The sequence below is a fragment of the Cronobacter muytjensii ATCC 51329 genome (genome assembly GCF_001277195.1).
Lineage (GTDB): Bacteria > Pseudomonadota > Gammaproteobacteria > Enterobacterales > Enterobacteriaceae > Cronobacter > Cronobacter muytjensii.
In genome coordinates this window covers 4,060,975-4,118,645 of record NZ_CP012268.1, presented here as the reverse complement: position 1 = coordinate 4,118,645, position 57,671 = coordinate 4,060,975, and the positions used below count along the sequence as shown (strand labels likewise).

The following is a 57,671-nucleotide window of genomic DNA, read 5'->3' as shown; positions in this document are numbered from 1 at the left end:
GGTGGATATGTTTAACCACCAGGGCGCACTGGCGAACCTCACGGCGGCAATCAATACCGCAGGTTCTAATATTCAGAGCCTGAACACTGAAGAGAAAGATGGCCGCGTTTACAGCGCCTTCATTCGCCTCACGGCGCGCGATCGCGTTCATCTGGCGAATATCATGCGTAAAATTCGCGTGATGCCGGACGTGATTAAAGTCACTCGTAACAGAAACTAACTTTATGAATTCTCAGCGTTACGCGCGTATCTGCGAGATGCTGGCCCGGCGTCAGCCTGATCTGACCGTCTGCATGGAGCAGGTTCATAAGCCTCATAACGTCTCGGCTATTATCCGTACCGCAGACGCGGTGGGCGTCCATGAAGTCCACGCCGTCTGGCCGGGAAACCGGATGCGCACGATGGCCTCTTCCGCCGCAGGCAGCAACAGCTGGGTGGAAGTCAAAACGCACCGCACTATTAGCGAAGCTGTGGGCCATCTGAAAGCGCGCGGCATGCAGATCCTCGCAACACATCTCTCTGATAAAGCTGTAGATTTTCGCGAAATCGACTATACGCGGCCGACCTGCATCCTGATGGGGCAGGAAAAAACCGGTATCACTGAGGAAGCGCTACGCCTTGCCGACCAGGACATCATCATTCCGATGATCGGCATGGTGCAGTCGCTCAACGTTTCTGTCGCTTCGGCGTTAATCCTTTACGAAGCGCAGCGTCAGCGGCAAAACGCGGGCATGTACCAGCGTGCCAACAGCGCGTTGCCTGAAGATGAGCAGCAACGTCTGCTGTTTGAAGGCGGCTACCCGGTGCTGGCAAACGTGGCGAAGCGTAAAGGCCTGCCCTACCCTCGCGTGAATGAGCAGGGCGAGATCGATGCGCCACAGTCCTGGTGGGCCACCATGCAGGCCGCGGAGTAAGCGATGCGCGGCCGTCTGCTGGATGCCGTACCGTTAAGCTCACTGACCGGCGTGGGCGCCAGCCAGAGCGCAAAGCTCGCAAAAATCGGTCTGCATACCGTACAGGATCTGCTGTTGCATTTTCCTCTGCGCTATGAAGACCGCACCCATCTTTATCCCATCAACGATCTTCTGCCCGGCGTATATGCCACGGTAGAAGGCGAAGTGCTGAACTGCAATATCACGTTTGGTGGCCGTCGTATGATGACCTGCCAGATAAGCGACGGCACCGGTATCCTGACGATGCGCTTTTTCAATTTCAACGCAGCGATGAAAAACAGCCTGTCGGCTGGTCGCCGGGTACTGGCGTATGGCGAAGCGAAACGTGGCAAATTCGGCGCGGAGATGATTCACCCTGAATACCGTATTCAGGGCGATTTGAGTACGCCGGAAATGCAGGAGACCCTGACGCCGGTTTATCCGACGACCGAAGGCGTTCGCCAGGCAACGTTGCGTAAGCTTACCGAGCAGGCGCTGGAGCTGCTGGATACCTGCGCTATCGCTGAGCTGCTGCCGCCAGAGCTATCGCAGGGGCTGATGAGTCTGCCGGAGGCGTTGCGCACACTACACCGCCCGCCGCCGGATATGAAGCTCGAAGATTTAGAAAGCGGTCAACACCCGGCGCAGCGCAGGCTGATTCTTGAAGAACTGTTGGCGCACAACCTGAGCATGCTGGCACTACGCGCCGGTGCACAGCGTTATCATGCGCTGGCGCTCACTGCGAAAGACTCGCTCAAAAACCAGCTGCTCGCCTCGCTGCCCTTCAAACCGACGAACGCTCAGGCGCGCGTAGTGGCGGAAGTCGAACGCGATATGGCGCTGGATATCCCGATGATGCGGCTGGTGCAGGGCGATGTCGGTTCCGGTAAAACGTTAGTGGCCGCGCTTGCCGCGCTGCGCGCGATTGCCAACGGCAAACAGGTGGCGCTGATGGCACCGACAGAGCTCCTGGCCGAGCAGCACGCTAATAACTTTCGCAACTGGTTCGCACCGCTCGGCATTGAAGTCGGCTGGCTGGCGGGTAAGCAGAAAGGGAAGGCGCGCCAGGCTCAGCAAGACGCTATCGCAAGCGGTAAGGTATCGATGGTTGTCGGCACTCATGCGATTTTTCAGGAACAGGTGCAGTTCAACGGTCTGGCGCTGGTCATCATTGACGAACAGCATCGCTTTGGCGTGCATCAGCGCCTGGCGCTCTGGGAAAAGGGCCAACAGCAGGGCTTTCATCCCCATCAGCTTATAATGACAGCGACGCCAATTCCCCGAACGCTGGCGATGACTGCGTACGCGGATCTCGACACCTCTGTGATTGATGAACTTCCGCCAGGGCGCACACCGGTCACGACCGTTGCCATCGCGGACACCCGCCGTAGCGAGATTATTGAGCGCGTACGCAGCGCCTGTCAGGAGGGCCGTCAGGCTTACTGGGTCTGTACACTGATAGAAGAGTCGGACCTCCTGGAAGCGCAAGCGGCAGAGGCGACATGGGAAGAGCTTAAAGCCACGTTGCCTAATCTTAATGTGGGGCTGGTGCATGGGCGTATGAAACCTGCAGAAAAGCAGGCGGTGATGCAAGCGTTTAAGCAAGGGGAGATGCATCTTCTTGTGGCGACGACCGTGATTGAAGTTGGTGTGGATGTCCCTAATGCCAGCCTGATGATTATCGAAAATCCGGAGCGTCTCGGTCTCGCGCAGTTACATCAGTTACGTGGACGTGTCGGACGCGGTGCCGTGGCTTCCCACTGCGTACTCCTTTATAAATCTCCATTGTCGAAAACCGCACAACTGCGCCTGCAGGTGTTGCGCGACAGTAATGACGGCTTTGTGATTGCGCAAAAAGATCTGGAAATCCGCGGGCCCGGCGAGCTGCTCGGTACACGCCAGACGGGCAATGCTGAATTTAAAGTTGCAGATTTGTTGCGTGATCAGGCGGTTATCCCGCAAGTGCAGCGTATCGCCCGCCATATCCATGAGCAATATCCGGAACACGCACAAGCGCTGATTGAACGCTGGATGCCGGAAACGGAAAAATACTCGAATGCGTAAACAATGCTTCCTGTTTTGACTCCGAAGCAACATATTTACACCGCAAATAATCTATTCCTTTTTTAGAACATCACCAATCAATCCCATCAATTAAACGCCGTCATTTATTTTTAAAATAAATAAAATCAGCTACCCCTCCGAAAAACAAGTTTCGATGCGCAGGTTATACATTGATAAACAATCCCATCACGATAAAAAAAACAGAAAAACACATTCAAGAAAATAATATATTTACTTTTTAAGGGGCGCTACGTTACAGGCGGAGTTTGACTAATTTTACGGGCCCATACTATGATCGAAACAGCCTGGTAATCGTAGAGCTGAACAAGACGAAGTTTGTCATCTGGATTAAATAACTCACGTACAGGGCAGTCGTTATTCAATTACAGGACTCCATGATGAAAAAATTACTGTTAATCGTTGCAGTAGGCAGCGTACTGGCTTCTGCTACAGCTACTGCCGCGGATGATATTCCAGCAACACTAAATATTAGTGGTTCAGTACAGGACAGTACCGGCAGTTGCGCTATAGAGTTGAGCCGATCACTCGTGCATTTACCAAATCAGGATGTTGCCTCTTTACCTGAACAGGGCACTTTCCTCCCGGATGCTGTTGCTCGTGATGCGGTATCTGCCATGTTAACAGGTAGCAACTGCAGTGGTGTTGCGCTTAATTTCATAGGTAATGCTGCCGGAGATGGCTCTGCGCTTAGTAACGCCGATGAAGGGAGTGCCGCTGCTAAAGGTGTTGGCGTAGGTATTTATGATGCAGCAGGCGAAATTATTATGCCGAATGTTAGCTCCCGGTATGCTATGGCAGGCGTTAACAATTATCCTTTCCACCTGGCGATGGTAAAACTAAAAAATCAATCCCCCGCTCCCGGTTCAGTGCAAAGCTCATTGACAATTCAAATTGACCGCATGTAAACAGCATAGGCAATACAGTATTGTGCCGTGTTTGTGCAGCAGCAGGATGCCGTAATGAGAGAGTTAACGTTAATTTCCCATAGGGTATAAAAATTCCACTATTATAATTTCCCTTGCGCTGGAATGAAAATTACGGAAAATATCAATAAACCTAACGCCGCTTGCTAATAAAGCGTAAAACAACATTGGAACATCCCATGTTGTACTTATGCGCTGTATGGAAAGTGTACGGTTGTTTATAACGTTTTTCGTAAAGCCAGCGCAAGAGGGCGCGTTACTCTTTTATGTAGAAGTGGAATTTAAACACAAAGTAAATGGTGTTAGTTCAGTACGATTGTTATTAACGGACCAAAATAAAAGGTTCTACTTTTATTTTTATAAACATATACCTGTGAGTTAAATCTTTGATGATGCACTCCACAGGTCTCTCTCAATTTTTATGGATTGAAAATGAAAAAACTGCTGCTGACAACTCTTTTAACTGCGGCTTTCTGGTCAGGAATGTCCAGTGCTGCATTAACCTTAAATGCTGATCGACTGATTTACAATGAAAAAGATGGAGACGCATCTGTTACTGTTCATAGTAATGAAGAGCGAGCCTATCTTATTCAATCGTGGCTGGATGCTGGCGACAGCACGGTTAAAAAAAACCTGCCGTTTGTTGTAACGCCTCCTTTATTTCGTTTAGCACCTAAAAGCGATAATGTTATACGCATTGTTTATCTGGGCAACGGTTTACCTGCTGACCGTGAGAGCTTGTTCTGGTTGGACGTCAAAGGCGTACCTGGTTTAAATGATGAAGAGTCGAAAGTTGAAAACCGTATGGTGCTGGCGATCAACAACCGCATTAAATTCTTCTTCCGTCCTGAAGGTCTGAAGGGCGATCCGGGTGATGCGGTTAAAAACCTGAGCTGGTCCGTTTCAGGTAATACAGCAAAAGTTGATAATACTTCAGCGTTTTACGTGGTTTTGGACAATATATCTGTAGATAAAGAGTCGATACCGGTTTCCGTTATTGACAATAATACTGTTATCCCACCTTTTGGAAACAAGACTTACCACCTTAAACACACCCCAGCTGCCGGCGCAAATGTCGAGTGGAGTGCTGTTAACGATTTTGGCGTTGCATCCAAAAAATTTACACAACGTCTCAAATAAAAGGGCGTTATGTGCAGCACAAGGATTAAGTGGCTTGCCGCTTTTGTAGCAACGGCAATATTTTCCAGGTCAGTATTAGCAAGTGAATATTTTGACCCGGGCCTGTTACAAGCAGTGAATGGTAACGCAGCTATTAGCGATACCAGCTTGCTGAGCCAAGGTTATCAACCGCCCGGGACTTACCGGGTACACATTAGTGTAAATGGCAGTGTAGTCATGGTCAGTAGCATTCGGTTTGAGTTGAATAAAGAGAAGCAACTTGTTCCATGCCTCTCTTTTAAAACTTATCAGAAGCTGGGGGTGGATATGAGCAAAGTGGATTCCAAAGCACAGGATAATGAAGTTAAAAACACCTGTGAACCGATGGAAGAACAATTGCCGGGTACAAAAACCACTTTTGATTTCTCAAAAATGGCGCTTGAGATTGCTATCCCCCAAACGGTACTACGTGATGAATCGCTCATGGGCATTCCTGAGGAGGAGTGGGACGATGGTATTCCTGCGCTGACCACAATGTACCAACTTTCCGGGCAGCAATATTTATCGCGTAATGACGGCGTTTCAAACTCAGTCTTCGCTAACCTGACTAATGGCGTAAACATAGGACGCTGGCGTTATCGTAATAACTCAACGGTCAGTAATGAGGAAAGCTGGAAGAGCATCAGTAATTATGTGGAAACAGCTATCCACACCTTAAAAGGTGAATTGACTCTGGGCGATGACAGCACAACTGGAGATGTATTTGATAGCTTACTGATTCGAGGTGTACAGCTAAGTTCGGATGATGACATGATCCCGGATCAGCTTACAGGCTTTGCGCCGATTATTCGTGGTATTGCTAAAAGTAATGCGCGCGTAACGGTGCGCGAAAACGGTAACGTTGTTTATCAACGTTCTGTGCCGCCTGGGCCTTTTGTGATAAGCGATCTATCGTCGGTTTCAAATGGCGGAAAACTTGAAGTCGTCGTGACTGAAGCTGACGGCTCTGAGTCACGCAGCACTGTTGCCTATTCCAGCGTCCCACAGCTTCTGCGTACCTGGCAGGTAAAATATAACCTGGCCGTAGGCCACTATCTTTCGTCTTCCGAATCCGGGAATAAAAAACCGGAAATTCTGCAGGCGTCTCTGTCCTGGGGCTTACCGCTTAATACTACCGTGTATGGCGGTAGTCAGTACCATGAAAAATATAAAGCGTTCAGCCTGGGTTTGGGTTTTGATTTTAAGAGCCTGGGCGGTATTGCCGTGGATGTTACGCGTAGCAGAGCGCGCCGTGAAAATACGCCGGAATATACAGGCGACATGGTACGCCTGACTTATCGTAACGATATCCCGGAAACGGATACCCAGATACAACTGGACAGCCGCTATTACCTGCATGACTACTTGTCATTCAGCGACTGGGCGGATTCTGAAACGTTATTTGACGACAAACGCACACGGCGTGAGTACAACCTGACGGTTAACCAGTCGGTAACGGATGCGCATAGTTTCTTTACCACACTGAACCGTAGCGAGAATAAAGATAATTCTGTATCCCGGATGTGGCAGGTTGGCTGGAACGGTTCATACAAAATGCTCAGTTTTTCGCTGGCTTACAGCATGACGCGTAACGAAGGCGATCCGCAATGGGATAAACAGCTGGCGCTGACGCTTTCGCTGCCACTTAGCGAAGTATTCCCGCGCGCTCAGCCAATGGTGAACTATACGGCGACATCAGGTTTGCAGGGCGACTTGTCGAATCAGGTAGGCATCACTGGTAAAGTAGGCGATCGCCAGGATCTGAGCTGGAATACACAACTTTCTTATGCCTCGCAGCATGAGCAGAGTGATACCCAGAGCGGTTCGGCAGGCATCGACTACCAGGGCCAGTATGGCGAGATGAACGTAACCTATAACGCTGATGAAAATCAGTATGTTACCTGGAACGCATCGGGCAGCCTTGTCGCTCATCGTCATGGTATTACCGCTGGCCGTTACTCAAATAACAGCATGGCACTGGTTGCCATTCCAGACACACCAAATGTCGCGCTGGAAGGTGGTCAAAATATCATGACCGATTCGCGAGGTTATGCGCTGGTACCAGATTTACGTGCATACCACCGCAACTCATTAAGTATCGATACGCGGGCCAGTAAAGAGGTTGATTTTACCAGTACTTCTACTCAGGTCGTGCCAACGAAGGACGCCATTGTAATGGCCCAGTTTGTGGCGATAAGTGGTCGTAAAGCTGTGCTTACCGTTAAATACAACGGTAACTATCTGCCATTTGGTGCGCGCGCGCATCGAAGGTAGTGACGAAACTTATTATGTTGGTGACGCAGGTCAGGTGTATTTGAATACCGCGCCCGATAAAGGCGTCGTTCGTTTTACCTGGGGTGATAAGAAACAGTGCACAGCGCCCCTGGAATTACCGGCGAAAAGTGGTGCCAAACTACCGGTCGCCTTACTGAATATCGAGTGCCATTAATGACGATGAAAAAGACAATTTCTCGCTTTGCTAAGGCAGCGATTCTGGCGGCGCTTTTTCATAGCGACCTGACCATGGCGGCAGGGTGCCAAACAGAAAAACGAACCGAGCCGCTTAATTTAACCGTACCGGTTACGGTACAGTTGCCAGCACGTATTGCAACGGAGCCAACCGGCACTGTGCTCTACAGAAAAGAAGCATCCCTGGCACAATTAACCGGCTCGCATCGTGCTATTACCAGCGAATGCCGTGAACAAATCCGTAAGGTATTGAGCGGAAGGATAACGGCTTCCCGGAGCGGTTTTAATACATTCTCCACAACCCTGACTGGTTTAGGGCTGCGTCTGACGGTGATTTATGACAAACCAGGCGCTACGCGCAAAGAATGGGTATTACCTTTCAGCGCACCGATTGCTGATTTATCGCACGCCGCTATCACAACCGATGATATTAAGCTTCGCATCGAGGCGGTAAAAACAGGTGAAATCCAGAGTGGTACGCTGAATCTTCGACTGCCGTCGCTGTTATTCCTGAATGATAACTCGCTGGTAGTGAATATGGCGGTAAAAGTATTAGCGGCGAAGGCACACTGTGCTATTCAGGTGTTAAACCCACAGATTGATTTGCCGCCTATTGATGCAACCGCACTGGAAAACAACGGAGCCAGAAAAAGTCATCCTGTAAACGTTAATTTATTATGCCTGAATACTATAAAAGCCAGCATTAATATTGAAGGTGCGAATAATCCACAACTGCCGTCGGTATTTAAAAATGTAGCTCCAGAAAACCCATCGTCAGGCGTAGGGATAGAAATGCTTTATAATAGCAGCGTGCTATTTCCTGGGAAACCGATGGAAATCCTGTTTCCACAGAAGCAAAGTGGGTTTGATTTACCTCTTTTCGTACGATATGCCAGAACGGGCGAAAAAATCACGAAGGGAAACGTTAAAGCACAAATAACGTTGCACATCAATTACCTTTAAATAATTTTTAAGGAAAAAGAAATATGGAAGTGTAATTACCCTCCTATATAAATAGGATATTGCGCTTCGCCTATTTCACATTCAAGGAAAATATAAGGATATTTATTATGAAAAAGACTATTTTAGGTTTAGCTATTTCCACACTGTTTATGGTTGGCGCAGCTCAGGCAACAATAAATCCAAATGATGTTTCTGCCACCCTGGCTGTTACTGGTAGCGTTACCGCAACCGAGTCTACGTGCTCTGTAACCCTGTCGGATGCAACAGTAAACCTGACCGAAGATATTTCTACAATGGTTGAAGCTGGGCAAAAACCTAACACGCTGAAAGGCGTTAATTTAAGTGTCAGCGGTGATAATAGCTGCACTGATATGCTGGCTCAAGGCAAGCTGGGTTATAAATTCATCGGTACCCCTGACAACGTCGATGGCTCTACCCTTGCAAACAGTGCCAGCCAGGAAACAGCTGCAAAAGGTGTTGGTATCGGGATTTACAACATGTCTGGCGAAGCGATGAGTATTAATGAAGATACTGTAACTGCAACCACTTCGGCTTACACACTTCAACTGGGTCTGGTGAAGCTGGCAGGCCAGGAACCAACCGTAGGCGCCGTTCAGGGCTCTCTGACCGTTCAGATCGAACGTCTGTAAGCATAACTCAAGCCTTCATGGTTTCATGGAGGCTTTTTGCTTTACATAAGGATAGTGAAAATGAAAAAAGCATTAATGGCATTGGTGCTCTCTTCTTTATTCGCCACTGGCGCTGCCTGTGCTGAAGATAATTCAGCCTCGCTGCAGATTAGTGGCGCCGTTATGAACGGTAATTCTGACTGCTATATTTATGTTGAATCCTCTGTCTCTCTGACCGGTCAAACTGACCAGCTTATTACGCAAGGGACCAACGCTACCGCACCCAAAAATTTACCTATATCTATCGGTAATGTGGGCGGCTTTTGCCCGGCGCCAGAAAAACTTTCTATCCAATTGCATGCCGTTGCGGATGATGCTGATGGTACGGTAATCGCTAATAATGATGTAAGCGAAAATGGCGCCAAAGGCGTTGGTATCGGTGTGTTTGATAAAAATAAAACACCGCTGAATATCAATGGCGGCGTGATCCCTGTTAACGGGGCGGTCGGTGAAATTAATCTCCAACTGGTTAAATTAAATGGGCAAACTCCGACTGAAGGAGGCGTCCATGGCACCCTGACCCTCGATCTTGTGCGTCTGTAAGTCGGTGTGCTCCAAGATTAATTTACTTTTATCCAATTTATATTTAAAGGGATATTAAAATGAAAAAAACGATACTTGGTTTATTACTCTCTTCTTGTTTCGTTGTCAGCGCAACGCACGCCGAAGATCGCTCCGCTGTGGTAGATATTAGCGGTGTGTTAAGCGCGCCAAGCGAAGGGGATTGTACAGTTCTTCCTTCAACAACCTCCATCGCGCTTGACGATTCAATCGATAAACTCCCGTTACAGGGTAGCAGTGCAGCTCATCTCAAAAGCACTTTTACCGTGACGGTTGGCGGTGATCTGACTTGCATCGATAAAATTGAATCGGGTCGGGTCGGGATTAAATTCACGGGCGCGGTTGATAATGCCAATGGAACAGTGCTTGCCAATATGGCTACCAGCGAAGGCGCTGCGAAAGGTGTAGGGGTTGGTCTCTATAACCCTGACGGCAGTCCGCTCAATATTACTACTTACCGTCCAATTATAAATCCTACTACGCCAATTGGTCTGGGCTTACAAATAGTGCAGCTTGATGGCCAGACGCCGGAAGCAGGCAGTATTCAAAGTGCCATGACAATTGAGGTCGTGCGCCTCTGAAATAAAAACCGACTAAGTAAGCTTATCAGTTTTTTTGCATGAGAAAATTATTATGAAAAAAATGGCATTAAGCCTCGCTCTGGGTGCTACGCTTATTGCCGGTTCAATCCCGGCAGAAGCGCAGGACGACGGGCACGATATGGTTATCTATGGCCGGTTGCAAACCGCTGCAAGCGGCTGCACCGTATTAATGAGTAAATATGTACTCACGCTTCATCATGATGATGAAGGCTTACCTGTTCAGGGGAGCGATATTAACCCTTTCAATGCAGACGACCATGTTTATGTACAATTGGGTGGAAAAAACTGCGATGCCGATGAAGGCTATAAAAATATTGGCCTGAAATTCCTTGGGACTGCGGATAGCATTGAAGGAAACACTCTGGCGAATACGGATACAAGCAGTACTGCCGCACAGGGCGTTGGTATTCAACTCACCGATATGAAACATAATCTTATTACACCCAATGTGACGGTTGCAACTTTCCCGAGTGCAGATGAGAACGGAGAGGCAACCAATTTATCGGCTTCTTTCCCACTCTACCTTTCACTGGTGAACCTGAAAGGCCAGGAAGCTACGCCTGGTAATATTCAGACCAACCTGACGGTGCAGATCGAACGCCTTTAAAGCACGGTTTGGATTACTCAGTTAATCCAGGATCTCTATCGCTTATTAATAAGGATATAATAAATGAAAAAAGTATTATCAGGTCTGATAAGCGCGACGTTGCTTATGGCCAGCGCAGCACAGGCTACAGATATGGCCGCGAATATCGCAATTTCAGGCACGCTGAGACCGGCTGAGTTTTCCTGCAGCGTGGCGCTGAGCGAAAGCTCTGTTTCTATTCTGGAAAACTCAGATACGCTGATTAAGCAGGGTGATAATGCCACTTCTCCCCTTATTGTTCATGCCAGCGTTTATGGCGGAGCCGAATGCGACAAACTGGTGGAAGAAGGTAAAATTGCCTATAAATTCACCGGCGCTGCCGATGATGCTGATGGCACTGTGCTCACAAACTCTCTTAATGATGAAACGGCGGCAAAAGGCGTCGGGATCGGCATTTTTAACGAGCAGAATGAGCTTGTACCAGTAAATACAGGTCGAATTTCTGCGCAAGGAGGAGGCACCTTTGGCCTGCAAATGGTGCAGTTAAAAAATCAAGAGGCGGTTGCGGGTAATATTAACAGTACAGTTACGGTACAAATTGAAAGACTGTAAACACACTATGCCTGTCTCTGACAGGCATTTTTTTACTGAGGATAGCCGGGCAAACAGGTTATTAACCCCAGCCGAAACTATAGTTTTTTACAACAAGCTTTGTTATCGGTGCGTAATAAAAAACCACCTTATCTGTTAGCTATAACCAGGCCACCAACTGATTTGTATTCCCATTAATAAAACGCGCAATCTCTTTTTATAGAATTGAACTGAGAAACAGGCAATTAACAAGGAGGTGGCTGGCATAACTAAGCAGAGTGGCATTTGTTATATTTTTTCATCCATTTTTAAGGTGAGTAAAATGAAAAACAAACTTGTCGGTTTCGCGTTAATATCGTTTATTACTCTAAGTACGGCACATGCTGAAGATTCGAGTGCTGTCCTTTCTGTATCAGGGACAGTGACCTCAAGCACGACAGCGTGTCAGGTCACATTGAATAAAAGCAGCGTCAATCTTACTTCTGATATCAGTAATATGATTAAACAAGGGGATAAATCCACCTCTGTTACCCTACTTTCAATGTCGATTCAGGGTGTAGATAATAACTCCACCTGCGCCCAAAACCTTTGGGATGGCAAAGTGGCGGTCAGGTTCATTGGCACACACGATAATGCTGACGGCACTACATTTGCTAATACCACCACCGGCGAAGACGCCGCCCGTGGCGTCGGTATCGGTTTCTTTGAAACTAACAACACGCCTATTGATATTAATCAGCCCTATTTGCTGGGTGACAGATCTAACGTTGCTGTGAAATATTTAGGGTTACAGCTCGTTAAACTAAATGGTCAGACGGCGACACAAGGCAAAGTAACAGGTGATGTAACTTTCCAGATTGAACGGCTTTAATCAGCGCGGTACGCCCATCATTAAGGTGGGCGTTTTTGATGTTATGCATTTATGCAAACCATAAAGGTAGTCATAAACCGCAGGCTCAGCGTTGCGAAAAGCCATTTCACCAGACACCCCCCCAGGCTTTAACCATTTTACCCCATCCCCCAGTCATAACCCCTGCTATGAATGGATCATGCCAGTAGCCAGCCAGGTTTACGTCAGATAAAACCCTTTTTAATGTTTTTAATGATAGTGGCCTTAACTATGCAATCGTTTGCTTTTACCAGGCAGTCCGATAAAATGTCCGCTTTGCCACCGTGGGAATGCCGTTAATGTCCGTTAATACTCTGGAATCTGAGAAAGCGCAATCGGTTGCGCCCGCTCACAACAGTGAACTAATTTATCGTCTGGAAGACAGACCGCCATTGCCGCAAACGCTGTTCGCCGCCTGCCAGCATCTGCTGGCGATGTTCGTGGCGGTCATCACACCCGCGCTGTTGATTTGCCAGGCCCTCGGCTTACCGGCACAGGACACGCAGCATATTATCAGCATGTCGCTCTTCGCCTCCGGCGTGGCATCGATTATTCAGATTAAAGCCTGGGGGCCGGTGGGCTCCGGGCTGCTGTCCATTCAGGGCACCAGCTTTAACTTCGTCGCCCCGCTGATTATGGGCGGCACCGCTCTGAAAACCGGCGGAGCCGACGTACCGACGATGATGGCTGCGTTATTCGGCACACTCATGCTGGCAAGCTGCACTGAAATGGTCATCTCCCGTGTCCTGCATCTGGCGCGCCGTATTATTACACCGCTGGTGTCCGGCGTAGTGGTGATGATCATTGGTCTGTCGCTGATCCAGGTCGGCCTGACGTCCATCGGTGGCGGCTATGCGGCGATGAGCGATCACACCTTCGGCGCACCGAAAAACCTGCTGCTGGCAGGCGCGGTGCTGGCGGTAATCATTTTGCTCAATCGTCAGCGCAACCCGTACCTGCGCGTCGCATCTCTGGTGATAGCCATGGCCGTGGGCTATTTGCTGGCGTGGGGCATGGATATGCTGCCTGCGAACAGCACGCCCGCCAACAATGCGCTGATTATGGTGCCAACGCCGCTCTACTATGGCCTCGGCATCGACTGGAGTCTCCTGGTGCCGCTGATGCTGGTCTTTATGATCACCTCGCTGGAAACTATCGGTGATATCACGGCCACCTCTGACGTGTCCGAACAGCCTGTCTCCGGCCCGCTGTATATGAAACGCCTCAAGGGCGGCGTACTGGCGAACGGCCTGAACTCATTTGTCTCCGCCGTGTTTAACACCTTCCCGAACTCCTGTTTCGGGCAGAACAACGGCGTCATCCAGCTCACCGGCGTTGCCAGCCGCTATGTCGGTTTTGTGGTGGCGCTGATGCTGATTGTGCTGGGCCTGTTCCCAGCGGTCAGCGGTTTTGTGCAGCATATTCCGGAGCCGGTGCTGGGCGGTGCGACCATCGTGATGTTCGGCACCATCGCCGCGTCCGGCGTGCGTATCGTCTCCCGCGAGCCGTTAAACCGCCGGGCTATCATGATTATCGCGCTGTCGCTGGCGGTCGGTCTTGGCGTCTCGCAGCAGCCCCTGATCCTGCAATTTGCCCCGGACTGGGTGAAAAACCTGCTCTCCTCCGGTATCGCCGCGGGCGGCATCACCGCCATTGTGCTGAATCTGATTTTCCCGCCGGAAAAACAGACCGACGCCTGATCCCTTGCCGATGGCGGCGCCCCGCTGCCATCGCAGACACCTTCGTTGACAATCCCCGCCTTGAGCAATTCGCCTGAATAGTGCATAAATCCATCATCGGAAGTTCACAGGATGGAAGACAATGAAATTTCTCGGAAAGCTCATCATTGCGCTGATCGTTGCCGTTCTGCTGATTCTGCTCGCGCTGTACGCGCTGTTGCAAACGCGCTGGGGCGCGGGCTGGCTCACCGGCTGGGTGAACCAGCACAGCGGCTATCACATCACCTTTGATGAAATGGACCACAGCTTTTCCGCGCCTTCGCATCTGGTGCTGAAAAACGTCACGTTCGGGCGCAGCGGGCAGCCCGCCACGCTGGTGGCGCAAAAGGTGGATATCGGCCTGAGCAGCCGTCAGGTCACCGAGCCAATGCATGTCGATACCATTTTGCTCTATAAGGGCACGCTGAATTTATCGCCGTCCACCGCACCGCTACCCTTTCGCGCCGACCGCCTCCAGCTAAGCGATATGGCGTTTAACAGCCCGAAAACGGGCTGGGATCTCAGCGCGCAGCGCGTGAATGGCGGTATCAGTCCGTGGCTGCCTGAAGCCGGGAAAATTCTTGGCAGCAAAGCGGACATCGCACTGAGCGCAGGCTCGCTGACGCTCAACGGCATGCCCGCCAGCAATGTGCTGGTGCAGGGCGAAATCAATAATAATGAAGTGGCTATCACCAATCTCGGTGCCGATATCGCTCGCGGCGCGCTCACCGGCAACGCCCGACGTCTGGCCAACGGCGGCTGGATAGTGGATACCCTGCGCTTGAGCGAAATCCGCCTGCAAACCGATAAATCGGTCAGCGATTTTTTAAAACCGCTGACAACGCTGCCCTCGCTGGCGCTGGGACGTGTCGATATCACCGACGCGCGGCTCGAAGGGCCCGGTTGGGCAGCGACCGATCTGGATATCAGCCTGCGTAACCTGACGCTTGCCAACGGCAGCTGGCAGAGCGACGACGGGCGGGTGTCGATGAACGCCAGCGAAGTGGTTTATGGCTCGCTGCATTTTCTCGATCCTATCGTTAACGCCGATCTGTCAGCGCAGGGCGTGGCGCTGCGTCAGTTCAGCTCGCGCTGGGAGGGCGGCATGGTGAGAACGTCCGGCAACTGGCTGCGTGCAGGCAACGCGCTGACGCTTGACGAGCTGGCGCTGGCCGGGCTGGAATACACGCTGCCCGCCGACTGGAAAAAACGCTGGCAGGAGAAATTACCCGCGTGGCTACAGACCGTGACGGTGAAAAAGCTCTCTGGCAGCCGCAACCTGATTATCGATATCGATCCGCAGTGGCCCTTTCAGCTCACCGCGCTGGACGCATGGGGCAATAATCTGCAACTGGCGCGTAACGGTGAATGGGGGATCTGGGGCGGCAACGCCACGCTGAACGCCGCCGCCGCGACGTTTAACCGCGTTGACGTGCGCCGTCCGTCACTGACGCTGAATGCGAACCCGTCCACTATTGCGATTGGCGAGCTGAGCGCCTTTGCAGGCCAGGGGATGTTGCAGGCCACCGCGACGATCTCTCAGTTGCCGCAGCGTATGACGACGCTCAGTCTGAATGGCCGCGCAGTGCCGGTAAACGTTTTGCATCAATGGGGATGGCCGCAGCTATCGCTGGAGGGTGACGGTAATATCCAGCTTACCGCAAGCGGCAGCCTGGCCGCAGATGCGCCGCTGCGCCCGAGCGTCAACGGCCAGCTCCAGGCGACAGGCGCCAACGGGCAGCAGGTGCAGCAAACGATGCAAAACGGCGTCGTGCCGGGGACGTAATGCCGTGGTAAAACGGGCAGGTGCGCTTCATGACCTGCCCGACTAAACATACCTCAACGCAATCGCAGAGTGGGACAATCCGCGCGCCCCCTATTCCTCCTCGTTACCGCCCTCTTCCAGCGGCCCGAAGGGTTTGGCGGGCAATACGATGTAAATACCTTCAAACACCGCGCCGGGAGTATCGTCGCCCGACAGCTCTACCTGCAACTGCACGCGCGCTTTACGGCCCCGCGCGAGACGATCCAGATCGCCGCTCAACGAACCTAAATCGGCCACGGCGCCCGGCTTGCCGGTGATCGGTCGGCTATAGCGAATATGCGCGTCGGCCAGAATAATGGTGCCGCCGAGGTGGCGCTCACGCAGCATCAGCCAGATAAGCCCCCAGCCGGTCAGCGTCGCCAGCGAAAACAGGCTGCCGGCAAACAGCGTATGGTGCGGGTTCTGGTTGCCGGTCTCCGGCATCGTAGTGATAAATTTCTGTCCGGTATATTGCAGGATACGCACGCCCATCTTCTCGCTGAGCGGAATATGCTGATACCACGCCTGTTGCAGCTGGGCGCACCAGTCGGCGCGATGCAGGATGTCATCCAGCGAGGCTATCGGTTTAATCATCAGGAAGTGACGCAGCGGGGTGGTTTGCGGCGTGGTGATCTCGCCCTCGTTCACAAAACCCAGTTTCGCGAAAAACTCCACCGCGTCCTCGCGCGCGCTACAGACCACGCGTTTCACCCCCTCCTGCCGCGCGACCGACTCCAGCGTCATTGCCACCAGCGTGCCGAGGCCTTTTTCCTGCACCGCCGGGTCGACCGCCATAAAGCGAATCGATCCTTCGTTATCGGCGTTGATATAGAGGCGTCCGATGGCGACCGGATTACCCTCTTCATCCACCACCATCTGATGATGGGCCATCGCATCGTAAGCGTCGCGCTCGGAGCCTTTCGGCTGATGCAGCGGCTTACGCAGCATCTCCCAGCGGAACTGGTAGTAACGCTCAAGTTCTTCTTCTGTTTCGGGTACACGAAGGTGATACATAGCGGTACTCTCTCTTGTTGTCCGCGGCCATGCGGGCATCTGGTTCATATCTGCAACCAGAAGGTCACGGGGCCGTCATTAGTCAGCGAGACCTGCATATCAGCGGCGAAACGCCCGGTTTCGGTCGTGATGCCCGTCGCCCGGCAGCGGCTGACGAAATGCTCGTAAAGGGCTTCTGCCTGCTCAGGCGGCGCGCCGCGCGAAAAGCTCGGGCGCAGCCCTTTTTCCGTATCCGCAGGCAGCGTAAATTGCGACACCACCAGCACGCTGCCGCCCGCCTGCTGCACGTTCAGGTTCATTTTGCCCTGCTCATCGCTGAAGATGCGATAACCCAGCACGCGCTCGCACAGTCGGTTCGCTTTCTGCTCGTCGTCTTCTTTTTCGACACCCAACAGTACTAAAAGTCCCGGCCCGATTTCACCCGTCACTTCTTCCCCTACGCGCACGCTGGCGTGGGTCACACGTTGAATTAATGCAATCATACTGGTTCAGCTTCTTCTCTGGCGGCTTGTCGTAATTTGCGGTAATCCCCGAGAGTGACAGTAATTTCTGCCCCAAGCAAGACTATGCACCAGGTCCAGTAGACCCAGACAAAGAGGATAGGGATCACCGCCAGCACGCCATAAATCAGCTGATAAGAAGGGAACATGGTGATGTAAAGCGCGAACCCTTTTTTTCCGAGTTCAAACAGCAGCGCCGCCACCAGCGAACCTGCCAGCGCGTCACGGCCCGGCACGCGTGTCGTGGGCACCACGCTGTAAAGCAGCCAGAACGACAGCCACGACAGCAGCAGCGGAAAAATACGTAGTACTTCGTCGATCATCGTCGTAAAGCCGCTCGCCCAGCGCAGCGACAGCAGATAGGAGCTTATCACCAGACTCGCGCCCGCCAGCAACGGACCGAGGGTCAAAATCATCCAGTAAACGGCGAAAGAATAGACCTTCGGGCGTTTGCGCGTGCTGCGCCAGATGGTATTAAGCGCGCTGTCGATGGCGTACATCAGCAGCAGCGAGGTGACAATCAACCCAAGCGCGCCGACGGCCGTCATCTTGCTGGAGTTAGCAACAAACTGCTCGATATAGCGCTGAATAATATCACCCGTGGCGGGCATAAAATTGGCAAACACAAAATGGCGCAACTGAAGGCTGACGTCAGAAAACATCGGAAACGCGGCGAACAGCGCAAAGATCACCGCCACAAACGGCACAAGCGACAGCAGCGACACATACGCCAGGTTACCGGCGAGCGTCGTCATATTGTCTTCGTCGATCCGGCTCCACAGCAACTTAAGCCAGGCGATCAGCGGCCCGGTACGGCGGGCCGCTTTTTGATGAACGGATTTTAACATGCAGACTTCGCGAAATAGTTCGGTACGGTTTTACGGTCAGTCACCAAAATACTGGTAATGCCCGCTTTACGCGCGCCATCGATGTTCGCCTCGTTATCATCGAAAAACACGGCGTCGCGGGCGCTAAAGCCTTCCTGCTCCAGCACTTTCTGGAAGATTTCCGGCTCCGGCTTACGCATGCCCATCTCCTGGGAGAGATAAATCGTGTCGGCGGCGGCGCGCACTTCCGGATACTGTTCCGGCCAGTACGTGGTATGCAGCCGGTTAGTGTTGGAGAGCACCACCACGCGATGCCCCTGCTCGCGCAGTTGCTGCATGATGGTTATGACTTCCGGGCGCAGCCCGACGAATACCGCCTGCCAGCCGGTGGAGAACTGTTCGAAGCTTAACGGTAAGGCCATCTCATCGCATAACGCCTTCGCGAAATCCTCGTCGCTCAGCTCGCCGCGCTCGTGCTGATAAAAAGGTTCGCCCATGGAGAAACTTTGCCGCAGGTTCGCCAGCGGCACGCGGCTGAAATCACTCCAGACGCCCAGCACACGGTTAAAGTCGATATCTACAATGACATTACCTAAATCAAAGATATACAGCATGACTCTCTCTCCTTTTGGGCCATGGAAAGTTAACTGTAGCGAGAAAGGAGAACTTTGACTATGTGCGAACGCGCGGCTTTTGCATCGCACGCGCGTTGCGGTGAGCAATCAACGGTCGGTTTCGTCGTCGCTGTGCGGTAACTCCGCCTGCACCAGCTCGACCTGGTGCGCTTTTAAAACCCCGTTCAGCGAGGCGCCAGGTTGTTTATCGGTAAACAGCGCCGTGGCCTGCGACAGGTTGCCAATACTGACCGCCGCCGAGGCGTGATACTTCGTATGATCGGCCGCCAGTAAGATATGGCGCGAATGGGCCATCATGGCTTTCACCACGCTCGCCTCATTCACGTCAAATTCCAGCAGCTCGCCGTCGCTCTCAATAGCGCCCACGCTGGTTATCAGATAATCCGCACGAAACCCTTCGACAAACGATGCCGCGACGGGGCCGATGATGCCGCCATTGTGCGGGCGCAGCGTGCCGCCGGGCACCATCACTTCGAAGCGGCTGTTTTTATAGAGAATATGCGCCACGCGCAGGCTGTTGGTAATAATACGCAGATGGTTATGGTTCAGCAGCGCGCGTGCAATCTGCTCCACCGTGGTGCCGATGGTGATAAACAGCGTCGAGCCGTCCGGCACGTAATCGGCGATCGCCTGAGCGATCGCGATTTTCTCGTCGGTCATGGAGATTTCGCGCTGCTCAAAGGCGGTATTCACCACGCTGGAGGCGCGTCCCGCGCCGCCGTGATGCCGGGTAATGAGGCCCTGATCGCTTAGCTTGCGAATATCGCGCCGCACCGTCTGGGTGGAAACCTCCAGCAACTGCGCCAGTTCGTCGATATTCATATACCCCCGCTCGGCGATAAGCCCGATCAACTGATCGTGGCGCGGGTTGCCCGTCACTCCGGTAAGGCTCATGAACGATCCCCTTAAAATCATTGCTCGCCCGGCATTTTATACAAAAAGTGACAGAAAAGAGCGGGTTTGATCACAGTCAGGGATGCCAGCGCGCCCGCCGGGGCGAGTGCATTTCAGCGCGGCGGCAGCGCTCGCAAAACGCACCGCCTCCTGCGGTGACGCGCGCTGCGCGAGCATGACCGCCAGCGCGCCGTGAAACACATCGCCCGCGCCGGTGGTATCCATCACCTCAACCGTAAATCCCGGCTGGTGGCGCAGCGTTGCGTTTTCTTCCAGCCACAGGCAACCCTCTTTACCGAGCGTGACGTAAACCTGCCCATTTGTGAGCGTTTTTGTCATTTTCAGCCCATCTTCAGGGCCGACGCCGGGCGCGAGACGCGCAAGGCCCGGCGCGGAAAATGCCGCGTGATCGCTTAAGGCCACCAGAGGACGGATATCCTGCGGCGTGACATCGGCGTCCAGCAGCGTCATTACGCCTGCGCGGCGCGCCTGCGTTAACGCGCGCAGCGCGCCGTCGTGCCAGCGTACATCCGCCAGAACGGCATCGTACTGGCTGAAATCGATAGCCCCCAGCCAGGCGGCGTCATCAGGTAAATCAGGGCTCGGATAGTTCACAATCACCCGCTCGCCTGCGGCATCCACCAGAATCGCCGACTGCGACGAACGCGCGCCCGCCACCTGACGCACCTGCGCGGTGTTTACGCCAAAGGATGCCAGCTCCGCCAGCAGTTGCCCGCCCGTCGCGTCATCCCCTACACGGCCAATAAAGTCCACCTGCGCGCCGAGGCGCGCTGCCGCTACGGCCGCCGTCGCCGCCGGACCGCCCCCCACTTCTCGGTAGTGCTGCGCCACATATTTGCCGCCCTCGTGCGGCAGGGCGTCCAGCGTATAAATGCGATCCTGTACGGCGATACCCACACACGCGATGCGAACCATAGCGTCCTCTCTGTTAGCGCTTAAGGCGGGCCGACGCCCGCCGCTGTTCCTGCCATTCACCATAGCGGCATTTTAATTTTCCCGGATCTTAAAAAAGTGATAGCTGTCAATTTTTTGACTTTAAATTACAAATACGCTCATAAACAGACAGAAATAATCCATGATATATGACAAAACTGACACACCCGAATTTACTCTCACAGGAGCATGTTATGGCGACGATTGCGTTTATCGGACTGGGGCAAATGGGCGCGCCGATGGCGGCGAACCTGCTGCGTCACGGCCACCGATTGCAGGTTTGCGATGTGAATCAATCAGCGGTGGAGACGCTGACCGCCCAGGGCGCGGTGGCATGCGCCACACCCGCAGCCGCTACCGAAAAGGCGGAATTTGTCATCACCATGCTCCCAAACGGCGATCTGGTGCGTGATGTGCTCCTGGGCGAACAAGGCGTCTGCAAGACGCTTGCCCGCGACGCGCTGGTAATAGACATGTCCACTATCCACCCGTTGCAAACCGACAGGCTGATTCACGATCTCGCCGCCCGCGGCTTCAGCATGATGGACGTACCGGTGGGCCGCACGTCGGATCACGCGAAATCCGGCACGCTGTTATTACTGGCAGGCGGTACGCCGGAGCAAGTAACACGCGCCGAACCGGTGCTGATGGCTATGGGCTCGGAGCTTATCCGTGCAGGCGGGCCGGGTATGGGCATTCGCGTCAAACTTATCAACAACTACATGAGCATTGCGCTCAACGCCCTCTCTGCGGAAGCCGCCGTGCTGTGTGAGGCGCTGGGCCTCTCCTTCGACGTGGCCCTTCAGGTAATGAGCGGCACACCCGCCGGCAAAGGCCATTTCACTACGTCCTGGCCGAACAAAGTGCTTAAAGGCGATCTGTCGCCCACCTTCATGATTGACCTTGCCCATAAAGATTTAGGCATCGCGCTGGACGTGGCGAATCAACTCCACGTGCCGATGCCGCTGGGCGCCGCGTCGCGCGAAGTCTACAACCAGGCGCGCGCCTGCGGACGCGGGCGTCAGGACTGGTCCGCCATTTTAGAACAGGTGCGCGTCAGCGCCGGGCTGACGCCCCGCCAGGCCACGCTTTGATATCTCCCTTTAAGGAAACCACGATGGAAAATGACACCCTGAAAGACATTGCCCGCCCGTCCGGCGGCTTCGCCATGCTGGCGGTGGATCAACGCGAAGCGATGCGGCTGATGTTCGCGGCCGCAGGCGCCGCCTCGCCGGTGGCGGATTCGGTACTCACCGATTTTAAGATCAACGCGGCGCGCATACTTTCGCCTTACGCCTCCGCCATTCTGGTAGACCGACAGTTTTGCTACCCGCAGGTGGTGGAGCAGAACGCCATCGCCGACAGTTGCGCGATGATCGTCGCCGCCGACCACTTTATCCCGGGCAACGGTATTCCCGTCGACAGCGTGACCCTTGATGAGAGCATCGACGCGCAGGCAGTGCGCCAGCATGGCGGTAAAGCGCTAAAACTGCTGGTGCTCTGGCGCAGCGATGAAGATCCCGGGCAACGTCTCGCGATGGTGAAAGCTTTTAATGAGAAATGTCACGCCCAGGGGCTGCTGAGCATTATCGAGCCGGTGGTACGCCCGCCACGCCGCGGCGATAAATTCGACCGCGAGCAGGCGATTGTCGAAGCGGCCAAAGAATTAGGCGACAGCGGGGCCGATCTTTATAAAGTCGAAATGCCGCTTGGCGGTCGCGGCGATGCGCAGGCGTTGCTCGGCGCGTCGCAGAAGCTAAACGACCAGATCAATATGCCGTGGGTGATCCTCTCCTCCGGCGTGGATGAAAAACTCTTTCCGCGCGCCGTGCGGATAGCGATGAGCGCGGGCGCCAGCGGTTTTCTTGCCGGACGCGCCGTCTGGTCGTCAGTCGTCGGCCTGCCGGATAGCGAAATGATGCTGCGCGACATCGCCCTGCCGAAACTGCGCCGTTTAGGCGAAGTGGTTGATGAAATGATGGCTCGCCGCTGACAGGAGAAGAAATCATGAAATGGTTTAACACGCTGAGCCATCATCGCTGGCTGGAACAGGAAACCGACCGTATTTTCGCGTTTGGCCGTAACGCCGCCGTACCCACCGGGTTCGGCTGGCTCTGTAATAACGGTCAGGTGAAAGAAGAGATGGGCACGCATCTGTGGATAACCGCCCGCATGCTGCATGTCTATTCCGTCGCCGCCCTGATGGGCCGCCCCGGCGCATACGCGCTGGTGGAGCACGGCATCAACGCCTTGAACGGGCCGCTTCGCGACAAACAGCACGGCGGCTGGTACGCCTGCGTTAACGATAACGGCGTGATGGACGCCACCAAGCAGGGCTATCAGCATTTTTTCGTGCTGCTCGGCGCGGCCAGCGCCGTCACTACCGGTCACCCTGCCGCCCGCGCGCTGCTTGATGACGCCATCGCCGTGATTGAGAAATATTTCTGGAGCGAAGAAGAGCGGATGTGCCTGGAGTCGTGGGACGAAGCCTTCACCGAAACGGAAAACTACCGCGGCGGCAACGCCAATATGCACGCCGTCGAGGCGTTCCTGATTGTCTATGACGTGACGCAGGATCGTAAATGGCTGGAACGCGCGCAACGCATCGCCTCGGTCATCATTCACGACGTCGCCCGCAAAGGCGACTACCGCGTCAACGAGCATTTCGATACCCGCTGGAACCCGATTCGCGATTACAACAAGGAGAACCCGGCTCACCGGTTCCGCGCCTATGGCGGCACGCCGGGCCACTGGATCGAATGGGCGCGTCTGATGCTGCATCTGCGCGCCGCGCTGGAAGCGCGCGGCGAGGCGGCGCCGGAATGGCTGCTGGAAGATGCCAAAGGGTTGTTCCACGCCACTATTCGCGACGCCTGGGCGCCGGACGGCGCGGATGGATTTGTTTATTCCGTGGACTGGGACGGCACGCCTATCGTTCGCGAACGCGTGCGCTGGCCGATTGTAGAAGCGATGGGCACCGCGTACGCGCTCTACAGCGTGACTCACGAGGCGCAGTACGAAGCCTGGTATCAGACATGGTGGGACTATTGCATGAAGTACCTGATGGATTACGAAAACGGCTCATGGTGGCAGGAGCTCGATGAGAACAATCAGGTCACCACCAAAGTCTGGGATGGCAAACAGGATATCTACCATCTGCTGCACTGCCTGGTTATTCCTCGCCTGCCGCTCGCGCCGGGCTTAGCGCCTGCGGTCGCCGCCGGGCTGCTGGATGTCAACGCCCGCCAGTAAGGTTTAGCCGGAAAAGCGAAGCGCCATCCGGCAAACAACATTAAGGACTGACTTTTATGCGTACCCTACAAAATATAACGCTGATAACAACAGAACATGGCTTTTCACTGACGTACCAGGACCGCCAAATCTTACGCCACTCTCCTGACGCGCCCTGCCTGTGGGCGGGCGCGGGTGAAGCGGATATCGAGATGTTTCGCGGCAACTTCAGCATTAAAGACAAGCTGAACGAGAAAATTGCCCTTACCGGGGCAGAAATAAGTGAATCCACCGACGGCTGGCGCGTGCATTTCAGCCGCGGCGATACCGTGCGCGCCACTCTGCATATCGGTGCGGATGACAGCGGCCGCCTGACGCTCCGTTTGCAAAACGACGATAGTCGCCATAACCGCCTTTGGTTGCGACTGGCGGCGAAGCCGGAGGATCATATTTATGGCTGCGGCGAGCAGTTTTCTTATTTCGATCTGCGCGGCAAACCGTTTCCGCTGTGGACCAGCGAACAGGGTGTGGGCCGCAACAAGCAGAGCCACGTTACCTGGCTTGCCGACTGCAAAGAAAACGCGGGCGGCGATTATTACTGGACCTTCTTTCCGCAGCCAACTTTTGTCAGTACCCAGAAGTACTACTGCCACGTCGATAACAGCGGCTATATGAATTTCGATTTCAGCGCGCCGGATTATCACGAACTGGCGTTCTGGGAAGATAACGCGACAATCCGCTTCGAATGCGCGCCATCTTATATCGAACTGCTGGAAAAACTGACCGCGCTGCTGGGTCGACAGCCGGAACTGCCGGACTGGATCTACGATGGCGTGACGCTCGGTATTCAGGGCGGCACTGAGGTGTGCCAGCAGAAGCTTGATGTGATGCGCCGCGGCGGGGTCAAAGTCAACGGCATCTGGGCGCAGGACTGGTCCGGCATTCGCATGACCTCGTTCGGCAAGCGCGTGATGTGGAACTGGAAATGGAATCAGGAACTCTACCCGCAACTGGATACGCGCATTCAGCAGTGGAAACGCGAAGGCGTGCAGTTTCTCTCCTACATCAACCCGTACGTCGCCAGCGACAGAGATCTCTGCGAAGAGGCGGCAGCGCGTGGCTATCTCACCAAAGATGCGCAGGGCCAGGATTATCACGTCGAGTTCGGCGAGTTTTACGCGGGCGTGGTCGACCTGACCAACCCGGAGGCGTACGCCTGGTATAAAGACGTCATTAAAAAACAGCTGATCGAGCTGGGTTGCGGCGGCTGGATGGCGGATTTCGGCGAATATTTGCCAACCGACACACACCTGCATAACGGCGTCAGCGCTGAGATTATGCATAACGCCTGGCCCGCGCTGTGGGCAAAGTGTAACTACGAAGCGCTGCAGGAGACGGGCAAACTCGGCGAGGTACTGTTCTTTATGCGCGCCGGTTATACCGGCAGCCAGAAATATTCGACGATGATGTGGGCGGGCGATCAGAACGTCGACTGGAGCCTCGACGACGGGCTTGCCTCCGTGGTGCCGGCGGCGCTGTCGCTGGCGATGTCCGGTCATGGCCTGCACCACAGCGACATCGGCGGCTATACCACGCTGTTTGATATGAAGCGCAGCAAAGAACTGCTGCTGCGCTGGTGCGATTTCAGCGCCTTCACGCCGATGATGCGCACCCATGAGGGCAACCGTCCGGGCGATAACTGGCAATTCGACGGTGATGCCGAAACGATTGCGCATTTTGCCCGAATGACGACCATCTTCACCACGCTCAAGCCATACATCAGGCAGGCGGTGGCGCAGAACGCCAGCAGCGGCCTGCCGGTGATGCGTCCGCTATTTCTGCATTACGAACACGAGCCGCGGGCTTACAGCCTTAAATACCAGTATCTGTTTGGCCGCGATCTGCTGGTGGCGCCCGTTTATGAAGAGGGACGACACGACTGGACGCTCTGGCTGCCGGAAGACAGCTGGATCAACGCGTGGACCGGGGAGGCGTGCGGCGGCGGTGACGTAACCGTGGATGCGCCGCTCGGCAAGCCGCCGGTGTTCTACCGCGCACAAAGCGAATGGGCGTCGCTGTTCGCCACGCTGCGTCACATCTGATGAGGCTCGCCCGCAGGGCCTCTGCGGGCGCAAGGAGAACCGTGATGAGTCACACCACAACCGCGCCGGGCGGCGATCCGGCGACCCTGCGTTTGCCGTTTAAAGAGAAAGTCGCGTATGGCATGGGCGACCTGGGCTCGAATATTCTGCTGGATATCGGCACGCTGTATCTTCTGAAGTTTTACACCGATGTGCTGGGGCTGCCGGGCACTTATGGCGGTATTATCTTTCTGATCGCCAAGTTTTTTACTGCCTTTACCGATATGGGCACCGGCGTGATGCTTGACTCCCGCCGCCGTATCGGGCCGAAGGGAAAATTCCGGCCGTTTGTGCTGTACGCCGCCTTCCCGGTGACGCTGCTGGCTATCGCGAATTTTGTCGGCACGCCGTTTGAGATGACCGGCAAAGCAGTCATGGCGACGGTGCTGTTTATGCTCTACGGGCTGTTTTTCAGCATGATGAACTGCTCGTACGGCGCGATGGTGCCCGCCATTACCAAAAACCCGAACGAGCGCGCGTCGCTTGCCGCATGGCGCCAGGGCGGCGCGACGCTCGGGCTGCTGCTCTGCACCGTGGGTTTTGTACCCGTGATGAACCTCATTGAGGGCAACCCGCAGCTCAGTTATGTTTTCGCCGCCACGCTGTTCTCGCTGTTCGGCCTGCTGTTTATGTGGTGGTGCTATGCGGGTACGCGCGAGCGGTATGTCGAAACCGGCGCTGCCAGCCCGGCGCAAAAGCCGGGGCTGTTGCAGTCGTTTCGCGCCATCGCTGGCAACCGCCCGCTGTTTGTACTGTGCATCGCTAATCTCTGCACGCTCGGCGCATTTAACATCAAGCTCGCCATTCAGGTCTATTACACCCAGTACGTACTCAACGATCCGATTCTGCTGTCGTATATGGGCTTTTTCAGCATGGGCTGCATTTTTATCGGCGTGCTCCTGATGCCGGGCGCGGTGCGCCGTTTCGGCAAGAAAAAGGTCTATCTCGGCGGTCTGCTTCTCTGGGCGGTGGGCGATGTGCTCAACTACGCCTTCGGCAGCGGATCGGTGAGCTTTGTGGCGTTTTCCTGCCTGGCGTTTTTCGGCTCCGCATTTGTGAATAGCCTGAACTGGGCGCTGGTCTCCGACACGGTGGAATATGGCGAGTGGCGCACCGGCGTACGCTCGGAAGGCACGGTCTACACCGGCTTTACGTTCTTTCGCAAAGTCTCCCAGGCGCTGGCCGGGTTTTTCCCTGGCCTGATGCTGACGCAGATTGGCTATGTCCCGAACGTGGCGCAGTCCGTTACGACGATTGAGGGCCTGCGCGAGCTGATTTTTATCTGGCCGTGCGTGCTGGCGGTAATAACGATTATCGCGATGGGCTGCTTCTACAACCTTAACGAGAAGATGTACGTGCGGATTGTGGATGAACTGGAAAACCGTAAGCGGGCGTTTTCGCCTGGCGCGTAACCCTGACGGCGCTCGCGTCGTTCGGCGCGGGCCTGTGCTTTGAGGATCGGCTATGACGGCATTCACGAATCAGGACCCGCTGACGCTCCGCCTGAGCCTGCGGGAAAAATTGTCTTACGGCATGGGCGATTTCGGCTCCAACCTGATGCTGTGTATCGGGACGCTGTATCTTCTGAAGTTTTATACCGATGAACTGCATCTGCCCGCCTTTTACGGCGGCGTGATTTTCCTGGTGGCGAAGTTTTTCACGGCGCTGACCGATATGCTGACCGGCGTGCTGGTGGACTCACGACGCGCGCCCGGCCCGCGCGGCAAATTCCGGCCCTTTATTCTGTTCGCCTCGTTTCCGGTGGCGCTGGTGGCGACGGCGCAATTTGTCGCCAACGATCTGCCGCTGACCATGAAAACCGCGCTCGCTACGGTGCTGTTTATGCTCTTCGGCCTGTTTTACAGCCTGATGAACTGCGCTTATGGCGCGATGGTGCCCGCCATCACTAAAAACCCGCAGGAGCGCGCGCATCTCGCCGCCTGGCGGCAGGGCGGCGCGACGCTTGGACTGCTGCTCTGCACGGTCGGCTTTATGCCAATCCAGTCGCTGTTTACGGCGCGTCCGGCGACGGGCTACCTGGTCGCGGCGCTGCTTTTCGCCGGCGTCGGGCTTATCAGCATGGGGTGCTGTTACCGCGGCGTGCGCGAGCGTTATGTAGAAGTGGTGCCCGCCGGGCATAAGCCGGGCATGCTGAAATCCTTTTGCGCGATTTTCCAGAACCCGCCGCTGCTGGTGCTGTGTATCGCCAATCTCTGTACGCTGGCGGCGTTTAATATCAAGCTCGCCATCCAGGTCTATTACACGCAATACGTGCTCAACGATGTGCATCTGCTGTCGTGGATGGGATTGTTCAGCATGGGCTGCATTCTGGTCGGCGTCTTTTTGGTGCCGGGCGCGGTGAAACGCTTTGGTAAGAAACGGGTCTATCTCGGCGGGCTCGCGCTCTGGGCCGCTGGCGATATTTTTAACTACCTGTGGGGCGCGACGTCGCTGAGCTTCGTACTGTTTTCGTGCATGGCGTTTTTTGGCACCGCGTTTGTGAACAGTCTGAACTGGGCGCTGGTGCCGGATACGGTGGATTACGGCGAGTGGAAAACCGGCATCCGCGCCGAAGGCTCGGTCTACACCGGTTATACGTTTTCGCGCAAGATTTCCGCGGCGCTGGCAGGGTTCCTGCCCGGCATTATGCTGACGCAAATCGGTTACGTGCCAAACGCGCTGCAAACCGCCGCGACGCTCGACGGGCTACGCCAGCTGATTTTCCTCTGGCCGTGCGGGCTGGCCATTATCGCCGCCCTGATTATGGGCCTGTTTTATAAGCTCAATGAAGCCCGCTTTGCGGTCATCATTGATGAGATAGCGAAGCGGAAAACAACGCCGCGCTACACGCCTGAAGCTGACCGTAAACCACCAGCGTCGGTAGCCCGCGCGCAACCATAAAAAAAGCCGCTGAAATTCAGCGGCTTTTTAGTCACGCAGGCGGCGTTAACGCCGGCCCGGTTTACGGATGCACCGTATTAGTCTTCTTTCGCACCGCGCATTGCGCGTTTACGATCGTTTTCCGTCAGGTGACGCTTACGGATACGTACAGACAGCGGAGTCACTTCGACCAGTTCGTCATCATCGATGAACTCGAGCGCCTGCTCCAGGGTCATCTTGATAGGCGGAACCAGAACCGTCGCTTCGTCCGTACCGGACGCACGCATGTTGGTCAGTTTCTTACCGGTCAGACAGTTAACCGTCAGGTCGTTAGAACGGCTGTGAATACCGATGATCTGGCCTTCATACACTTCCGCACCGTGACCCAGGAACAGCTTACCGCGATCCTGCAGACCGAACAGCGCGAACGCGACCGCTTTACCCTGACCGTTAGAGATCAGTACGCCATTGTTACGCTGGCCTACTTCGCCCGGACGAATATCGTCGTAGTGGCTGAAGGTGGAGTACAGCAGACCGGTACCGGAGGTCATGGTCATGAACTCAGAACGGAAGCCAATCAGGCCACGGCTTGGGATCACGTAGTCGAGACGTACGCGGCCTTTGCCGTCCGGATTCATGTTTTTCAGGTCGCCTTTACGCTCACCCAGCGCCTGCATCACAGAACCCTGGTGCTGTTCTTCGACGTCCAGCGTGACGTTTTCGAACGGCTCTTGTTTACGACCGTCGATTTCGCGGAAGATAACTTTCGGACGGGAAACCGCCAGTTCGAAACCTTCACGACGCATATTCTCGATAAGCACAGACAGGTGCAGTTCACCACGGCCAGAAACGCGGAACGCATCAGCGTCTTCGGTCTCTTCAACGCGCAGCGCAACGTTATGCACCAGCTCTTTGTTCAGACGGTCAAGGATCTGACGAGAGGTAACGTATTTACCTTCTTTACCGCAGAACGGCGACGTGTTGACGTTGAAGTACATAGAAACGGTCGGTTCGTCAACGGACAGCGCCGGCAGCGCTTCGACGTTCTGCGGGTCGCAGATGGTGTCGGAGATGTTCAGCTCGCCAAGACCGGTGATCGCGATGATATCGCCAGCTTCAGCCAGATCGGTATCGATACGCTCCAGGCCCAGGTGGCCCAGTACTTTACCGACTTTACCGTTACGGGTTTTGCCTTCGCTATCAATGATAGTGACCTGCTGGTTCGGCTTCACTTTACCGCGTTTGATGCGGCCGATGCCGATGACGCCAACGTAGTTGTTGTAGTCGAGCTGGGAGATCTGCATCTGCAGCGGGCCGTCGAGATCGACGTCCGGTGCCGGTACATGGTCAACAATCGCCTGGTACAGCGGGGTCATGTCTTCCGCCATGTCAGAGTGATCCAGACCTGCGATACCGTTCAGCGCGGAGGCGTAAACGATAGGGAAGTCCAGCTGCTCGTCAGTCGCGTCGAGGTTGACGAACAGGTCGAACACCTGATCCACAACCCAGTCAGGACGCGCGCCCGGACGGTCAACCTTGTTGATAACCACGATAGGTTTCAGGCCATGGGCAAATGCTTTCTTGGTCACGAAGCGCGTCTGCGGCATCGGGCCGTCAAAAGCATCAACCACCAGCAGCACGGAATCAACCATGGACATGACACGTTCAACTTCACCACCGAAGTCAGCGTGCCCAGGGGTATCAACGATGTTGATACGGTAATCATTCCATTTGATCGCGGTGTTTTTAGCGAGGATGGTAATCCCACGCTCTTTCTCCAAATCGTTGGAGTCCATCACGCGCTCTTGAGTTTCAGCACGTTCGTCGAACGTACCGGATTGCTGCAGCAGCTTGTCAACCAGGGTCGTTTTACCATGGTCAACGTGCGCAATGATGGCGATGTTACGCAATTTTTCGATCACAACTTTGCCTCAGGCATTAGAAATAGCGCGTTATTGTACACGTATTAATCGAAGGACTAAACAGGATCACAATCATCTGACGCAAACAAGTGTTGTCGCCAGGCTTTGTGATCCTTTTCACGCAGCGGTAAAAGGGCTATTAAACGTAAATTGCACCAACACAGTGCTTGTTTTTTACACACAGGCACTATATTGGTGCAATCTCTCCATCGTGGTGCAGCCCTTTTGCACTATGACGCGCATCATAGCGCCTTTTTGGGGGAATTTGAAAGTTGGCACAGATTTCGCTTTAAAGATTTCAGGGCGGCGACGCCAATTTTAATAAGTACTGAAGACCTCGTTACCACGACGACAATGACAAATCCGGGAGAGTTAAGTATGTCCGCTGAACACGTTCTGACGATGCTGAATGAACATGAAGTGAAGTTTGTGGATCTGCGCTTCACTGACACTAAAGGTAAAGAACAGCACGTCACCATCCCAGCCCACCAGGTGAACGCCGACTTCTTCGAAGAAGGTAAAATGTTCGATGGTTCCTCCATCGGTGGCTGGAAAGGCATCAATGAATCTGACATGGTGCTGATGCCGGACGCCTCCACCGCTGTCATTGACCCGTTCTACGAAGAACCGACCCTGATTATTCGTTGCGATATCCTCGAGCCGGGCACCATGCAGGGCTACGATCGCGACCCGCGTTCCATCGCCAAACGTGCGGAAGAGTACCTGCGCTCCACCGGCATCGCCGACACCGTACTGTTCGGGCCAGAGCCTGAATTCTTCCTGTTTGACGATATCCGTTTCGGCAGCTCCATCTCCGGCTCTCATGTCGCTATCGACGACATCGAAGGCGCATGGAACTCCTCCACCAAATACGAAGGCGGCAACAAAGGCCACCGTCCGGGCGTGAAAGGCGGTTACTTCCCGGTTCCGCCGGTCGACTCCTCGCAGGATATCCGTTCCGTAATGTGCCTGACGATGGAAGAGATGGGCCTGGTGGTTGAAGCTCACCACCACGAAGTGGCCACCGCCGGTCAGAACGAAGTGGCAACCCGCTTCAACACCATGACCAAAAAAGCGGACGAAATTCAGATCTACAAATATGTCGTGCATAACGTCGCGCACCGCTTCGGCAAAACCGCGACCTTTATGCCGAAACCGATGTTCGGCGATAACGGCTCCGGCATGCACTGCCATATGTCCCTGTCCAAGAACGGCACCAACCTGTTCTCTGGCGACAAATACGCAGGTCTGTCTGAGCAGGCGCTGTACTACATCGGCGGCGTTATCAAGCACGCGAAAGCCATCAACGCCCTGTCCAACCCGACCACCAACTCTTACAAGCGTCTGGTCCCGGGCTACGAAGCGCCAGTAATGCTGGCTTACTCCGCGCGTAACCGCTCCGCGTCCATCCGTATTCCGGTTGTCGCCTCTCCGAAAGCGCGTCGTATCGAAGTACGCTTCCCGGACCCGGCGGCTAACCCGTACCTGTGCTTCGCCGCTCTGTTGATGGCGGGTCTTGACGGTATCAAGAATAAGATCCACCCGGGCGAAGCGATGGACAAAAACCTGTATGACCTGCCGCCGGAAGAAGCGAAAGAGATCCCGCAGGTTGCCGGCTCTCTGGAAGAAGCCCTGCAGGCGCTGGATCAGGACCGCGAGTTCCTGACCGCAGGCGGCGTGTTCACCGACGACGCGATCGATGCTTACATCGCGCTGCGTATCGAAGAGAACGACCGTGTTCGCATGACGCCGCACCCGGTAGAGTTCGAACTGTACTACAGCGTTTAATGCTTTTTTGAAGTTGATAGCCAACGGATTTCAGGTTGTCGCCACTGCGTGAAATCCGTCACTGTTTTTTTGTTGCCGTGGAAACTTTAGCCCATCTTCGGATGGGCTTTTTTCACCACCCGAAACCGGTTTTAACGTCTTTTTCATCGTTAAAACGCTATACTGCACTAAAATGGTGCAAAACCTGGGGGACTGCTGGATGGCAACAGGCACGCTGCCCGATGCTGGGCAGATCCTTAACGCATTAATCAATAGCATTCTGCTGGTCGACGACGACCTGGCAGTGCATTACGCCAATCCGGCGGCGCAGCAGTTGCTCGCGCAAAGTTCACGTAAGCTCTACGGCACGCCGTTACCGGAGCTGCTGAGTTATTTTTCCCTCAATATCAGCCTGATGCAGGAGAGCCTGAACGCAGGCCAGGGATTTACAGATAACGAAGTTACGCTGGTGATCGACGGTCGCTCACACATTCTTTCCCTGACGGCGCAACGTCTGCCGGATGGCCTGATCCTGCTGGAAATGGCCCCGATGGATAATCAGCGGCGTTTAAGCCAGGAACAACTCCAGCATGCCCAGCAGGTCGCGGCGCGCGATCTGGTGCGCGGGCTGGCGCATGAAATTAAAAACCCGCTCGGCGGCCTGCGTGGCGCGGCACAGTTGCTCACCCGCGCGCTGCCCGATCCGTCGCTGACCGAGTACACCAAAGTCATTATCGAACAGGCCGACCGCCTGCGTAATCTGGTGGACCGTCTGTTAGGGCCGCAGCAGCCGGGTATGCACGTTACCGAGAGCATTCATAAAGTGGCCGAACGCGTGGTGAAGCTGGTGTCGATGGAGCTGCCGGAAAACGTTCGGCTTCTGCGCGATTACGACCCAAGCCTGCCGGAATTTACTCATGATCCGGACCAGATAGAACAGGTGTTGCTGAATATCGTCCGTAATGCCCTCCAGGCGCTGGGCGAAGAAGGCGGTGAGATCACCTTGCGCACCCGCACCGCGTTTCAGCTGACGCTGCACGGCGTGCGTTACCGCCTGGCGGCGCGCATCGATGTGGAAGACAACGGGCCGGGCATCCCGGCGCATCTGCAGGATACGCTGTTTTACCCGATGGTCAGCGGCCGCGAAGGCGGCACCGGGCTGGGGCTTTCTATCGCCCGGAACCTTATCGATCAGCATTCGGGAAAAATCGAATTTAACAGTTGGCCAGGCCATACCGAATTTTCGGTTTTCCTGCCTATTCGGAAATAGAGGTGATTATGCAACGAGGGATTGTCTGGATCGTCGATGACGATAGCTCCATTCGCTGGGTGCTTGAGCGCGCGCTCACCGGAGCAGGCTTAAGCTGCACCACCTTTGAGAGCGGCAACGAGGTGCTGGACGCACTGAGTACCAAAACCCCGGACGTGCTGCTGTCGGATATCCGTATGCCGGGTATGGACGGCCTGACGCTGCTCAAACAGATTAAACAGCGCCACCCGATGCTTCCGGTCATCATTATGACGGCGCATTCCGATCTCGACGCTGCCGTCAGCGCGTATCAGCAGGGCGCGTTTGATTATCTGCCGAAGCCGTTTGATATCGATGAGGCGGTGGCGCTGGTTGAGCGCGCCATCAGCCATTATCAGGAGCAACAACAGCCGCGTAGCGCGCAGGTGTTCGGCCCGACGACGGACATCATCGGCGAAGCGCCGGCGATGCAGGATGTGTTTCGCATTATCGGGCGTCTTTCCCGCTCGTCCATCAGCGTGCTGATTAACGGCGAGTCAGGCACCGGTAAAGAGCTGGTGGCACATGCGCTCCACCGTCACAGCCCGCGCGTCAAAGCGCCGTTTATCGCGCTGAATATGGCGGCTATTCCCAAAGACCTTATCGAATCGGAGCTGTTCGGGCATGAGAAAGGCGCGTTTACGGGCGCTAACCAGATTCGTCAGGGCCGTTTTGAACAGGCAGACGGCGGCACGCTGTTTCTCGATGAAATCGGCGATATGCCGCTTGATGTGCAAACCCGTCTGCTGCGTGTGCTGGCGGACGGCCAGTTTTACCGCGTCGGCGGCTATGCGCCGGTCAAAGTGGACGTGCGCATTATCGCCGCGACGCACCAGAACCTGGAGCTGCGCGTTCAGGAGGGGAAATTCCGTGAGGATTTATTCCACCGCCTGAATGTGATCCGCGTGCATCTGCCGCCGCTGCGCGAGCGCCGCGAGGATATTCCGCGCCTGGCGCGTCATTTCCTGCAGGTAGCGGCGCGCGAGCTGGGCGTTGAAGCCAAACTGTTGCACCCGGAAACCGAAGCGGCGCTGACGCGTCTCGCATGGCCCGGCAACGTGCGTCAGCTGGAAAACACCTGCCGCTGGCTGACCGTCATGGCCGCAGGCCAGGAAGTGTTGATTCAGGATTTGCCTGCCGAACTGTTTGAAACCAGCGTGCCGGACGCGCCTTCGCAGACGCTCCCGGAAAGCTGGGCGACGCTGCTGGCGCACTGGGCCGACCGGGCGCTGCGCTCCGGTCATCAAAACCTGCTTTCCGAAGCGCAGCCGGAGATGGAGCGTACGCTTCTTACCACGGCGCTGCGACATACGCAGGGACACAAACAGGAAGCGGCCCGCCTGCTGGGCTGGGGGCGCAACACCCTGACGCGTAAGCTGAAAGAGCTGGGTATGGAGTAACAGGACGTACTGTGTAAAAAAGCGTTGTCGCGTACAAATTGCTCTAATTTTATACTTTACTGTCCGCCAGGCTTGAGTATGATCGGGCGCGTTTATGGGGGGAGTTGTTATGCTGGAATCACTGATCCATATCGCCACGCAAAGCGCAGAGGCGGGCGCCGCCGCAGGCCATACGCCCCAGACGGCGATTGCCGCCCTGCTGTGCGCAGCGCTGGTAAACTTCTTTAGTTAAAAAAAGCGGGCCTGTGCCCGCTTTTTTTATATCACGCGAGAGAACTGCTGTAGCCGCGCCTTCTGGCGCAGATAGACGTCAAAGCACATGCAGATGTTACGAATAAGCAGCCGCCCTTTCGCCGTAACGTTAATTTCACGCGCGTTAACCTCCACCAGCCCGTCTTTCGCCAGCGGCGTCAGCAGTTGCAGATCCTCAGCGAAGTAGTCGGCAAAACGAAGCCCCCACGCCTTTTCGATCGCGGCGAAATCGAGCCGGAAATTACAGATCAGCGCTTTGATGACGTCGCGGCGGATGCAGTCGTCGCGCGTCAGCGCAAGCCCGCGCCACAGCGCATTGCCCTGTTCGTCCACCGCCTGATAGTAACGCTTAAGCTCTTTCTGGTTCTGCGCATAGCAATCGCCAATCATGCTGATGGCCGACACGCCCAGCCCCAGCAGGTCAGTGTCGCCCTGCGTGGTGTAACCCTGAAAGTTGCGATGCAGCACACCGTCGCGCTGGGCGATAGCCAGCTCGTCATCCGGCTTTGCGAAGTGATCCATGCCGATAAACTGATAACCTGCCTGGGTAAGCGACTGGATCGTCTGCTGCAGGATATCCAGCTTCTGCTGCGCGGAAGGCAGATCGGCCTCTTTGATTTTGCGCTGCGCGGCAAACAGGGTCGGCAAATGGGCGTAATTAAAGACGCTCAGGCGGTCCGGGTTGAGTTCCGCCACGCGTTGCAGCGTAAAGGCGAAGCTTTCAGGGGTCTGCTTCGGCAGGCCGTAGATTAAATCGATATTGGCTGATGTGAAGCCGACGTCGCGCGCGCGCTTAATGAGCGCAAAGATGAATGCTTCATCCTGCTCGCGGTTAACCAGCCGCTGTACCTCTTTATTGAAATCCTGCACGCCCATGCTGAGGCGGCGAAAACCTTCAGCGTAGAGGTGATCCAGCACGTCGAGTTCAATTTCGCGCGGGTCGACTTCAATCGAGATTTCGGCATCGTCGTTAAAGTGAAAATTTGCGCGTAACAGGCTCATCAGACGGCTGATTTGCGCCTTGCTGAGGTAAGTCGGCGTGCCGCCGCCCCAGTGGAGCTGGCTGACGCGACGTCCGGCGAAAAGCGGCGCGCGATGTACTATCTCCTGCTCCAGCATATCGAGGTACTGATCGGCCTTATGCTGCTGGCGGGTGACGATTTTATTGCAGCCGCAGAAGTAGCAGAGCTTGTGGCAGAAAGGGATATGGACGTAGAGCGAGAGCGGCCTGTCAGGATAGCGCGCGACCGCGCGGCTAAAATCGGCCTCGCCAAACGCCTCGGAAAACTCCAGCGCGGTGGGATACGAAGTATAGCGCGGTCCGGAATAGTTATATTTCTGGATAAGGGCCAGATCCCAGTCAATCACCTGCTCAGACATACTCACTCCTTCCGACGGTTTCGCCGACGCGTTCGGCGAACTGGCCCACCCGGATGGCGGGTGATAAGCCGGCTGCGCAGCCACTTCTGGCGCCGCGACAGCCGGTGTAGTTTAACGAATAACCACACCAGATAACATACTATCGGAAGGAGTATAAGCAGGACGGTTGGGCCCATCGGAAGGGTTAGTTACCGCCCTTGAGCAGACGCATCATATCTTCCTGCTGCTCTTCCTCTTCTTCGTCATCGTCGTAAGAGAGGCCGAGCTGCTGCATCAGTTCATCAATACGATCGAGACGGGAATCGACCCAGGCCTGATCCTCGGCGCTCAGGGTTTCGCCGCCTTCCAGGCGCTCCAGCAGCGCGTCCAGGCGCTCATCATTCTCCAGCATGTCCAGCTCTTCCTGCGGTGACAACATAGGTTTCTCACTTTTAGGTTGTTGGTGCTTCTGAGGCCTGGTGTCCTGAGCGTCGCTGACGCCAAGCGGAATCGGTTTTTTGCTGCCAATGCGCGGATCGTGCTGTTTTGACTGACTGGAGGATTTTCCGGACGCGCTGGCGCCCGTCGCGCGGCTGCCCGGCGCATGCCCGCGGTGCTTTTTATCGCGCTTACGGTCGCGCGCTTCCTGATTTAATTCTTCACGCGTTTTACGGCGAGCTTTAGCGGGGCCTTTGCCACGCACAGAGGATGAGGGTTGCTTCATGATTTATCGTCTTGGGCCGTTTTAAACAGTATAGAATTGCGGCGGAATCTAGCAGAAAGCAAGTAAAGAAAAAAGGCGACAGGTAAACCTGTCGCCTTTTTTCCTGACTTTTTAACCGGTCACCGGTATCCACCGTCCTGGTGCGCTTACAACCAACCCTGTTTTTCCTTCAGCCGACAACGCTCCGTGTCGTATTTCCTTATCCCTGTTAACGTCTCCGACGTTTACCGTCCTGGTATGCTGTGTGCTTCGTCACCCTGACGCTCCAGACCCCTCATCCTGAGTTATTATCCGTTGCGACACTCCGTTGTCCGTGAGGCTTACTTTACCAGCATGAACGGTGGGCTCAAGCCGTTAACGGCCTCAAATGTCTATTTTCGGACATTTCTGCAAGGTTAACCCACTGTTTTTACTTAAGTAAAACTTAAGGGTCGCTTTTTCAGGCAGCCAAAATCTCAACGCAGAACGGGCGAATCTCTTACACAACTCCCGGGCATTTTGTAAGCCAGCGGAGAGAACAACAGCCTTTTAGCCCTGTTCAGGTATAATCGCGGCTATTGCTTAAGCTTATCCTGACGGAGACGACCGTTTTGACTCAGTTGAACTATCAACAGACGCACTTTGTAACCAGCGCGCCGGATATTCGCCATCTTCCCGCCGACACTGGCATCGAAGTGGCTTTCGCTGGCCGCTCCAACGCCGGGAAATCGAGCGCGCTGAATACGCTCACCAATCAGAAAAGCCTGGCGCGTACCAGTAAAACGCCGGGACGCACGCAGCTTATCAACCTGTTCGAAGTGGCCGACGGCAAGCGCCTGGTAGACCTGCCCGGCTACGGCTATGCCGAAGTGCCGGAAGAGATGAAGCGCAAATGGCAGCGCGCGCTGGGGGAGTACCTGGAAAAACGCCTGTGCCTGAAAGGTCTGGTGGTGCTGATGGATATCCGTCACCCGCTAAAAGATCTCGACCAGCAGATGATCGAATGGGCTGTGGACAGCGATATTCCCGTTCTGGTGCTGCTGACCAAAGCCGATAAGCTGGCGAGCGGCGCGCGTAAAGCGCAGCTGAATCTGGTACGTGAAGCGGTCACCGCCTTTAACGGCGACGTGCAGGTAGAGGTGTTTTCTTCACTTAAGAAGATGGGCGTGGATAAACTGCGCGACAAGCTGGACAGCTGGTTTAACGGCCTGCCGCCGATGACCGAAGATAACGCTGCGCAAGAATAACCTTTCACCGGCGCGGGCCTGGCTCGCGCGTCTTTGTTCGAAATCTTTTTTAGACGCAATAAAAAACGCCCCAGTCATTTCTGACTGGGGCGGCTAAAATATTCAGCCAAATCCGATTACGTGAAGTAAAAGGTCTGAAAGATAGAACATCTTACCTCTGTACCCTACATCGCTAACTTTACCCTTTTTTTATGACGGGAAAAAGCACTTTTTGTAATTTCTTTTCATTCTTTACATAGCAATTTCTAATGATTATCACAAAAATCTATTAGTTATGTTGCTAAGTTACAAAAGCGCGTTCTCACCGTTCAGGGGTTAATGCGCCTGATCCCAGTTCTCGCCACTACCGACTTCCACCAGCAACGGCACGTCCAGTTTCATGCTGTTTTCCATCAGTTCATGGATTTTCTGCGACACCGCTTCGACATCATCTTTATGCACTTCAAACACCAGTTCATCATGCACCTGCATGATCATTTTCACGCGCGGCTGCTCTTTCTGCAGCCAGCCGTCGACCGCAATCATGGCGCGTTTGATGATATCCGCTGCGGTGCCCTGCATCGGCGCGTTAATCGCCGCGCGTTCCGCGCCTGCGCGCCTTGCTGCATTGCTGGCGTTGATATCCGGCAGATAGAGACGACGTCCATCCAGCGTTTCCACATAGCCCTGCTCTTTCGCCTGCTTGCGGGTGCGCTCCATATACTCCAGCACGCCGGGGTAGCGCTCGAAGTAGAGATCCATGTACTTCTGCGACTCTTTACGCGGGATATTCAGCTGGCGCGACAGCCCGAACGCGCTCATACCGTAGATGAGACCAAAGTTAATCGCCTTGGCGCTGCGGCGCTGCTCGTTAGAGACGCTGTCCAGCGGCAGGCCAAAGACTTCCGCCGCGGTTGCGCGGTGGATATCCTTGCCCTCGGCAAAAGCGCTAAGCAGCCCTTTGTCGCGCGACAGATGCGCCATAATGCGCAGCTCAATTTGCGAGTAGTCCGCAGAGACAATCACGTAATCCTCCGGCGCGATAAACGCCTGGCGAATGCGACGGCCTTCATCGTTACGCACCGGGATGTTTTGCAGGTTCGGGTCGGTAGAAGAGAGACGCCCGGTTGCGGTGACCGCCTGGTGATACGAGGTATGCACGCGGCCGGTTTTCGGGTTGATCATCTGCGGTAGCTTGTCGGTGTAGGTCGATTTCAGCTTCGCGAGCCCGCGGTATTGCAGAATGACTTTCGGCAAGGGGTAATCGAGCGCCAGCTCCTCCAGCACCTCTTCTGACGTGGACGGCGCGCCGCCCGGCGTTTTCTTCATCGGCTTGATACCCTGTTTTTCAAACAGAATGGTTTGCAGCTGTTTGGTAGAGGAGAGATTAAACGGCTCGCCGGCGATCTCATGGGCTTTTTGCTCAAGTTCAGCAAGCTTATGGGCAATCTCCTGCGAATGCGCGTGCAGCACCGCCGGATCGATTTTTACGCCATTACGCTCAATACGCGACAGCACCGGCACCAGCGGCATTTCGATATGTTCAAAGATATTCAGCGGGCCTTTGTGTTGCTGGAGTTTCGGCCACATTTTCAGGTGCAGCTGGAGCGTGACGTCCGCATCTTCCGCCGCATAGCGTCCGGCCTGTTCGAGATCTATCTGGTTGAACGTGAGCTGATTTTTGCCCTTGCCTGCGATCTGCTCAAACGTGATGGTGGTGTGCTTAAGCCAGCGGCTGGAGAGGCTGTCCATATCGTGGCGGCCAGAGACGCTGTCCAGCATGTAGGATTCCAGCATCGTGTCGAAGACGATACCGCGCAGCTCAATGCCGTAGTTCTGCAAAATGCCGCGGTCGAACTTCAGATTCTGGCCCACTTTCACCAGCTTTTCATCTTCGAGCAGCGGTTTTAGTAATTCGAGTACGCGATCGCGGGCGAGCTGGTCCGGCGCGTCCAGATAGTCATGCGCGACCGGAATGTAAGCCGCAAGGCCCGGCTCGGTGGCAAAGGAAATGCCGACCAGGTTGGCTGTCAGGTTATCAAGGCTGTCGGTTTCGGTATCAACCGCCACTACCGGCGCTTTTCTGATGCGTGCAATCCACTCCACCAGCGTTTCTTCATCAAGGATAGTGACGTAGCGCTCCGCAGAGAGCGCGACGGCCTCTTCTTCCGGCTCCGCCTCAACAACAATGGTTTCTGTTGGTTTCGCCGCGGGTTTGCCTCGCGACTGCAGCCATTTGCCGGCTTCCAGGTCGGACGTCCAGCGTTTGAATTCGTACTGTCTGAAGAGGGTAAGCAGTTCATCGGCCAGCGGCTGCTGAACTTCAAGGCGGTCGTGGCTCAGCTCCAGCTCCACGTCGGTTTTAATGGTCGCCAGCTGATACGAGAGGTATGCCACCTCTTTGTTCTGCTCAAGCTTCGCCGCCATGGTTTTGGCGCCGCGGAAGGAAAGCTCCGCGATTTTCTCCGGGTTCGCGTAGAGCGCGTCCAGACCGCCGAGCCCCTGCAGCAGCGCCTGGGCGGTTTTTTCGCCGACGCCCGGCACGCCCGGAATGTTATCGGATGAGTCGCCCATCAGCGCCAGGAAATCGATAATCAGCTCCGGCGGCACGCCATATTTCGCACACACTTCTTCCGGCCCCAGTACCGTGTTGGTCATGGTATTGATAAGCGTGACGTCTGGCGTCACAAGCTGGGCCATATCTTTATCGCCGGTACTGATAAGCACCGCGCGGCCCGCCGCCGCCGCTTCTTTTGCGAGCGTACCGATAACGTCGTCCGCTTCCACGCCGGACACCGCCAGCAGCGGTAACCCCATCGCTTTCACCATCGCGTGCAGCGGCTCAATCTGCGCGCGCAGATCGTCGGGCATCGGCGGACGATGGGATTTATAGTGCTCGAACAGTTCGTCACGGAAGGTTTTCCCTTTGGCGTCAAACACCACGGCAGCATGGGTGGGCTGGTACTGCAGTATCAGGCTGCGCAGCATATTCAGCACGCCATACATCGCGCCTGTGGGCTCGCCCGCGCTGTTAGTCAGGGGCGGAAACGCGTGATACGCCCGATACAGATAAGAAGAGCCATCGACGAGAATAAGGGGATTTTCTGGGATCTGAACCATAATGTCCGTGCCTGATAATGAAGTTATGGATAAAGGATGCCATAGCCTGGCGCAAAACATGAAACCCAAAGGGCCGATCGGCCAGAAAGTTTTGTCGATCCGCGCGATCGCTCGCAACCCGCCCTGTGGATAACTTTGTGCACAAAAACCTAAGCTATTAATAACGCGACATAAAAATGTAGCGAAGCGCTACAAATCATCTAAAAAATCAGACAGTTATAAAATTCCTGTCGCTGCTAATTATTTTTTAGCGGAAAAGTTTTATTGTGGATATAAAAAATGGCGTTTGCCGGTTCGCTTTTTTAGCGCATAAAACCCACTGTTATTCATTCCGCGTTACGTTCAGCCACATCACGGCTGAACGTTTTCTGTTAGAATCTGCGCCCTCTGCCGACCCCGGCATTTTATCTGACTGCCTGAAAACTATGATGTTGAGATTACGCGCCGCGGCGACGCTACTGTTGAGCGTTGTGCTGGCTATTGTGGTTACCATTTTATGCTCCGTACCGATTATCCTTGCCGGAATAATTAAACTGCTGCTGCCTTTTCCTGCCGTCTGGCGCTCTATTTCCAGCTTCTGTAATTTTATGATGTATTGCTGGTGCGAAGGGCTGGCGTTACTGCTGCACCTGAATCCCCATCTCAAATGGGATGTGGAAGGACTGGAAGGTCTGAATAAAAAGAGCTGGTATTTGCTTATCAGTAATCATCATAGCTGGGCCGATATTGTGGTGCTGTGCGTGTTGTTTCGTAAGCATATTCCAATGAATAAATATTTTCTTAAACAACAACTTGCCTGGGCGCCGTTTATTGGCCTCGCCTGCTGGGCACTGGATATGCCTTTTATGCGACGTTATTCCCGCAGCTATTTATTGCGCCATCCGGAACGCCGCGGTAAAGATGTCGAAACCACACGTCGCTCTTGCGAGAAATTCCGGCACAACCCCACCACGATTGTAAATTTCGTTGAAGGCTCACGTTTTACCGAAGAAAAACAGCGACAGCTGCGCTCGCCATTTATGCATTTGCTTGCGCCGAAAGCCGCAGGCATTGCCATGGCGCTGAATGTGCTGGGAAAGCAATTCGACAAAATGTTAAACGTGACGCTCTGCTATCCGGAAAATAACCGCACGCCGTTTTACGACATGCTGAGCGGAAAGCTGACGCGTATTGTGGTGCGAATTCATTTATTACCGCTGGATGCGTCACTGCATGGTGATTACGTTAACGATAAAAGTTTTAAACGGCATTTTCAGCAGTGGCTGAACGGGCTGTGGAACGAAAAAGATGCCGAGCTTGACGCACTGTATCAGGCGCACAAAAAAGCCGGTCATTGACCGGCTTTTCTTTTACCAGGCGTGCCGATTATTTCTTGCTGAGCAGGAAGTTTACGGTATCCGCATATTGCTGAACGAATACGTCCATATTGCTGGTATCCATGCCCTGCGGGTTCAGCTGGTATTTGCCGTTCACGTACATGGCAGGTACTCCCTGCAGACCGACATCCGCCGCCGCTTTTTCCTGCTGGGCGACCAGCGATTTCACGACAAAGCTGTTCCAGGCCGCGTCATATTCTTCCGGCTTCACGCCCGCATCGATAAAGACTTTACGGATATCGGCTGGCGTTTGTACGGTCTGGGTTTTCTGTACGGCTTCAAACATCGGCGCCGTGATTTTATCTTCGATGCCCATCGCCATCGCCACAGCCCACGCCTGTGTCAGGTCTTTACCCAGCGGGCCCAGGAATTCAACGTGGTATTTGGTCATTTTGGTGCCTGCCGGCAGCTTTTTCTTCACGTTGTCAGAAACGTGCAGCACTTCTTCAAACTGGTAGCAGTGCGGGCAGTAGAAGGAAAAGAACTCCATGACCTGCGGCGCGCCAGCGACCGGTTTTTCCAGCGTGTTGTATTGCTTACCGTCAGTGTAGTCGGCAGCGGATACGCTGAATGCCATCACCATACCGGCCAGCGCCAGCCAAATCTTCTTCATCATTTACTCTCTCCTGAATATTACTGATCAATACATTGGCGTTAATTGTAGAGGAGGCGCATTGAGCGCCCGAATTTGCTCGTTAAAGGTCGCCGTCTGACGGCGCCAGAAATCTTCTTCAGCAAGCCAGGGGAAATTGCGCGGAAACGCGGGATCTTCCCAGCGACGGATAAGCCAGGCCAGATAGTAGACCTGGCGCATCGCGCGCAGCGGCTCTATCAGCTCCAGCTCTTTAATATTAAAGGACGTGAATTCTTCATAGGCTTCGAGGATAGTTTCCATCTGCATACGCTGCTCGGCGGCGTCGCCGTTCAGTAGCATCCAGAGATCCTGAATGGCCGGGCCGTTACGGGCATCATCAAGATCGACAAAGAGTGGGCCGTCGCGCCAGAGAATATTACCCGGATGGCAGTCGCCATGCAGGCGCAGCGCGTCATAACCGGGCTGCCAGCGCGCGGTAACGGCCGCCGTAAGCGCATCAGTCGCCTGTAAAAACGCGGCTTTAAGCGAGGCAGGGATTAGCGTGCTTGTCTCATAGGCCGCGCGCGGCTCCAGCAGGTATTCGTTGATGCCGATGGTGGGGCGATGTAAGAAGAGGCGCTGCTTGCCGGTCTGATGGATACGACCCAGATAGCGCCCGACCCACTCCATATGATCGAGGTTATCCGTTTCATACTGACGGCCGCCGAGGCCCGGGAAAACGGCAAACATAAAGCCGTCATGCGTTAACAGCGTATCGCCATTAAGACGCAGCGGCGCCGCCACGGGCACTTCGTCGGTTTCCAGCTCAAGCGCGAAATGATGCTCTTCACGGATTTGGTCAGGGCTCCAGCGGTGCGGGCGGTAAAATTTCACGACGAAACGTTTACGATCTTCATCCTGAAAAAGATAAACGCGGTTTTCAAAGCTATTGAGCGCGGTTAAGCCAGAATCCACACGAATGCCGTGTTCAAACAGGGCATCCATAATGGTATCTGGCTGAAGCGTCTGGAAAGTAAAAGCGTTATCTGTCATCCCGATATCCGGAAAACACAAGCAATGCTTCAGGATATCATTTCGCAGCGCGAGCGAGAGCTTCTCTTACAAGCTTTTACTCTTTAATCACGCCGCGGGCACGCAGCAACGCCGTTTTGAAATCATCTTCGTAATCCTTCTGGATGCCAGGGATCACGGCGTCTTTATCGGCATCGCGCATTTTTAACTGATAAATCAGAATATCATCGGTAAGATCGGCCAGTTCGCCGGTGAAGCCAGACTCGGCAGCCAGCTTTTGCAGAAATTCCAGCAGGTTGAGATCCGGTTCTTTTTCCCAGGCGGGATGAAGCAACTCAATAACTTCATTAAGACGTTTGCATTTCATGATGGGCTCCTTTTATCTGGCTGACACGTTATCAGGGACAAAACCGTATGAAAAGAGGTGATATTCTTGGATAAGCTTAGCGCGATTACCGGCGTGGTGCTGGCAGGTGGCCGGGCGACACGAATGGGTGGGCAAAATAAAGGGCTAATGTTACTGAACGGCAAACCGCTATGGCGACATGTGGCGGAGCGTCTGGCCGCGCAGGTGGAGCATGTCGCAATAAGCGCTAACCGGGACCTGGAGGCTTACGGCGCCAGCGGATACCCGGTTATCACCGATACGCTACCGAATTTTCCGGGGCCGCTGGCGGGCATGCTCTCCGTAATGCAGCAGCTTCAAAGCGAGTGGTATCTGTTTTGCCCGTGCGACACGCCTTACATTCCGCCCATTCTGGCGCGGCGCCTGTGGGCCGCTAAAGAAGCGCGTCCTGCGGTGTGGGTGAGCGACGGCGTGCGCGATCATCCCGCTATCGCGCTGATTCACCATTCAGTAAAAACGCCGCTTGCAGCATATCTTGCGCGTGATGAGCGGCGCGTGATGGCTTTTCTGCGTGAAATTAACGGTGATGCCGTGACGTTTTCCAATAAAGACGATTTTGCTAACGTAAATACGCTGGCCGACCTTGAACGCTGGCAGGAGAAATAATGGTTCCGTTATTGGGTATCGCGGCGTGGAGCGGCACGGGAAAAACGACGCTTCTGAAGACGCTCATCCCGCTGTTGCGTGAAAGAGGCATCCGGCCGGGCCTGATTAAACATACGCATCATGATATGGATGTAGACACGCCAGGCAAAGACAGTTATGAACTTCGCAAAGCGGGTGCTGCGCAAACGTTAGTCGCCAGCACGAAACGCTGGGCACTGATGACCGAAACGCCAGATGAGAAGGATCCCGATCTCTATTATCTGGCAAGCCGAATGGATAGCACGCAGCTGGATGTGATTCTGGTCGAAGGCTTTAAACACGACGCGATTGCGAAAATTATACTTTTTCGAAAAGCGGCAGGAAGAGAGGCCGCAGAGCTAAAACCAGATCGGCATGTTATCGCGGTCGCGAGCGACATACCGTTGTCAGGCATTGATTTACCAGTACTGAATCTCAACGATCCGGCACAGATCGCGGTCTTTATTGCCGGGTGGCTGGCTGGACAGGGATGATACTGTTCGACGGTGTCGGTGCGGGGAAGGGCCTGAAGAGTAAGGCAATTCGAGAAAAGCGCCAGATAATAAAATCCGGGCCGCAAAAAGCAAAAACCCCTCAGCACGGCTGAGGGGTTCTTTATTTGATGCCTGGCAGTTCCCTACTCTCGCATGGGGAGGCCCCACACTACCATCGGCGCTACGGCGTTTCACTTCTGAGTTCGGCATGGGGTCAGGTGGGACCACCGCGCTACAGCCGCCAGGCAAATTCTGTCCGTCCACCGCGTACCGCCATGAACGTTTATCCGTCACAAGCTGAATATCTCTCTCAACACGCCAGACTTCTTTGGCGTTGTAAGGTTAAGCCTCACGGTTCATTAGTACCGGTTAGCTCAACGCATCGCTGCGCTTACACACCCGGCCTATCAACGTCGTCGTCTTCAACGTTCCTTCAGGAGACTTAAAGTCTCAGGGAGAACTCATCTCGGGGCAAGTTTCGTGCTTAGATGCTTTCAGCACTTATCTCTTCCGCATTTAGCTACCGGGCAGTGCCATTGGCATGACAACCCGAACACCAGTGATGCGTCCACTCCGGTCCTCTCGTACTGGGAGCAGCCCCCCTCAATTCTCCAGCGCCCACGGCAGATAGGGACCGAACTGTCTCACGACGTTCTAAACCCAGCTCGCGTACCACTTTAAATGGCGAACAGCCATACCCTTGGGACCTACTTCAGCCCCAGGATGTGATGAGCCGACATCGAGGTGCCAAACACCGCCGTCGATATGAACTCTTGGGCGGTATCAGCCTGTTATCCCCGGAGTACCTTTTATCCGTTGAGCGATGGCCCTTCCATACAGAACCACCGGATCACTATGACCTGCTTTCGCACCTGCTCGAGCCGTCACTCTCGCAGTCAAGCCAGCTTATGCCATTGCACTAACCTCCTGATGTCCGACCAGGATTAGCTGACCTTCGTGCTCCTCCGTTACACTTTGGGAGGAGACCGCCCCAGTCAAACTACCCACCAGACACTGTCCCCACGCCAGATTATGGCGCCAGGTTAGAACATCAAACATTAAAGGGTGGTATTTCAAGGTTGGCTCCACGCAGACTGGCGTCCACGCTTCAAAGCCTCCCACCTATCCTACACATCAAGGCTCAATGTTCAGTGTCAAGCTGTAGTAAAGGTTCACGGGGTCTTTCCGTCTTGCCGCGGGTACACTGCATCTTCACAGCGAGTTCAATTTCACTGAGTCTCGGGTGGAGACAGCCTGGCCATCATTACGCCATTCGTGCAGGTCGGAACTTACCCGACAAGGAATTTCGCTACCTTAGGACCGTTATAGTTACGGCCGCCGTTTACCGGGGCTTCGATCAGGAGCTTCTCTTGCGATAACCCCATCAATTAACCTTCCGGCACCGGGCAGGCGTCACACCGTATACGTCCACTTTCGTGTTTGCACAGTGCTGTGTTTTTAATAAACAGTTGCAGCCAGCTGGTATCTTCGACTGACTTCAGCTCCGCCCGCAGGGGCTTCACCTACATGTCAGCGTGCCTTCTCCCGAAGTTACGGCACCATTTTGCCTAGTTCCTTCACCCGAGTTCTCTCAAGCGCCTTGGTATTCTCTACCTGACCACCTGTGTCGGTTTGGGGTACGATTTCGTGTTACCTGATGCTTAGAGGCTTTTCCTGGAAGCAGGGCATTTATTGCTTCAGCACCGTAGTGCCTCGTCATCACGCCTCAGTGTTAAAGACAACCGGATTTGCCTGGTCATCACACCTACACGCTTAAACCGGGACAACCGTCGCCCGGCCAACATAGCCTTCTCCGTCCCCCCTTCGCAGTAACACCAAGTACAGGAATATTAACCTGTTTCCCATCGACTACGCCTTTCGGCCTCGCCTTAGGGGTCGACTCACCCTGCCCCGATTAACGTTGGACAGGAACCCTTGGTCTTCCGGCGAGCGGGCTTTTCACCCGCTTTATCGTTACTTATGTCAGCATTCGCACTTCTGATACCTCCAGCATGCCTCACAGCACACCTTCGCAGGCTTACAGAACGCTCCCCTACCCAACAACACATAAGTGTCGCTGCCGCAGCTTCGGTGCATGGTTTAGCCCCGTTACATCTTCCGCGCAGGCCGACTCGACCAGTGAGCTATTACGCTTTCTTTAAATGATGGCTGCTTCTAAGCCAACATCCTGGCTGTCTGGGCCTTCCCACATCGTTTCCCACTTAACCATGACTTTGGGACCTTAGCTGGCGGTCTGGGTTGTTTCCCTCTTCACGACGGACGTTAGCACCCGCCGTGTGTCTCCCGTGATAACATTCTTCGGTATTCGCAGTTTGCATCGGGTTGGTAAGCCGGGATGGCCCCCTAGCCGAAACAGTGCTCTACCCCCGAAGATGAGTTCACGAGGCGCTACCTAAATAGCTTTCGGGGAGAACCAGCTATCTCCCGGTTTGATTGGCCTTTCACCCCCAGCCACAGGTCATCCGCTAATTTTTCAACATTAGTCGGTTCGGTCCTCCAGTTAGTGTTACCCAACCTTCAACCTGCCCATGGCTAGATCACCGGGTTTCGGGTCTATACCCTGCAACTTAACGCCCGGTTAAGACTCGGTTTCCCTTCGGCTCCCCTATACGGTTAACCTTGCTACAGAATATAAGTCGCTGACCCATTATACAAAAGGTACGCAGTCACCCTCTTACGAAGGCTCCCACTGCTTGTACGTACACGGTTTCAGGTTCTGTTTCACTCCCCTCGCCGGGGTTCTTTTCGCCTTTCCCTCACGGTACTGGTTCACTATCGGTCAGTCAGGAGTATTTAGCCTTGGAGGATGGTCCCCCCATCTTCAGACAGGATATCACGTGTCCCGCCCTACTCATCGAGCTCACAACCTGTGTGCCTTCGTGTACGGGGCTGTCACCCTGTATCGCCGGCCTTTCCAGACCGTTCCACTGACACACAAGCTGATTCAGGCTCTGGGCTGTTCCCCGTTCGCTCGCCGCTACTGGGGGAATCTCGGTTGATTTCTTTTCCTCGGGGTACTTAGATGTTTCAGTTCCCCCGGTTCGCCTCACAGCACTATGTATTCATGCTGAGATAGTGTGACGAGTCACACTGGGTTTCCCCATTCGGACATCGCCGGTTATAACGGTTCATATCACCTTACCGGCGCTTTTCGCAGATTAGCACGTCCTTCATCGCCTCTGACTGCCAGGGCATCCACCGTGTACGCTTGTTCGCTTAACCTCACAACCCGAAGAAGTCTTCGCGCTGCGAGTTTGAGAGACTCTGACACACCGCGCATTCCCTGTTTACGGAAGAATGCAGCAGCATGTCTGTTTCAATTTTCAGCTTGTTCCGGATTGTTAAAGAGCAAATATCTCAAACGTGACTTAACAGTCAGTTTTGAGATATTAATCGGTAACGCCTTTCACTCATTACCAGCAGGTGGCGTCCCTTAGGGGATTCGAACCCCTGTTACCGCCGTGAAAGGGCGGTGTCCTGGGCCTCTAGACGAAAGGGACTTCGCTTTCGCAGACAACCCTGCTTCTTTACTTTCTATCAGACAATCTGTGTGAGCACGCGAGGTTGTATCTTGCAGGTAAGGAGGTGATCCAACCGCAGGTTCCCCTACGGTTACCTTGTTACGACTTCACCCCAGTCATGAATCACAAAGTGGTAAGCGCCCTCCCGAAGGTTAAGCTACCTACTTCTTTTGCAACCCACTCCCATGGTGTGACGGGCGGTGTGTACAAGGCCCGGGAACGTATTCACCGTGGCATTCTGATCCACGATTACTAGCGATTCCGACTTCATGGAGTCGAGTTGCAGACTCCAATCCGGACTACGACGCACTTTATGAGGTCCGCTTGCTCTCGCGAGGTCGCTTCTCTTTGTATGCGCCATTGTAGCACGTGTGTAGCCCTGGTCGTAAGGGCCATGATGACTTGACGTCATCCCCACCTTCCTCCGGTTTATCACCGGCAGTCTCCTTTGAGTTCCCACCATGATGTGCTGGCAACAAAGGATAAGGGTTGCGCTCGTTGCGGGACTTAACCCAACATTTCACAACACGAGCTGACGACAGCCATGCAGCACCTGTCTCAGAGTTCCCGAAGGCACTCCCGCATCTCTGCAGGATTCTCTGGATGTCAAGACCAGGTAAGGTTCTTCGCGTTGCATCGAATTAAACCACATGCTCCACCGCTTGTGCGGGCCCCCGTCAATTCATTTGAGTTTTAACCTTGCGGCCGTACTCCCCAGGCGGTCGACTTAACGCGTTAGCTCCGGAAGCCACGCCTCAAGGGCACAACCTCCAAGTCGACATCGTTTACGGCGTGGACTACCAGGGTATCTAATCCTGTTTGCTCCCCACGCTTTCGCACCTGAGCGTCAGTCTTCGTCCAGGGGGCCGCCTTCGCCACCGGTATTCCTCCAGATCTCTACGCATTTCACCGCTACACCTGGAATTCTACCCCCCTCTACGAGACTCAAGCCTGCCAGTTTCGGATGCAGTTCCCAGGTTGAGCCCGGGGATTTCACATCCGACTTGACAGACCGCCTGCGTGCGCTTTACGCCCAGTAATTCCGATTAACGCTTGCACCCTCCGTATTACCGCGGCTGCTGGCACGGAGTTAGCCGGTGCTTCTTCTGCGAGTAACGTCAATGGCCAAGGTTATTAACCTTAACCCCTTCCTCCTCGCTGAAAGTACTTTACAACCCGAAGGCCTTCTTCATACACGCGGCATGGCTGCATCAGGCTTGCGCCCATTGTGCAATATTCCCCACTGCTGCCTCCCGTAGGAGTCTGGACCGTGTCTCAGTTCCAGTGTGGCTGGTCATCCTCTCAGACCAGCTAGGGATCGTCGCCTAGGTGAGCCGTTACCCCACCTACTAGCTAATCCCATCTGGGCACATCTGATGGCATGAGGCCCGAAGGTCCCCCACTTTGGTCTTGCGACGTTATGCGGTATTAGCTACCGTTTCCAGTAGTTATCCCCCTCCATCAGGCAGTTTCCCAGACATTACTCACCCGTCCGCCACTCGTCAGCAAAGCAGCAAGCTGCTTCCTGTTACCGTTCGACTTGCATGTGTTAGGCCTGCCGCCAGCGTTCAATCTGAGCCATGATCAAACTCTTCAATTAAAAGTTTGATGCTCAAAGAATTAAACTGTTAGTTCGTAATGAATTAACTGTTGTTCACTTGAGACTTGATATTCATTTATCGTCCGAAGACGTTAAGATATCAGTGCCCCGAGTGCCCACACAGATTGTCTGATAAATTGTTAAAGAGCGGTGCGACGCGGCCTTCAGCCTGCTGTCGCGAGGTGGCGTATATTACGCTTTCCTCTTTCAGAGTCAAGCGTTTATTTTCGCTTTCGTCTGCCTGACGGGCCGGCTCGCTTGCCGTTGTGCCGTGTCAGTGGAGGCGCATTATAGGGAGTAATCAGAATCTGACAAGAGGTAATTTGAAAAAAGTTTTTAAGCGCGGTTTTTTTCACCATTTATCGCGTAAAACCGCCATACAGCCTGTTATTTGCCGTTTTTTGCATCAGATCGGGCCCTGCGGTGGCATACTCTTAGCGTTGTACAGCTAAAGGAATTGCCATTATGTCGTTACTGGCGCATCAACAGGCGGCCCAAAAAAACCTTTCTTATGTCCTGGCAGAAAAACTGGCGCAACGCATCCTTAAAGGCGACGTTAAGCCCGGCGAGATTTTACCTGGCGAAATGGAGCTGGGAGAACAGTTCGGCGTGAGCCGCACGGCGGTAAGGGAAGCCGTGAAAACCTTAACAGCGAAAGGATTGGTTTTGCCGCGCCCGCGTATCGGTACACGTGTGCTGCCCCAGAGTCAGTGGAACTTTCTTGATAAAGAGCTGCTCACCTGGTGGATGGGCATTGAAGATTTCCCTACCGTGGTGAATCATTTCCTGGTTATGCGCCACAGCCTTGAGCCTCAGGCCTGCGCGCTGGCCGCGCTTAACGGCAGCGACGCGCAAAAACAGCAGTTCAAAAACACGATGGAAGAAATGCAGGCGCTGCAAGTCTCTTTTAACCGCGAACGCTGGATAGAAGTGGACATGGCCTATCACGAGCAAATCTATGAGATGAGCGGTAATCCCTTTATGACCGCTTTCGCAAGCCTGTTCCGCTCAATCTATTACAATTATTTCACGTCGATAACGCACAACCAGGTTATCAAGCCCGAAATTCATCAGGCGATTGCGGACGCTATTATTGCGTCCCGAAGCGATGAGGCGTACCGCGCCTGTCAGGCGCTGCTACAGGCTTCCGCGTCGCCAGAAAAATAACAACAGGATCCGCATGACTAAAAAAGCGCGCAGTATGGCGGGCCTGCCGTGGATAGCGGCGATGGCCTTTTTTATGCAGGCACTGGATGCCACCATTCTCAACACCGCCCTGCCAGCCATTGCTCAAAGCCTTAACCGTTCTCCGCTGGCGATGCAGTCCGCGATTATCAGTTACACCCTGACGGTCGCGATGCTTATCCCCGTCAGCGGCTGGCTGGCCGACCGCTTCGGCACCCGCCGCGTTTTTATGATCGCCGTTTCTCTCTTTACTTTAGGTTCGCTGGCCTGCGCGTTGTCAGGTTCGCTTGGCGAGCTGGTTATCTTTCGTATCGTGCAGGGTATCGGCGGCGCGATGATGATGCCGGTGGCGCGTCTCGCGCTCCTGAGAGCCTATCCCCGCAGCGAACTCCTGCCGGTGCTCAATTTCGTCACGATGCCCGGTCTGGTTGGCCCCATCCTTGGGCCGCTGCTCGGCGGCGTGCTGGTGACCTGGGCAAGCTGGCACTGGATATTCCTGATTAACATCCCGATTGGCGTCGCGGGTCTGTTTTACGCCCGTAAATATATGCCGAACTTCACCACGCCGCGTCGCCGCTTCGATATGCCAGGCTTCTTTCTGTTCGGCCTGAGTCTGGTGCTGTTTTCCAGCGGCATGGAGCTTTTCGGCGAACGCATCGTCGCGACCTGGATTGCTTTGTGCGTGATTATCTGCGGGCTGTTATTGCTGGCCGCCTACATCTGGCACGCCCGCGGTCATAGCGCCCCGCTGATCTCGCTCTCCTTGTTTAAGACGCGCACCTTTTCCGTTGGCATTGCCGGGAATATTGCCTCCCGCCTCGGCACTGGCTGCGTGCCGTTCCTGATGCCGCTGATGCTACAGGTGGGGTTTGGCTATCCGGCGTTTATCGCAGGCTGCATGATGGCGCCGACGGCGGTCGGTTCGATTATCGCTAAATCAGGCGTAACGCAGGTGCTGCGCTGGTTCGGGTATCGTAAAACGCTGGTTGGCGTCACGCTGTTTATCGGGCTGATGATTGTGCAGTTTTCGCTGCAGTCGCCGGATAACCAGGTCTGGCTGCTGATCCTGCCGCTGTTTGTCCTGGGCCTCGCCATGTCCACGCAGTTCACTGCGATGAACACCATTACGCTTGCGGATCTCACAGATGAAAGCGCCAGCGGCGGCAACAGTATGCTGGCGGTAACGCAGCAGTTGTCGATAAGCCTTGGGGTGGCCGTCAGCGCGGCGGTGCTGCGCTTCTATGAAGGGTTTGATAACGCCAACACCGTCGAGCAGTTCCACTACACCTTTATTACAATGGGCGTCATTACCGTGGTGTCATCGCTGGTCTTTATGCTGTTGCGTCCTAAAGATGGCCGCAACCTGATCAAAGAGCGCCACAAGGCTTAAGCCGAGCCGCGCTCCATCAGCACCGGCGTCAATTGCAGGCGCTGCTGCTGGAGCTCCGGCTGCGCCATGCGATGGATGAGCACGTCGATGGCGAGTTCGCCCAGTTCATCTTTAGGTTGATGGATAGTAGTCAGCGGCGGAGTCATATAGCGTGCCAGTTCAATATCGTCGTACCCCACCAGCGCGATATCCTGCGGAATGCGCAGCCCGGCCTGGTAGAGCGCCTGATAGGCGCCGACCGCCATGGCATCGTTACCCATAAATACGGCTTGCGGCGGTTCGGGCAGTGCCAGTAGCGACTGCATCGCTCGCAGGCCGCCCGCGAATTCAAAGTCGCCAACGACTTCATAACCTTCCGGCACCGGCAGACCTGCGCGCCGCATCGCGGTGCGATAGCCTTCCAGACGCTGACGCGCCGGCGTCTTGTCCAGCGGACCGGTCACGCAGGCGATTCGCGTAAAACCTTTTTCAATAAGATGCCGCGTGGCGATATCACCGCCCAGCAGCGAGTTATCCTGTATTACATCGCTGTCGCCGTCGAAGGGCGACCAGTCCATCATCACCGTCGGGATCGCCGGGTAGCGCGTCATAATCGCGGGCGAAGGCTGGTGCGTTTCGGTGCAGAGCAGTAACAAGCCGTCGACGCGCTTTTGCAGCAGCGTTTCCAGGTTGCGGTTCATCCGCTGTTCGTCGCCTTCGGTATTACACAACACCAGGCTGTAGCCGCGCTCAAAGCAGCTGCGCTCCACACCGCGCACCAGCTCGGAATAAAAGGGGTTGGAGCTTGCGGTGATCAGCATGCCGATGGTACGCGTCTGATTCAGCTTCAGGCTGCGCGCCAGCGCTGACGGCGCGTAATTCAGCGTTCGGACGGCATCTTCCACCCGCGCACGGATAGCGTCGCTGACGAAACGGTCTTTATTAATGACGTGCGAAACGGTTGAGGTGGAGACACCCGCAAGGCGGGCGACATCTTTCAATGTCGCCACGATGGCTACCCCTGCTGCTGTAAGAAGGCGTCGATCTCGTCACGCCAGGGAACGGAAGGCTGCGCGCCGGGGCGCGTCACGGCAATCGCGGCGGCGGCATGAGCGAAGCGGATAGCGTTAAGCATCGGCGTACCTTCCAGCAATGCGGTGACCAGCGCGCCGTTAAAGGTATCGCCCGCAGCAATGGTATCGACGGCCTTTACGCTAAAGCCGGGCACGCGCTGCCCTTCACCATTAATGCTAAGCCATACGCCGCGGCTGCCGAGCGTGATAATGACTGTTTCAATGCCTTTCTGATGCAAAACAGCGGCAGCCTGCGCGGCGCTCTCATCATGAGCGACCTTCACGCCGGTCAGTTTTTCCGCTTCGGTTTCATTCGGGGTAATGATGTCCACCAGCGCCAGCAGCTCATCGGAAAGCGCGCGGGCGGGTGCCGGATTAAGGATAACGGTAGTCTGGTGTTCATGTGCGATACGCGCCGCTGCGATAACGCTTTCCACCGGCGATTCCAGCTGCATCAGCAGCGCGCGGGCGTTGGCGATTTTCACCCGCTGTGCTTCAACACGCGCCGGCGTTAGCGCCGCGTTCGCGCCCGCATGAATGCCGATGACGTTTTCACCTTCACCATTAACGAAAATCAGCGCCACACCGGTCGATTCGTCAGTGACGGCGCTGATGGGAGAAACATCGATATTATCGCGGGAGAGCTGCTGGCGAATGCGCTCGCCGATATCATCCTCGCCCACGCAGGCGATAAACGCGATATCCGCGCCGCTGCGCCCGGCCGCCACGGCCTGGTTGGCGCCTTTGCCGCCGAACGCCACCTGATACTGGCTGCCGGTCACGGTTTCGCCCGGGGTGGGAAAGGCTTCGAGGTTAAGGATGTGATCGGCATTAATGCTGCCGAGGACGACGAGGTTGCCAGCGCTTTTCATGTGAGTGTTCCTGTAAAGGCGCCACGTCCTGTGGCGCATTGCCCTGCTTTTCTTTTTTATGCGTGGTTTTATTGGATAACCAGCTTCAGGTCCACCGGAATACGGGCGCGAACTTTCTCGCCTTTCAGCACTTTATCCGCGGTCTGTACGCCGATAACGCCGATCTGCTCCGGCTGCTGAGCGACGGTCGCGCTCATCTTACCATCCTGAACCGCTTTCACGCCGTCAGCCGTGCCGTCGAAGCCCACTACCATGACATCGGTTTTACCGGCGGTCTGCAACGCGCGCAGCGCGCCCAGGGCCATTTCGTCGTTTTGCGCGAAGACGGCTTTCACGTCAGGGTGCGCGGTCAGCAGATTCTGCATTACGTTCAGACCTTTAGTACGGTCGAAATCCGCCGGCTGGCTGGCCAGCACGTTCAGCTTATGCGCATCCACAGCCTGCTTAAAGCCTTCGCCACGCTCGCGCGCAGCAGAGGTGCCGGCGATACCCTGCAACTCGATAACTTTCGCGCCGTCACCGGCTTTTTTCGCAATATAGTTACCGGCAATTTTACCGCCTGCGATGTTATCAGACGCAATGTGGCTGACCACGTCGCCTTTCGCCGCCATACGGTCCAGCGTGATAACCGGGATTTTCGCCTGGTTTGCCATCTTCACGGCGTTGCCTACGGCGTCAGAATCGGTCGGGTTGATCAGCACCAGTTTGGTGCCGCGAACGGTCAGGTCCTGCACGTTCGCCAGCTCTTTCGCCGGGTTGTTCTGAGAATCCAGCACCACCAGATCGTAACCCAGTTTTTCCGCTTCTTTCTGCGCGCCATCTTTCAGCGACACAAAGAACGGGTTGTTCAGCGTTGAAACGACCAGAGCGATGGTGTCTTTCGCCATCGCGTTGGCGCTGACGGTCGCGCTTAACGCAACGGCGGAAACCAGTGTAGCCAGCTTTTTCATATTCATAATCAGATGTCCTGTTGAGTAATGAGTTACTGCTTTTTGTTATCCACCAGCACCGCCAGCAAAATGACCACAGCTTTGACGATCATCTGGTAGTAGGGAGAAACACCTAAAAGATTCAGGCTATTATTCAGGAAACCGAGGATCAGCGCGCCGATCAGCGTCCCAACAATGCGACCTTTACCGCCCGCCAGACTGGTGCCGCCAAGCACGACTGCCGCGATGGCGTCCAGTTCATAGCCCACGCCCGCCAGCGGCTGCGCCGAAGAGAGACGCGCCACTTCAATCACGCCCGCGAGCGACGCCAGCAGACCGGAGAGCGAATAAACAATAATCTTGATTTTGTTAACGCTGATACCCGACAGGCGCGTCGCCGCTTCGTTGCCGCCCAGCGCGTAAATGTACCGGCCCAGACGGGTATGATGCAGCACATACCAGGTCACCAGAAACACCAGCGCCATGATCCATACCGGCGTTGGGATGCCGAG

General features: G+C 54.8%; 48 protein-coding genes, 1 tRNA gene, 3 rRNA genes and 1 pseudogene (2 of these 53 only partly in view). 31 read left to right on the top strand and 22 right to left on the bottom strand.

From position 1 onward, the window contains the following. The 15 genes and pseudogenes from spoT to AFK63_RS18760 form a co-directional block, all read left to right on the top strand. Positions 1-220 carry the 3' end of a bifunctional GTP diphosphokinase/guanosine-3',5'-bis pyrophosphate 3'-pyrophosphohydrolase gene (spoT, locus tag AFK63_RS18825; protein ID WP_038866530.1) on the top strand. 1,901 nt of this gene lie to the left of the window's left edge, so the window shows 220 of its 2,121 coding nt (coding positions 1,902-2,121); its start codon lies beyond the left edge, outside the window; its stop codon occupies positions 218-220. Positions 221-224: 4 nt separating this feature from the next. Next, complete coding sequence (trmH, locus tag AFK63_RS18820) at positions 225-914, top strand: tRNA (guanosine(18)-2'-O)-methyltransferase TrmH (protein WP_038866528.1); 690 nt, start codon at positions 225-227, stop codon at positions 912-914. A 3-nt stretch (positions 915-917) separates the two neighbouring features. Next, positions 918-2,996, top strand: coding sequence for an ATP-dependent DNA helicase RecG (recG, locus tag AFK63_RS18815; RefSeq protein WP_038866525.1), 2,079 nt, complete (start codon positions 918-920; stop codon positions 2,994-2,996). A 395-nt stretch (positions 2,997-3,391) separates the two neighbouring features. After that, entirely contained in the window at positions 3,392-3,922 is a 531-nt protein-coding gene (locus tag AFK63_RS20880; RefSeq protein ID WP_081642096.1) for a fimbrial protein, read from the top strand. 450 nt (positions 3,923-4,372) lie between these two features. After that, on the top strand, positions 4,373-5,080 hold the full coding sequence (locus tag AFK63_RS18810) for a fimbrial biogenesis chaperone (protein WP_038866523.1): 708 nt from the start codon (positions 4,373-4,375) through the stop codon (positions 5,078-5,080). Positions 5,081-5,089: 9 nt separating this feature from the next. Continuing rightward, positions 5,090-7,547: pseudogene (locus tag AFK63_RS18805) on the top strand (fimbria/pilus outer membrane usher protein). Further along, positions 7,547-8,530: a fimbrial protein gene (locus AFK63_RS18800; RefSeq protein WP_071603757.1), complete on the top strand. Its 984-nt coding sequence runs from the start codon at positions 7,547-7,549 to the stop codon at positions 8,528-8,530. The pseudogene AFK63_RS18805 and the gene AFK63_RS18800 overlap by 1 nt, the downstream one beginning before the upstream one ends. 107 nt (positions 8,531-8,637) lie before the next feature. Further along, positions 8,638-9,180 carry a fimbrial protein gene (locus AFK63_RS18795; protein ID WP_038866521.1) on the top strand — a complete coding sequence of 181 codons (543 nt, stop codon included), beginning with the start codon at positions 8,638-8,640 and terminating at the stop codon, positions 9,178-9,180. A 60-nt stretch (positions 9,181-9,240) separates the two neighbouring features. After that, positions 9,241-9,762, top strand: coding sequence for a fimbrial protein (locus tag AFK63_RS18790; RefSeq protein WP_038866519.1), 522 nt, complete (start codon positions 9,241-9,243; stop codon positions 9,760-9,762). Positions 9,763-9,821: 59 nt separating this feature from the next. Beyond that, a complete protein-coding gene (locus AFK63_RS18785) occupies positions 9,822-10,361 on the top strand; it encodes a fimbrial protein (RefSeq protein WP_038866512.1) in 540 nt (179 codons plus the stop codon). Positions 10,362-10,413: 52 nt separating this feature from the next. Continuing rightward, a complete protein-coding gene (locus AFK63_RS18780; RefSeq protein WP_050568192.1) occupies positions 10,414-10,989 on the top strand; it encodes a fimbrial protein in 576 nt (191 codons plus the stop codon). 63 nt (positions 10,990-11,052) lie between these two features. Then, complete coding sequence (locus AFK63_RS18775; protein ID WP_038866511.1) at positions 11,053-11,580, top strand: fimbrial protein; 528 nt, start codon at positions 11,053-11,055, stop codon at positions 11,578-11,580. Between the two features lie 301 nt (positions 11,581-11,881). Then, on the top strand, positions 11,882-12,430 hold the full coding sequence (locus tag AFK63_RS18770; RefSeq protein ID WP_038866509.1) for a fimbrial protein: 549 nt from the start codon (positions 11,882-11,884) through the stop codon (positions 12,428-12,430). Positions 12,431-12,747: 317 nt separating this feature from the next. Next, positions 12,748-14,148, top strand: a complete 1,401-nt coding sequence (gene xanP, locus AFK63_RS18765) for a xanthine/proton symporter XanP (RefSeq protein ID WP_038866801.1) — start codon at positions 12,748-12,750, stop codon at positions 14,146-14,148. Between the two features lie 121 nt (positions 14,149-14,269). Next, a complete protein-coding gene (locus tag AFK63_RS18760; RefSeq protein ID WP_038866508.1) occupies positions 14,270-15,952 on the top strand; it encodes an AsmA family protein in 1,683 nt (560 codons plus the stop codon). A gap of 90 nt (positions 15,953-16,042) precedes the next feature. Here the strand turns inward: AFK63_RS18760 and fabY are convergent, their stop codons facing one another. From fabY to AFK63_RS18730, 6 genes are all read right to left on the bottom strand, one after another. Continuing rightward, positions 16,043-16,984, bottom strand: a complete 942-nt coding sequence (gene fabY, locus AFK63_RS18755; protein WP_038866506.1) for a fatty acid biosynthesis protein FabY — start codon at positions 16,982-16,984, stop codon at positions 16,043-16,045. Positions 16,985-17,028: 44 nt separating this feature from the next. Beyond that, positions 17,029-17,466, bottom strand: coding sequence for a D-aminoacyl-tRNA deacylase (gene dtd, locus AFK63_RS18750; protein ID WP_038866503.1), 438 nt, complete (start codon positions 17,464-17,466; stop codon positions 17,029-17,031). Next, entirely contained in the window at positions 17,463-18,332 is an 870-nt protein-coding gene (locus tag AFK63_RS18745) for a virulence factor BrkB family protein (RefSeq protein WP_038866501.1), read from the bottom strand. Before AFK63_RS18745 ends, dtd begins: the two co-directional genes overlap by 4 nt. Then, positions 18,326-18,925 carry a glucose-1-phosphatase gene (gene yihX / locus AFK63_RS18740; protein WP_038866499.1) on the bottom strand — a complete coding sequence of 200 codons (600 nt, stop codon included), beginning with the start codon at positions 18,923-18,925 and terminating at the stop codon, positions 18,326-18,328. The genes AFK63_RS18745 and yihX overlap by 7 nt, the downstream gene beginning before the upstream one ends. Positions 18,926-19,033: 108 nt before the next feature. Continuing rightward, positions 19,034-19,840, bottom strand: a complete 807-nt coding sequence (locus tag AFK63_RS18735) for a DeoR/GlpR family DNA-binding transcription regulator (protein WP_038866497.1) — start codon at positions 19,838-19,840, stop codon at positions 19,034-19,036. Between the two features lie 36 nt (positions 19,841-19,876). After that, positions 19,877-20,776 carry a sugar kinase gene (locus AFK63_RS18730; RefSeq protein ID WP_038866496.1) on the bottom strand — a complete coding sequence of 300 codons (900 nt, stop codon included), beginning with the start codon at positions 20,774-20,776 and terminating at the stop codon, positions 19,877-19,879. A 212-nt stretch (positions 20,777-20,988) separates the two neighbouring features. Between AFK63_RS18730 and yihU the strand changes: the two genes are divergently transcribed. From yihU to AFK63_RS18700, 6 genes are read left to right on the top strand one after another with little or no spacing between them, the layout of a single operon-like run. Further along, positions 20,989-21,888 (top strand): sulfolactaldehyde 3-reductase, encoded by a 900-nt coding sequence (gene yihU, locus AFK63_RS18725; protein WP_038866492.1) that lies wholly within the window; start codon positions 20,989-20,991, stop codon positions 21,886-21,888. A 23-nt stretch (positions 21,889-21,911) separates the two neighbouring features. Continuing rightward, on the top strand, positions 21,912-22,787 hold the full coding sequence (gene yihT, locus AFK63_RS18720; protein ID WP_038866490.1) for a sulfofructosephosphate aldolase: 876 nt from the start codon (positions 21,912-21,914) through the stop codon (positions 22,785-22,787). A 14-nt stretch (positions 22,788-22,801) separates the two neighbouring features. After that, complete coding sequence (yihS, locus tag AFK63_RS18715; protein ID WP_038866487.1) at positions 22,802-24,046, top strand: sulfoquinovose isomerase; 1,245 nt, start codon at positions 22,802-22,804, stop codon at positions 24,044-24,046. Between the two features lie 56 nt (positions 24,047-24,102). Further along, on the top strand, positions 24,103-26,127 hold the full coding sequence (locus tag AFK63_RS18710; protein ID WP_038866485.1) for an alpha-glucosidase: 2,025 nt from the start codon (positions 24,103-24,105) through the stop codon (positions 26,125-26,127). A gap of 44 nt (positions 26,128-26,171) precedes the next feature. After that, entirely contained in the window at positions 26,172-27,578 is a 1,407-nt protein-coding gene (locus AFK63_RS18705; protein WP_038866482.1) for an MFS transporter, read from the top strand. Positions 27,579-27,630: 52 nt separating this feature from the next. Beyond that, the gene (locus AFK63_RS18700) at positions 27,631-29,067 is read left to right on the top strand and encodes an MFS transporter (protein WP_050568190.1); all 1,437 of its coding nucleotides are present in this window, start codon (positions 27,631-27,633) and stop codon (positions 29,065-29,067) included. A gap of 77 nt (positions 29,068-29,144) precedes the next feature. Here the strand turns inward: AFK63_RS18700 and typA are convergent, their stop codons facing one another. Further along, positions 29,145-30,968 (bottom strand): ribosome-dependent GTPase TypA, encoded by a 1,824-nt coding sequence (typA, locus tag AFK63_RS18695; RefSeq protein WP_004387692.1) that lies wholly within the window; start codon positions 30,966-30,968, stop codon positions 29,145-29,147. Between the two features lie 378 nt (positions 30,969-31,346). Here typA and glnA point away from each other — a divergent pair, with 378 nt between their 5' ends. The 4 genes from glnA (at position 31,347) to AFK63_RS21355 (ending at position 35,655) form a co-directional block, all read left to right on the top strand. Continuing rightward, on the top strand, positions 31,347-32,756 hold the full coding sequence (gene glnA, locus AFK63_RS18690; protein ID WP_007682051.1) for a glutamate--ammonia ligase: 1,410 nt from the start codon (positions 31,347-31,349) through the stop codon (positions 32,754-32,756). Between the two features lie 199 nt (positions 32,757-32,955). Next, positions 32,956-34,005, top strand: a complete 1,050-nt coding sequence (gene glnL, locus AFK63_RS18685; protein ID WP_038866797.1) for a nitrogen regulation protein NR(II) — start codon at positions 32,956-32,958, stop codon at positions 34,003-34,005. A gap of 8 nt (positions 34,006-34,013) precedes the next feature. Further along, complete coding sequence (gene glnG / locus AFK63_RS18680; protein ID WP_038866479.1) at positions 34,014-35,423, top strand: nitrogen regulation protein NR(I); 1,410 nt, start codon at positions 34,014-34,016, stop codon at positions 35,421-35,423. A gap of 109 nt (positions 35,424-35,532) precedes the next feature. Further along, on the top strand, positions 35,533-35,655 hold the full coding sequence (locus AFK63_RS21355) for a YshB family small membrane protein (protein WP_004387688.1): 123 nt from the start codon (positions 35,533-35,535) through the stop codon (positions 35,653-35,655). A 26-nt stretch (positions 35,656-35,681) separates the two neighbouring features. On the opposite strand, the gene hemN is transcribed toward AFK63_RS21355, so the two are convergent. Both hemN and yihI read right to left on the bottom strand, forming a co-directional pair. Beyond that, entirely contained in the window at positions 35,682-37,055 is a 1,374-nt protein-coding gene (gene hemN / locus AFK63_RS18675) for an oxygen-independent coproporphyrinogen III oxidase (RefSeq protein WP_038866476.1), read from the bottom strand. 184 nt (positions 37,056-37,239) lie between these two features. Beyond that, positions 37,240-37,758 (bottom strand): Der GTPase-activating protein YihI, encoded by a 519-nt coding sequence (gene yihI, locus AFK63_RS18670; protein WP_038866474.1) that lies wholly within the window; start codon positions 37,756-37,758, stop codon positions 37,240-37,242. Positions 37,759-38,348: 590 nt separating this feature from the next. Between yihI and yihA the strand changes: the two genes are divergently transcribed. After that, positions 38,349-38,984, top strand: a complete 636-nt coding sequence (yihA, locus tag AFK63_RS18665) for a ribosome biogenesis GTP-binding protein YihA/YsxC (RefSeq protein ID WP_038866795.1) — start codon at positions 38,349-38,351, stop codon at positions 38,982-38,984. Positions 38,985-39,086: 102 nt separating this feature from the next. Here yihA and AFK63_RS21875 read toward each other — a convergent pair whose 3' ends face one another. Both AFK63_RS21875 and polA read right to left on the bottom strand, forming a co-directional pair. Beyond that, positions 39,087-39,134 carry a spot 42 RNA, inhibition of DNA synthesis gene (locus AFK63_RS21875; RefSeq protein WP_071892919.1) on the bottom strand — a complete coding sequence of 16 codons (48 nt, stop codon included), beginning with the start codon at positions 39,132-39,134 and terminating at the stop codon, positions 39,087-39,089. Between the two features lie 165 nt (positions 39,135-39,299). After that, the gene (polA, locus tag AFK63_RS18660; protein ID WP_038866472.1) at positions 39,300-42,083 is read right to left on the bottom strand and encodes a DNA polymerase I; all 2,784 of its coding nucleotides are present in this window, start codon (positions 42,081-42,083) and stop codon (positions 39,300-39,302) included. 428 nt (positions 42,084-42,511) lie between these two features. Here polA and AFK63_RS18655 point away from each other — a divergent pair, with 428 nt between their 5' ends. Then, on the top strand, positions 42,512-43,420 hold the full coding sequence (locus tag AFK63_RS18655; protein WP_038866793.1) for an acyltransferase: 909 nt from the start codon (positions 42,512-42,514) through the stop codon (positions 43,418-43,420). A 28-nt stretch (positions 43,421-43,448) separates the two neighbouring features. Here AFK63_RS18655 and dsbA read toward each other — a convergent pair whose 3' ends face one another. From dsbA to AFK63_RS18640, 3 genes are all read right to left on the bottom strand, one after another. Then, positions 43,449-44,072 (bottom strand): thiol:disulfide interchange protein DsbA, encoded by a 624-nt coding sequence (gene dsbA, locus AFK63_RS18650; protein WP_038866786.1) that lies wholly within the window; start codon positions 44,070-44,072, stop codon positions 43,449-43,451. Positions 44,073-44,099: 27 nt separating this feature from the next. Continuing rightward, positions 44,100-45,086, bottom strand: coding sequence for a serine/threonine protein kinase (locus AFK63_RS18645; protein WP_038866470.1), 987 nt, complete (start codon positions 45,084-45,086; stop codon positions 44,100-44,102). A 76-nt stretch (positions 45,087-45,162) separates the two neighbouring features. Next, positions 45,163-45,432 (bottom strand): YihD family protein, encoded by a 270-nt coding sequence (locus AFK63_RS18640; RefSeq protein WP_038866469.1) that lies wholly within the window; start codon positions 45,430-45,432, stop codon positions 45,163-45,165. 66 nt (positions 45,433-45,498) lie between these two features. On the opposite strand from AFK63_RS18640, the gene mobA reads away from it, so the two are divergent. Both mobA and mobB read left to right on the top strand, forming a co-directional pair. After that, entirely contained in the window at positions 45,499-46,077 is a 579-nt protein-coding gene (gene mobA, locus AFK63_RS18635) for a molybdenum cofactor guanylyltransferase MobA (protein WP_038866465.1), read from the top strand. Continuing rightward, positions 46,077-46,589 (top strand): molybdopterin-guanine dinucleotide biosynthesis protein MobB, encoded by a 513-nt coding sequence (gene mobB / locus AFK63_RS18630; RefSeq protein ID WP_038866456.1) that lies wholly within the window; start codon positions 46,077-46,079, stop codon positions 46,587-46,589. The genes mobA and mobB overlap by 1 nt, the downstream gene beginning before the upstream one ends. A 130-nt stretch (positions 46,590-46,719) precedes the next feature. Here mobB and rrf read toward each other — a convergent pair. The 4 genes from rrf to AFK63_RS18610 form a co-directional block, all read right to left on the bottom strand. After that, positions 46,720-46,835: ribosomal RNA gene (gene rrf, locus AFK63_RS18625) — 5S ribosomal RNA — on the bottom strand. A gap of 92 nt (positions 46,836-46,927) precedes the next feature. Further along, positions 46,928-49,832 (bottom strand): 23S ribosomal RNA (locus tag AFK63_RS18620). 202 nt (positions 49,833-50,034) lie between these two features. Beyond that, positions 50,035-50,110: transfer RNA gene (locus tag AFK63_RS18615), tRNA-Glu, on the bottom strand. A 78-nt stretch (positions 50,111-50,188) separates the two neighbouring features. Then, positions 50,189-51,731, bottom strand: a 16S ribosomal RNA gene (locus AFK63_RS18610). The 16S, 23S and 5S rRNA genes sit together here with 1 tRNA gene alongside, the layout of an rRNA operon. A 465-nt stretch (positions 51,732-52,196) precedes the next feature. Between AFK63_RS18610 and AFK63_RS18605 the strand changes: the two genes are divergently transcribed. Both AFK63_RS18605 and mdtD read left to right on the top strand, forming a co-directional pair. Continuing rightward, positions 52,197-52,898, top strand: coding sequence for a FadR/GntR family transcriptional regulator (locus AFK63_RS18605; protein ID WP_038866449.1), 702 nt, complete (start codon positions 52,197-52,199; stop codon positions 52,896-52,898). Between the two features lie 13 nt (positions 52,899-52,911). Further along, positions 52,912-54,306, top strand: coding sequence for a multidrug transporter subunit MdtD (gene mdtD / locus AFK63_RS18600; RefSeq protein ID WP_038866447.1), 1,395 nt, complete (start codon positions 52,912-52,914; stop codon positions 54,304-54,306). Here the strand turns inward: mdtD and rbsR are convergent. From rbsR to rbsC, 4 genes are all read right to left on the bottom strand, one after another. Further along, a complete protein-coding gene (gene rbsR / locus AFK63_RS18595) occupies positions 54,303-55,295 on the bottom strand; it encodes a ribose operon transcriptional repressor RbsR (protein WP_053531591.1) in 993 nt (330 codons plus the stop codon). The two genes, mdtD and rbsR, sit on opposite strands and share 4 nt — an antisense overlap. A gap of 5 nt (positions 55,296-55,300) precedes the next feature. Next, positions 55,301-56,230, bottom strand: coding sequence for a ribokinase (gene rbsK, locus AFK63_RS18590; RefSeq protein WP_038866445.1), 930 nt, complete (start codon positions 56,228-56,230; stop codon positions 55,301-55,303). 68 nt (positions 56,231-56,298) lie between these two features. Beyond that, positions 56,299-57,186 carry a ribose ABC transporter substrate-binding protein RbsB gene (rbsB, locus tag AFK63_RS18585; RefSeq protein WP_038866444.1) on the bottom strand — a complete coding sequence of 296 codons (888 nt, stop codon included), beginning with the start codon at positions 57,184-57,186 and terminating at the stop codon, positions 56,299-56,301. A gap of 26 nt (positions 57,187-57,212) precedes the next feature. Further along, on the bottom strand, positions 57,213-57,671 hold the 3' end of the coding sequence (gene rbsC, locus AFK63_RS18580; RefSeq protein ID WP_038866443.1) for a ribose ABC transporter permease. 507 nt of this gene lie beyond the right edge of the window; the window shows 459 of its 966 coding nt (coding positions 508-966); the start codon falls outside the window, past its right edge; its stop codon occupies positions 57,213-57,215.

Coding starts and splice junctions, on each gene's coding strand:
- rbsK (WP_038866445.1), bottom strand. CDS start 56,230: ATGAAAAGCGCTGGCAACCTCGTCGTCCTCGGCAGCATTAATGCCGAT.
- AFK63_RS18645 (WP_038866470.1), bottom strand. CDS start 45,086: ATGACAGATAACGCTTTTACTTTCCAGACGCTTCAGCCAGATACCATT.
- glnA (WP_007682051.1), top strand. CDS start 31,347: ATGTCCGCTGAACACGTTCTGACGATGCTGAATGAACATGAAGTGAAG.
- AFK63_RS18640 (WP_038866469.1), bottom strand. CDS start 45,432: ATGAAATGCAAACGTCTTAATGAAGTTATTGAGTTGCTTCATCCCGCC.
- yihX (WP_038866499.1), bottom strand. CDS start 18,925: ATGCTGTATATCTTTGATTTAGGTAATGTCATTGTAGATATCGACTTT.
- glnG (WP_038866479.1), top strand. CDS start 34,014: ATGCAACGAGGGATTGTCTGGATCGTCGATGACGATAGCTCCATTCGC.
- yihS (WP_038866487.1), top strand. CDS start 22,802: ATGAAATGGTTTAACACGCTGAGCCATCATCGCTGGCTGGAACAGGAA.
- yihI (WP_038866474.1), bottom strand. CDS start 37,758: ATGAAGCAACCCTCATCCTCTGTGCGTGGCAAAGGCCCCGCTAAAGCT.
- AFK63_RS18795 (WP_038866521.1), top strand. CDS start 8,638: ATGAAAAAGACTATTTTAGGTTTAGCTATTTCCACACTGTTTATGGTT.
- AFK63_RS18710 (WP_038866485.1), top strand. CDS start 24,103: ATGCGTACCCTACAAAATATAACGCTGATAACAACAGAACATGGCTTT.
- hemN (WP_038866476.1), bottom strand. CDS start 37,055: ATGTCTGAGCAGGTGATTGACTGGGATCTGGCCCTTATCCAGAAATAT.
- dtd (WP_038866503.1), bottom strand. CDS start 17,466: ATGATTGCATTAATTCAACGTGTGACCCACGCCAGCGTGCGCGTAGGG.
- yihT (WP_038866490.1), top strand. CDS start 21,912: ATGGAAAATGACACCCTGAAAGACATTGCCCGCCCGTCCGGCGGCTTC.
- AFK63_RS18705 (WP_038866482.1), top strand. CDS start 26,172: ATGAGTCACACCACAACCGCGCCGGGCGGCGATCCGGCGACCCTGCGT.
- glnL (WP_038866797.1), top strand. CDS start 32,956: ATGGCAACAGGCACGCTGCCCGATGCTGGGCAGATCCTTAACGCATTA.
- AFK63_RS18770 (WP_038866509.1), top strand. CDS start 11,882: ATGAAAAACAAACTTGTCGGTTTCGCGTTAATATCGTTTATTACTCTA.
- recG (WP_038866525.1), top strand. CDS start 918: ATGCGCGGCCGTCTGCTGGATGCCGTACCGTTAAGCTCACTGACCGGC.
- AFK63_RS18700 (WP_050568190.1), top strand. CDS start 27,631: ATGACGGCATTCACGAATCAGGACCCGCTGACGCTCCGCCTGAGCCTG.
- AFK63_RS20880 (WP_081642096.1), top strand. CDS start 3,392: ATGATGAAAAAATTACTGTTAATCGTTGCAGTAGGCAGCGTACTGGCT.
- AFK63_RS18790 (WP_038866519.1), top strand. CDS start 9,241: ATGAAAAAAGCATTAATGGCATTGGTGCTCTCTTCTTTATTCGCCACT.
- AFK63_RS18605 (WP_038866449.1), top strand. CDS start 52,197: ATGTCGTTACTGGCGCATCAACAGGCGGCCCAAAAAAACCTTTCTTAT.
- trmH (WP_038866528.1), top strand. CDS start 225: ATGAATTCTCAGCGTTACGCGCGTATCTGCGAGATGCTGGCCCGGCGT.
- AFK63_RS18810 (WP_038866523.1), top strand. CDS start 4,373: ATGAAAAAACTGCTGCTGACAACTCTTTTAACTGCGGCTTTCTGGTCA.
- AFK63_RS18785 (WP_038866512.1), top strand. CDS start 9,822: ATGAAAAAAACGATACTTGGTTTATTACTCTCTTCTTGTTTCGTTGTC.
- AFK63_RS18775 (WP_038866511.1), top strand. CDS start 11,053: ATGAAAAAAGTATTATCAGGTCTGATAAGCGCGACGTTGCTTATGGCC.
- AFK63_RS21355 (WP_004387688.1), top strand. CDS start 35,533: ATGCTGGAATCACTGATCCATATCGCCACGCAAAGCGCAGAGGCGGGC.
- mdtD (WP_038866447.1), top strand. CDS start 52,912: ATGACTAAAAAAGCGCGCAGTATGGCGGGCCTGCCGTGGATAGCGGCG.
- dsbA (WP_038866786.1), bottom strand. CDS start 44,072: ATGAAGAAGATTTGGCTGGCGCTGGCCGGTATGGTGATGGCATTCAGC.
- AFK63_RS18730 (WP_038866496.1), bottom strand. CDS start 20,776: ATGGTTCGCATCGCGTGTGTGGGTATCGCCGTACAGGATCGCATTTAT.
- mobB (WP_038866456.1), top strand. CDS start 46,077: ATGGTTCCGTTATTGGGTATCGCGGCGTGGAGCGGCACGGGAAAAACG.
- yihU (WP_038866492.1), top strand. CDS start 20,989: ATGGCGACGATTGCGTTTATCGGACTGGGGCAAATGGGCGCGCCGATG.
- rbsB (WP_038866444.1), bottom strand. CDS start 57,186: ATGAATATGAAAAAGCTGGCTACACTGGTTTCCGCCGTTGCGTTAAGC.
- AFK63_RS18760 (WP_038866508.1), top strand. CDS start 14,270: ATGAAATTTCTCGGAAAGCTCATCATTGCGCTGATCGTTGCCGTTCTG.
- polA (WP_038866472.1), bottom strand. CDS start 42,083: ATGGTTCAGATCCCAGAAAATCCCCTTATTCTCGTCGATGGCTCTTCT.
- AFK63_RS18800 (WP_071603757.1), top strand. CDS start 7,547: ATGACGATGAAAAAGACAATTTCTCGCTTTGCTAAGGCAGCGATTCTG.
- AFK63_RS18780 (WP_050568192.1), top strand. CDS start 10,414: ATGAAAAAAATGGCATTAAGCCTCGCTCTGGGTGCTACGCTTATTGCC.
- AFK63_RS18655 (WP_038866793.1), top strand. CDS start 42,512: ATGTTGAGATTACGCGCCGCGGCGACGCTACTGTTGAGCGTTGTGCTG.
- AFK63_RS18745 (WP_038866501.1), bottom strand. CDS start 18,332: ATGTTAAAATCCGTTCATCAAAAAGCGGCCCGCCGTACCGGGCCGCTG.
- fabY (WP_038866506.1), bottom strand. CDS start 16,984: ATGTATCACCTTCGTGTACCCGAAACAGAAGAAGAACTTGAGCGTTAC.
- AFK63_RS18735 (WP_038866497.1), bottom strand. CDS start 19,840: ATGAGCCTTACCGGAGTGACGGGCAACCCGCGCCACGATCAGTTGATC.
- xanP (WP_038866801.1), top strand. CDS start 12,748: ATGTCCGTTAATACTCTGGAATCTGAGAAAGCGCAATCGGTTGCGCCC.